The sequence below is a fragment of the Methanosarcina sp. DH2 genome (genome assembly GCF_020804225.1).
Lineage (GTDB): Archaea > Halobacteriota > Methanosarcinia > Methanosarcinales > Methanosarcinaceae > Methanosarcina.
The window spans coordinates 1-57,671 of record NZ_WJBI01000014.1; the positions used below are offsets into that span (position 1 = coordinate 1).

General features: G+C 40.4%; 44 protein-coding genes and 1 pseudogene (1 of these 45 running past the window's edge). 25 read left to right on the forward strand and 20 right to left on the reverse strand.

What is annotated here, in order from left to right; genetic code table 11:
* On the forward strand, window positions 1-387 hold a 387-nt coding region (locus tag FXV91_RS13880), incomplete at its 5' end, for a transposase (RefSeq protein ID WP_229391286.1).
* A gap of 165 nt (window positions 388-552) precedes the next feature.
* On the opposite strand, the gene FXV91_RS13885 is transcribed toward FXV91_RS13880, so the two are convergent.
* Window positions 553-1,494: a nucleotidyltransferase domain-containing protein gene (locus FXV91_RS13885; protein ID WP_229391287.1), complete on the reverse strand. Its 942-nt coding sequence runs from the start codon at window positions 1,492-1,494 to the stop codon at window positions 553-555.
* Between the two features lie 413 nt (window positions 1,495-1,907).
* Between FXV91_RS13885 and FXV91_RS13890 the strand changes: the two genes are divergently transcribed.
* Together FXV91_RS13890 and FXV91_RS13895 are read left to right on the forward strand one after the other, a co-directional pair.
* Window positions 1,908-3,167 (forward strand): M20 family metallopeptidase, encoded by a 1,260-nt coding sequence (locus tag FXV91_RS13890; RefSeq protein ID WP_229391288.1) that lies wholly within the window; start codon window positions 1,908-1,910, stop codon window positions 3,165-3,167.
* Between the two features lie 114 nt (window positions 3,168-3,281).
* A complete protein-coding gene (locus FXV91_RS13895) occupies window positions 3,282-3,719 on the forward strand; it encodes a GNAT family N-acetyltransferase (protein ID WP_229391289.1) in 438 nt (145 codons plus the stop codon).
* A gap of 180 nt (window positions 3,720-3,899) precedes the next feature.
* On the opposite strand, the gene FXV91_RS13900 is transcribed toward FXV91_RS13895, so the two are convergent.
* The gene (locus FXV91_RS13900; protein WP_229391290.1) at window positions 3,900-5,951 is read right to left on the reverse strand and encodes a glycoside hydrolase family 15 protein; all 2,052 of its coding nucleotides are present in this window, start codon (window positions 5,949-5,951) and stop codon (window positions 3,900-3,902) included.
* Window positions 5,952-6,683: 732 nt separating this feature from the next.
* Here FXV91_RS13900 and FXV91_RS13905 point away from each other — a divergent pair.
* On the forward strand, window positions 6,684-6,839 hold the full coding sequence (locus tag FXV91_RS13905) for a hypothetical protein (protein WP_229391291.1): 156 nt from the start codon (window positions 6,684-6,686) through the stop codon (window positions 6,837-6,839).
* 93 nt (window positions 6,840-6,932) lie between these two features.
* Here FXV91_RS13905 and wrbA read toward each other — a convergent pair whose 3' ends face one another.
* A complete protein-coding gene (gene wrbA / locus FXV91_RS13910) occupies window positions 6,933-7,562 on the reverse strand; it encodes an NAD(P)H:quinone oxidoreductase type IV (protein WP_229391292.1) in 630 nt (209 codons plus the stop codon).
* 366 nt (window positions 7,563-7,928) lie between these two features.
* On the opposite strand from wrbA, the gene FXV91_RS13915 reads away from it, so the two are divergent.
* The 5 genes from FXV91_RS13915 to FXV91_RS13935 all read left to right on the forward strand — a co-directional run bounded on the left by FXV91_RS13915 (window position 7,929) and on the right by FXV91_RS13935 (window position 13,922).
* Window positions 7,929-9,074 carry a glycosyltransferase family 2 protein gene (locus tag FXV91_RS13915; protein ID WP_229391293.1) on the forward strand — a complete coding sequence of 382 codons (1,146 nt, stop codon included), beginning with the start codon at window positions 7,929-7,931 and terminating at the stop codon, window positions 9,072-9,074.
* 9 nt (window positions 9,075-9,083) lie between these two features.
* Window positions 9,084-10,241, forward strand: a complete 1,158-nt coding sequence (locus tag FXV91_RS13920) for a glycosyltransferase family 4 protein (RefSeq protein ID WP_229391294.1) — start codon at window positions 9,084-9,086, stop codon at window positions 10,239-10,241.
* A gap of 704 nt (window positions 10,242-10,945) precedes the next feature.
* On the forward strand, window positions 10,946-11,872 hold the full coding sequence (locus tag FXV91_RS13925; RefSeq protein WP_229391295.1) for an SDR family oxidoreductase: 927 nt from the start codon (window positions 10,946-10,948) through the stop codon (window positions 11,870-11,872).
* On the forward strand, window positions 11,848-12,792 hold the full coding sequence (locus tag FXV91_RS13930) for a glycosyltransferase family 2 protein (RefSeq protein WP_229391296.1): 945 nt from the start codon (window positions 11,848-11,850) through the stop codon (window positions 12,790-12,792). Before FXV91_RS13925 ends, FXV91_RS13930 begins: the two co-directional genes overlap by 25 nt.
* Complete coding sequence (locus tag FXV91_RS13935) at window positions 12,789-13,922, forward strand: glycosyltransferase family 4 protein (protein WP_229391297.1); 1,134 nt, start codon at window positions 12,789-12,791, stop codon at window positions 13,920-13,922. Before FXV91_RS13930 ends, FXV91_RS13935 begins: the two co-directional genes overlap by 4 nt.
* Window positions 13,923-13,982: 60 nt before the next feature.
* Here the strand turns inward: FXV91_RS13935 and FXV91_RS13940 are convergent, their stop codons facing one another.
* The 7 genes from FXV91_RS13940 to FXV91_RS13970 all read right to left on the reverse strand — a co-directional run bounded on the left by FXV91_RS13940 (window position 13,983) and on the right by FXV91_RS13970 (window position 24,895).
* A complete protein-coding gene (locus tag FXV91_RS13940; protein WP_229391298.1) occupies window positions 13,983-14,945 on the reverse strand; it encodes a lysylphosphatidylglycerol synthase transmembrane domain-containing protein in 963 nt (320 codons plus the stop codon).
* A 239-nt stretch (window positions 14,946-15,184) separates the two neighbouring features.
* Window positions 15,185-17,176 (reverse strand): DUF2079 domain-containing protein, encoded by a 1,992-nt coding sequence (locus FXV91_RS13945; protein ID WP_229391299.1) that lies wholly within the window; start codon window positions 17,174-17,176, stop codon window positions 15,185-15,187.
* 111 nt (window positions 17,177-17,287) lie between these two features.
* Window positions 17,288-20,599, reverse strand: a complete 3,312-nt coding sequence (locus FXV91_RS13950; protein WP_229391300.1) for a glycosyltransferase — start codon at window positions 20,597-20,599, stop codon at window positions 17,288-17,290.
* 29 nt (window positions 20,600-20,628) lie between these two features.
* Window positions 20,629-21,801 (reverse strand): class I SAM-dependent methyltransferase, encoded by a 1,173-nt coding sequence (locus FXV91_RS13955; protein WP_229391301.1) that lies wholly within the window; start codon window positions 21,799-21,801, stop codon window positions 20,629-20,631.
* A 1-nt stretch (window position 21,802) separates the two neighbouring features.
* A complete protein-coding gene (locus FXV91_RS13960) occupies window positions 21,803-23,047 on the reverse strand; it encodes an ABC transporter ATP-binding protein (protein WP_229391302.1) in 1,245 nt (414 codons plus the stop codon).
* On the reverse strand, window positions 23,047-23,826 hold the full coding sequence (locus tag FXV91_RS13965) for an ABC transporter permease (RefSeq protein WP_255680577.1): 780 nt from the start codon (window positions 23,824-23,826) through the stop codon (window positions 23,047-23,049). The genes FXV91_RS13960 and FXV91_RS13965 overlap by 1 nt, the downstream gene beginning before the upstream one ends.
* Complete coding sequence (locus tag FXV91_RS13970) at window positions 23,816-24,895, reverse strand: glycosyltransferase (protein ID WP_229391304.1); 1,080 nt, start codon at window positions 24,893-24,895, stop codon at window positions 23,816-23,818. Before FXV91_RS13970 ends, FXV91_RS13965 begins: the two co-directional genes overlap by 11 nt.
* Window positions 24,896-25,300: 405 nt before the next feature.
* On the opposite strand from FXV91_RS13970, the gene gmd (FXV91_RS13975) reads away from it, so the two are divergent.
* From gmd (FXV91_RS13975) to FXV91_RS13985, 3 genes are all read left to right on the forward strand, one after another.
* A complete protein-coding gene (gmd, locus tag FXV91_RS13975; RefSeq protein WP_229391305.1) occupies window positions 25,301-26,326 on the forward strand; it encodes a GDP-mannose 4,6-dehydratase in 1,026 nt (341 codons plus the stop codon).
* 28 nt (window positions 26,327-26,354) lie between these two features.
* Entirely contained in the window at window positions 26,355-27,383 is a 1,029-nt protein-coding gene (gene gmd / locus FXV91_RS13980; RefSeq protein WP_229391306.1) for a GDP-mannose 4,6-dehydratase, read from the forward strand.
* 101 nt (window positions 27,384-27,484) lie between these two features.
* Window positions 27,485-29,965, forward strand: a complete 2,481-nt coding sequence (locus tag FXV91_RS13985; RefSeq protein ID WP_229391307.1) for an oligosaccharyl transferase, archaeosortase A system-associated — start codon at window positions 27,485-27,487, stop codon at window positions 29,963-29,965.
* Between the two features lie 180 nt (window positions 29,966-30,145).
* Here FXV91_RS13985 and FXV91_RS13990 read toward each other — a convergent pair whose 3' ends face one another.
* Window positions 30,146-30,325 carry a hypothetical protein gene (locus tag FXV91_RS13990; RefSeq protein WP_229391308.1) on the reverse strand — a complete coding sequence of 60 codons (180 nt, stop codon included), beginning with the start codon at window positions 30,323-30,325 and terminating at the stop codon, window positions 30,146-30,148.
* A gap of 249 nt (window positions 30,326-30,574) precedes the next feature.
* Window positions 30,575-32,041: a DHH family phosphoesterase gene (locus tag FXV91_RS13995; protein ID WP_229391309.1), complete on the reverse strand. Its 1,467-nt coding sequence runs from the start codon at window positions 32,039-32,041 to the stop codon at window positions 30,575-30,577.
* Between the two features lie 767 nt (window positions 32,042-32,808).
* Between FXV91_RS13995 and FXV91_RS14000 the strand changes: the two genes are divergently transcribed.
* From FXV91_RS14000 to FXV91_RS14040, 9 genes are all read left to right on the forward strand, one after another.
* A complete protein-coding gene (locus FXV91_RS14000; protein ID WP_229391310.1) occupies window positions 32,809-34,311 on the forward strand; it encodes an NAD(P)H-hydrate dehydratase in 1,503 nt (500 codons plus the stop codon).
* 157 nt (window positions 34,312-34,468) lie between these two features.
* Entirely contained in the window at window positions 34,469-34,654 is a 186-nt protein-coding gene (locus FXV91_RS14005; protein WP_229391311.1) for a hypothetical protein, read from the forward strand.
* 203 nt (window positions 34,655-34,857) lie between these two features.
* The gene (gene moaC, locus FXV91_RS14010; RefSeq protein WP_229391312.1) at window positions 34,858-35,373 is read left to right on the forward strand and encodes a cyclic pyranopterin monophosphate synthase MoaC; all 516 of its coding nucleotides are present in this window, start codon (window positions 34,858-34,860) and stop codon (window positions 35,371-35,373) included.
* Between the two features lie 49 nt (window positions 35,374-35,422).
* Entirely contained in the window at window positions 35,423-36,286 is an 864-nt protein-coding gene (locus FXV91_RS14015) for a ribose-phosphate diphosphokinase (protein WP_229391313.1), read from the forward strand.
* A 379-nt stretch (window positions 36,287-36,665) separates the two neighbouring features.
* On the forward strand, window positions 36,666-36,836 hold the full coding sequence (locus tag FXV91_RS14020; protein ID WP_229391314.1) for a hypothetical protein: 171 nt from the start codon (window positions 36,666-36,668) through the stop codon (window positions 36,834-36,836).
* A gap of 301 nt (window positions 36,837-37,137) precedes the next feature.
* Window positions 37,138-37,335, forward strand: coding sequence for a hypothetical protein (locus tag FXV91_RS14025; protein WP_229391315.1), 198 nt, complete (start codon window positions 37,138-37,140; stop codon window positions 37,333-37,335).
* A gap of 98 nt (window positions 37,336-37,433) precedes the next feature.
* On the forward strand, window positions 37,434-38,276 hold the full coding sequence (locus tag FXV91_RS14030) for a hypothetical protein (protein ID WP_229391316.1): 843 nt from the start codon (window positions 37,434-37,436) through the stop codon (window positions 38,274-38,276).
* Window positions 38,277-38,916: 640 nt separating this feature from the next.
* Window positions 38,917-39,711: a C15orf41 family protein gene (locus FXV91_RS14035; RefSeq protein ID WP_229391317.1), complete on the forward strand. Its 795-nt coding sequence runs from the start codon at window positions 38,917-38,919 to the stop codon at window positions 39,709-39,711.
* A gap of 628 nt (window positions 39,712-40,339) precedes the next feature.
* Complete coding sequence (locus FXV91_RS14040) at window positions 40,340-41,338, forward strand: TIGR03557 family F420-dependent LLM class oxidoreductase (protein WP_229391318.1); 999 nt, start codon at window positions 40,340-40,342, stop codon at window positions 41,336-41,338.
* Window positions 41,339-41,448: 110 nt separating this feature from the next.
* Here the strand turns inward: FXV91_RS14040 and FXV91_RS14045 are convergent, their stop codons facing one another.
* Both FXV91_RS14045 and FXV91_RS14050 read right to left on the reverse strand, forming a co-directional pair.
* Window positions 41,449-44,685 (reverse strand): DNA double-strand break repair ATPase Rad50, encoded by a 3,237-nt coding sequence (locus FXV91_RS14045; RefSeq protein ID WP_229391319.1) that lies wholly within the window; start codon window positions 44,683-44,685, stop codon window positions 41,449-41,451.
* Window positions 44,682-46,823 (reverse strand): metallophosphoesterase, encoded by a 2,142-nt coding sequence (locus tag FXV91_RS14050; RefSeq protein ID WP_229391320.1) that lies wholly within the window; start codon window positions 46,821-46,823, stop codon window positions 44,682-44,684. Before FXV91_RS14050 ends, FXV91_RS14045 begins: the two co-directional genes overlap by 4 nt.
* Before the next feature lie 377 nt (window positions 46,824-47,200).
* Here FXV91_RS14050 and mmrce1 point away from each other — a divergent pair, with 377 nt between their 5' ends.
* Complete coding sequence (mmrce1, locus tag FXV91_RS14055; protein ID WP_229391321.1) at window positions 47,201-48,070, forward strand: MmRce1 family CPBP family CAAX prenyl protease; 870 nt, start codon at window positions 47,201-47,203, stop codon at window positions 48,068-48,070.
* A 23-nt stretch (window positions 48,071-48,093) separates the two neighbouring features.
* Here the strand turns inward: mmrce1 and FXV91_RS20270 are convergent.
* Window positions 48,094-48,318: pseudogene (locus FXV91_RS20270) on the reverse strand (DNA double-strand break repair protein Mre11); the annotation flags it as partial.
* A 199-nt stretch (window positions 48,319-48,517) separates the two neighbouring features.
* Here FXV91_RS20270 and FXV91_RS14060 point away from each other — a divergent pair.
* Window positions 48,518-49,222, forward strand: a complete 705-nt coding sequence (locus FXV91_RS14060) for an endonuclease/exonuclease/phosphatase family protein (protein WP_229391322.1) — start codon at window positions 48,518-48,520, stop codon at window positions 49,220-49,222.
* 285 nt (window positions 49,223-49,507) lie between these two features.
* Here the strand turns inward: FXV91_RS14060 and FXV91_RS14065 are convergent, their stop codons facing one another.
* The gene (locus FXV91_RS14065) at window positions 49,508-49,849 is read right to left on the reverse strand and encodes a hypothetical protein (protein ID WP_229391323.1); all 342 of its coding nucleotides are present in this window, start codon (window positions 49,847-49,849) and stop codon (window positions 49,508-49,510) included.
* 820 nt (window positions 49,850-50,669) lie between these two features.
* On the opposite strand from FXV91_RS14065, the gene FXV91_RS14070 reads away from it, so the two are divergent.
* Both FXV91_RS14070 and FXV91_RS14075 read left to right on the forward strand, forming a co-directional pair.
* Window positions 50,670-51,218, forward strand: a complete 549-nt coding sequence (locus FXV91_RS14070) for a rubrerythrin family protein (protein WP_229391324.1) — start codon at window positions 50,670-50,672, stop codon at window positions 51,216-51,218.
* A 367-nt stretch (window positions 51,219-51,585) separates the two neighbouring features.
* On the forward strand, window positions 51,586-52,749 hold the full coding sequence (locus FXV91_RS14075; protein ID WP_229391325.1) for a NosD domain-containing protein: 1,164 nt from the start codon (window positions 51,586-51,588) through the stop codon (window positions 52,747-52,749).
* Window positions 52,750-52,904: 155 nt separating this feature from the next.
* Here FXV91_RS14075 and FXV91_RS19880 read toward each other — a convergent pair whose 3' ends face one another.
* The 4 genes from FXV91_RS19880 to FXV91_RS14090 all read right to left on the reverse strand — a co-directional run.
* Window positions 52,905-53,225 carry a sarcinarray family MAST domain-containing protein gene (locus FXV91_RS19880; RefSeq protein WP_255680587.1) on the reverse strand — a complete coding sequence of 107 codons (321 nt, stop codon included), beginning with the start codon at window positions 53,223-53,225 and terminating at the stop codon, window positions 52,905-52,907.
* 56 nt (window positions 53,226-53,281) lie between these two features.
* Window positions 53,282-53,503 carry a sarcinarray family MAST domain-containing protein gene (locus tag FXV91_RS19885; protein WP_255680588.1) on the reverse strand — a complete coding sequence of 74 codons (222 nt, stop codon included), beginning with the start codon at window positions 53,501-53,503 and terminating at the stop codon, window positions 53,282-53,284.
* A 200-nt stretch (window positions 53,504-53,703) separates the two neighbouring features.
* Window positions 53,704-54,309, reverse strand: a complete 606-nt coding sequence (locus FXV91_RS14085) for a sarcinarray family MAST domain-containing protein (RefSeq protein WP_229391326.1) — start codon at window positions 54,307-54,309, stop codon at window positions 53,704-53,706.
* A 2-nt stretch (window positions 54,310-54,311) separates the two neighbouring features.
* On the reverse strand, window positions 54,312-57,671 hold the 3' portion of the coding sequence (locus FXV91_RS14090) for a hypothetical protein (protein ID WP_229391327.1). It continues 780 nt past the right edge of the window; only the last 3,360 of its 4,140 coding nucleotides appear in the window; the start codon falls outside the window, past its right edge; its stop codon occupies window positions 54,312-54,314.

Sequence of the window (57,671 nt, forward strand, 5' to 3'; positions counted from 1 at the left end):
TTGCATGAGAAAATTGCTAATCAGAGACATGACTTTCAACATAAAGTTTCAAAAAAGCTAATCAGCGAAAACCAAGCAGTAGCAGTTGAAACTTTAAATATTAAAGGAATGAAAAAGAACCACAAATTAGCACAGGCTATTAGTGATTCAGCATGGTATTCTTTCGTGCAAAAATTAACATACAAAGCTGAATGGTCTGGTAAAACAGTTTTGAAGATAGGTCAATGGGAAYCATCTTCAAAAACYTGTARCGTTTGTGGTTATAAGCATCCAAATTTGACAGAAGATATTAGAGAGTGGCTTTGTCCTTCCTGTAATGTTTTGCATGATAGGGACATTAATGCAGCTATCAATATAAAGAAATTCGCCGTAGGGACTACGGTTTGAGCCTGTGGACCAGGAAAAAACGGCAACCGCCTAGTATGAAGCAGGAAGCACCTTCCTCAAAAATCTGAGTTTACGAAGATTTTAGGTAGGTGTAGTTCACGTTTTGGGTAAATTTCCGTGGTCAGGAAAACTATTTCTCAGGCCGGTGGAGAGTTTCTACCTTTATCACTTATACCCGCACTGCTCAAGCCAGGTAAGGGACCTTATCCATTCCCCTTTTGGCTCCCTTGAAGTACCGACTACAAGCCGCTTCATATCCCCAACTTCTTCGACCACACCGCGGGCTTCTATGATTTCACCGGGAAGCGCCTGACCCGCGTAAGTATGGGTATAGGAGAGCACATGGTCAATTTCGTCATGCTCCACTTTGTAGTATGCAGGGCTGTCGAAAGCAAAGTCAGCGTTTTTGACTTCGGCTTCGATTTTCATTTTGACGGTATCTTTTCCCCGCAGCAGGGGCTCTTTAATCTGATCCCATTCCCTTACGAAGAGAAGGTCGAAATATGTGCCCTCAACCATGCCGCGATTACCTTTCCTGGACTCATGCAGCATGAACTCGTCAAAAGAGATCTCAGGTATCCTTTTCCTGTAGATCCTCTGCCACATGTCCTCGTCAAGCTCTTCGATAGGCCCCTCCTGCTGTTTTGCAATGGCTATGGCATCCCTTGCCCTGAACCACATAGGACCATAAACAACAAAATCAACATCAGAACTCTCATTCTGCAGTCCTGCAAGCATTGAACCCGTAACTCCCATACTGGTCCGGGGAATTTCTGCCATATCAAGCACCTTTACGATTGCCCTTACACGGCTGTCAGAGTTCACAAGCTCCGGAATGCAGTCAGAGGGACGCAGCACCTGCTTTACCTCGGACTCCGGGACAACATGCACGTCCTGCACCCAGTCAGGCCTGTTTTTTTTCATGAATTCGAAAGCAGGACCGAAATCATATTTTTTGTACTGCTTCCCGTTTAATTCCCTTTCCCCATTTTCATCCGGAACGTAGCGGAGTGTGGCTCTTATTCCATCATTACGGAAGTAGTCAGAAACCGCAAAGAGCCAGTCATCTTTTGTAAGAAGAAAATCCCTCAGGCGTGTTTTAAGCATTTGTACCATCCCTGAAACCTATAAAGAATACTTGATTTTAACTGTACTTAACTACCGCGATCCCTTTCAGATAAGAATAACCTTCTAATGACCTAAGGACCTGATAATGACCTCAATCGTGACCTGTAGCGACCTATCTGTAGTGACCTGATCGCGGATCTTAATAACTACTTTAAAAACGACAGATTAATAACATCTTAACTGCCGTTGTTTCAAAATAAACAGCAAGATAAGATCTATTGTAACATTCATGTATTTAACTGTCAGTATTTTAATTCTTAAGTACAGGTAAGAAAATGGAGTAATATATACCTGGAGTTATATATACTCAAGAAGTAAAATAAAGAATACTGAACATTATCGAGAAAATAAACGGAATAACCTGCGTGTGCAGAAGATCCGAGGGAATATTTTTGAGAAATGATCAAATTGCAGAGGCGCTTGAAGCCTGGATTATCCGACTGAGAAGAGAATTTCACCAGTATCCCGAACTCAGTTTCGAAGAATACGAGACCCAGAAACAAATTCTGGAAATCCTTGAAGAACTGGGAGTAGAAGCCAGGAAGATTGCTAATACCGGCGTGCTTGCAAGCATCCGGGGTACAATGCCTGGCCCCTGCATTGCCCTGAGAACAGATACGGACGGGTTGCAGGTTCAGGAAGAACACACAGAAAGAAACAGGGACTATATTTCCAGAAACGATGGAATAATGCATGCCTGCGGGCACGATGGGCATATGGCAATGCTCTTTGGGGCTGCAAGGCTCTTTTTAGAAAACAGGGATTTTCCGGGAGAAGTCCGCCTGATCTTCCAGCCCGCAGAAGAGATCCCACCCGGCGGTTCGGAGAGAATAATTGCCGAAGGCGGGCTTGAAGGTGTGGATGCGGTTATGGGCATGCATATCTTTACTAACCACGAATCAGGAAGCGTGGGTTTTCGTCCGGGGCCTTTTATGGCAAGCACAAACCGTTTCGAAGCCACTTTTAAAGGAAAGGGAGGTCACATTTCAAAACCTGAAAGCTGCATTGACCCTGTAAGAATGGCAACGGATTTTATAACTAGCCTCTACCCTGCCCTCGAAAAGCGGCTTGAACCGGATAAGTATATCCTTGGAATAGGAAGAATCCAGGGAGGAGCCCAGTTCAACAGGACTCCTGATAGTGTAGGGATCCTTGGGAGCTACCGGACATTTGACAGCGAAACTACAGACATTATCGACTCTACGATAAAAGAGTGCCTTGAGAAAGTAAAGGGAAGATACGCAAAACCGGGCGAAGAGTTCTCAGGACTTCCGGAATATGAACTTGATATCCTGCACGGTTATCCGGTCCTGGTAAATAACCCTGTTTTCACAAATGCGGTTAACTTAAAACTTCAGGAAAATTTTCCCAAGCTCACAGTCTATCCTGAAATAGAAAAGACCTTTGCTGCCGAAGATTTCGCAAGCTATCTCCAGATGGTGCCAGGCATTTTTATTTCACTCGGCACCCGGAACCAGGAAAAAGGGATCGTTGAGATTAACCACTCATGCACATTCGATATTGATGAAGATATCCTGCTCACAGGAACCGAAATCTTCTACACCATTTCTCTGGATTTTCTGAAGCACCCTGAAAAATATCTCAACTTTCAGAAGTATAATGGCCTTCAGGAGTATCTTGAAAAAGCCTGATTGGAAAAGTCTGAAAGCCGGAAGAAGCGAGTAATAAGGGCAGGTGAAAAGGAGCAGGTAGAGGAGCAGAGTAAATACAGGAAGCTGTTCATTTCAATGTAAGGAGAGAAAAATATGATAATTCAGAGGTATGATGATTACAGAAAGGAAGAAGTTCGCGATGTCGTCCTGGAAGTCCTGCTTGAACACGGCTTTGAGTATCACAGACTTAAAGATGCCGACCTGAAAGACATTTATGGCTACTATTTCGTAAGAGGAGGCACCTTTTTTGTAGGACTTGCAGATAACAGGGTAGTGGGCACTGCAGGAGTCCGCAAACTTGATGGAAACCTCTGCGAAATCAGGCGCATTTATCTTAAAAAAGGCTTCAGGGGAAAAGGTAATGGAGAAAAGCTTTTTCTGGCTGCTCTGGATTTTGCCGAGAAAAACTGTTCTGGCGCCATTCTTAAAACCGATTCAACACTCAAAAACGCGATAGGAATGTATCTCAAGCACGGCTTTACATTTGTAAATGAAGAAGAAGGATACCTGTACTATGAGAAACGGTTTTAACAGAAGTTGTTTCATATAAACCGTTATGGGCTACGTTGTTGAAACCGTTTCGCAGAAAAAGATCTGGAATAAACGGTTTCACCAGCAAGTACAGGTACTTTATCTTTATGATGTTTTCATTTTATTTCTTACTTTTTCATTTAGTTCCTGCAAATTTTCATTTGATTTTCAAATTCAATATTATTTTTCCGGTAAGCTACAGGACCCACCTTCTCTTTTTGCAAGAGCCTGGAGATACTCAAGTACGGCAAGCACGAAAGCCGAATGGGACCAGGCGAGCGGAAGGACAGAAAGGGCTCTGCCTCTGTCGTCTATCTGCTCGGGCATAAGACCCGAAGGATGAGCGTAGGCAGCACACCAGACAAGAAGCTCAAGAGCCCTTTCCAGGTCCCCCATTGCCGAATGCCACTGGGAAAGCCAGAGAGTGCAGATAATCCAGCTGTTCATATAACCGTAGTAGCTGTCATGGAGATACCTGGCAATCCCGCCTGAGGGGCGCAAAAGTTCATGTTCGATTGCTTCCATTGTCCGGACAACTCTCGGGTCATCGGGAGGTAGGATTCCGAAATACCAGACTGCAAAGACCGAGGAATCAAGGGTTGATTCTTCGAGAGAGCGCCGGAAACGTTTGAGTTTACCATCATAAAGCCTCTCAATAATTGCCTCTTTTACCCGGTCTGCAGCCGCTTTCCAGATATCTGCATTAGAGTAATCTCCGAGTGAGCGGGCGAGTTCACAGGCACCCCTGAGCCCTGCATAGACTGTGCAGGCACTGTAGGTATGTACACCTTTTCTCTCTTCCCAGAGGTCAAAACTTGAGATTGGAAGATCCGTTTCCTTATCAATTGATTTTGTGAGATAGTTAGCTGCGGGAATCACAAGACCTCTGTAATACCTGCCTGTTGTCCATACGCTCCTCGCAATCTCCCAGTTATTGTAAAGAGCATAGAGAGGAAGCCCTGTCTCATCAATCTGAATCATGGGCACTGGATGCCAGGTGCTCCCGAAATCTCCTGCAGGCGTGTATTTGTGAAGAAAATTGCCCCTGGTGGTAATGGTTTTTGAAAAAAACTCAAAGGTCTCAGCACTCAGGTGGTGATACCGTGCCCTGTCAAGGGCAAGGCAGACCCAGGCAGCATCTCTTGGCCAGCAGTAAGTATAAAGGTCTGCCCCGAACTGCCTGATATCCGAATCACAGGACGCGATCACAGAACCCGTAATATCCATATGCGCCACGGCCGCAAGAAGACTTCTGTAGAAGCTTTTGATAACTTTTTCAGGGAGCTGCGGCATCCAGGCATACTCAGGAAGGACAGATACACGTTCGGTAAATGAATTCCAGAAATTGAAATTATGGTGGAAAAGGTCACTTTTTCCGGCTTCTTTTACCCTTTTATGGACTTTGAGTACATTACAATAATTCTTTCCGAGGACAATCCAGAAGTGCACCCTCGTTGCTTCTCCCGGTTTCAGCTCAGGAAGGGTCCACCCCAGTGTGGAGTCTACCGAGCCGTGAGCTACCGGATTTCCACTCAGGTTTGCATCGCTTTCCATATCTTTCCAGGTACCTTCAAGCCCTTTCCATTCGGCAGTTCCTACAGCGTACTGGTCAAATGCAGGTTCACTGGCGTGCAGGAAATAGCGATCGCGCTTGTAATGGATAAGGACATGTTTATCAATTACAGCGGTTTCTCCGATCTTGGTCTCAAGAATCCTGTAATTCTGGTTGGAAAAAAGGCGGAGGCGCCTTGAGGAATTGGAAACATTCCTGACCTCGAATGTCCTGTAGAAGATATTTGTAGACGGGTGGACTGCCTCCCATACGGTAACTTTGAGCCCCAATTCCGGGTTTTCAAAAACTGTTTCCCCTATGTTTGAGGTAACTTCTCTGCAGGCTTCAGGTACTCTTTCACTACCTTTTTCATTCCCGGTTCCTTTTCCTGTCTTTTTCTCTGCTGTATTTTTTGCATTTTTTTCTTCAGGAGCCCCTGAGATTTCAAGGATCCTGTTGCAGAACTCTGTCTCAAACTCCGACTTATATCGCTGCCGGACAGTCCAGTTTTCGAGCCAGCTGCAATAAAGGGAATCGAGGTCACATACACCGACCCTTATCAAGTTCCCGTGATTCTCAAGTCCCACATACGGGAAATAAACATCCCTTATAGTACCTCTCTCATCTTCACAAATCAGGATTTTTCCATTTCCGAAAATCAGCGGCCTAATTCCAGACACCTCCGACTCTATTTTCTATTATTTAGCTCTATTCTGTATTTTTCTTGACCGTGTTCTATCGTGAGAAATCAGCACAAACCTGATAGGGTTGTGGTTTTACTATATCTCACTTTTAGATCTTAATATTTTTTTAAGCCTGACCTATAAGTTAAAAGCATGCATCACACTCTGAAATCGGAATTATTAAAGCCGATTGTTAAAGCTGATTGTTAAAGCCGATTGTTAAAGCTGATTGTTAAAGCTGGTTATTAAAGCCAATCTGTTTTACAGCTTGTCAATAAAGGTTGAACCGTTTTTGGACCCTGCTCTCGAGTGTGCTGAACATCCCCCAGGATTAAGTTCGAAGAGTACGGTACGTGTCACAGGCGACCAGAAAAATCAAATCTATTTTAAATTTAAGTTCTTATAACAATTTAACATCTCGCCTAAAATATTTAAGGGGAAGAAAACCATGTAAAAAATGACAACTTTAGATTTAAAAACTGTGATCTTCAGGAGATACACATTAAAATAATTCATAAACTTGGAATCAGGGAAGAAAAAGTATACTCCTAGCGCATGCGATTTTCAGAAGTACGGAGTGACCAGCCTGTTGAAATGAATTTAATTTCTTGCTAAGGATATATATAAATTTCATACGAAAGTTTATATTTAGTTGAGTTATTGTTAATATGAATTATAAAACGAATTCTTTAAAAAAAGTATCCACATACAAAAATGTGCGTGTCTACTATGGTTTACGTAAAAAAAATATGCCCCGTTTGCGGGAAAGAATTCTTTGTCCTCAAGAGTGCCGAGGAAAAGGCAATATACTGTACTCTGGCGTGCCTGGCAACAGCTCAGGATAAGTTCGAACGCAGAGGCAGGGCCTTACCAGGCTTTAGCTAAGCATTCTTATTTCAGGCAAAAGAACTCAAAAACTAAAAGGGAAAACACCCGGGAAAAGGGAACGTTTTCCGTCCTTTTTTATTTTTGAAGTTTTTATTTTCCAGCAATTTTTTTTGCGATCCTGGCTACGTGCCTGCCCTGGTAACGTGCCATTTCAAGTTCATTTTCTGACGGCTGGCGGCTTATGTCTTCTCCGGCAATCGTTGAAGCTCCATATGGGCTGCCGCCTGTAATTTCATCCATTCTAGTCTGCCTCTTTTCTGCATAAGGAAGCCCGACAATGACCATTCCGAGATGAAGCAGGGTAACATGAAATGAGAGGATTGTGGATTCCTGTCCCCCATGCTGTGTATTACTGGAGGTAAAAGCGCTTCCCACCTTTCCTACAAAAGCATCCTGGCTCCACAGATATCCGACACCGTCAAGGACTGCACGCATCTGGGCAGTCATCATCCCGTAGCGTGTAGGAGTCCCGAATATCAATGCATCCGCACCAGCCAGAACCTCTCCATACATGTCCCGGGTCAGGACGGGAATATGGGCAAAGAGTTTTTTAGTTTCTATTGCCCCCATTTTTTCCAGAATTTCATCCGTTAATGTCTCAGGCACCTGATAGATTTCAACCTCTGCTCCCTCAACTTCCCTTGCTCCTGCAGCGACAGCTTCTGCCATCTTATAAATGTGCGCGTGAACACTGTGAAATATTACATTTACCTTAACCATCCAATCCCTCTTTAAAAGCGGCTAAAATTGTACTTAGATGCGATTCGGGTTCCGAAAATAAAATAAACTGATGTAAGCCCCCTAAAACTCCAGAATCCCTCCCTAAAGGTAATTTCTGATACGTTATATAGCTTGTTAGTAAAACTCAGAGTTCCTTTATCGGAGTTACTTTATCGGAGTTACTTTATCGGAGTTACTTTATTGGAGTTACTTTATCGGAGTTACTTTATTGGAGTTACTTTATCGGAGTTACTTTATCGGAGTTACTTTATCGGAGTTACTTTATCGGGGTTACTTTATCGGGGTTACTTCATCAGAGCTATTTTTTTCGATTTTCCGGAGGTATCAAAATAGTTATTAAGAAATATGATGTATAAGCTGGACATGCCCTCTCTTTCTATTGTAATGCCTTCTATGAATGAAGAAGAAACTATCCGTATTTGCATACAGAAAGCTCAGACTATATTCAAAAAATATGGTATAGAGGGGGAAATAATCGTTGCTGATAACTCATCGGATAAAACCGCAGAGATCGCAGCATCCATGGGTGCAAAAGTTATAGGCCCGATAAAAGGGTACGGGAACGCCTATCTCAAAGGGCTGGCCGAAGCGAAGGGTGACTATATTGCTATTGCAGATGCAGATAACACTTATGATCTCCTTGAGCTTGACAAATTTCTGGATCCCCTTATATCAGGAGAAGCTGATTTTATAATGGGCACACGGCTTAAGGGTGAAATCAAAAAAGGAGCTATGCCCTGGCTGCACCAGTACATCGGCAATCCCATCCTGACCGGAATGCTCAATTTCCTGTTCAAAACAAAAATCTCGGACGCACACTGCGGAATGAGGGCTTTTACTAAAGAGGCCCTTGAAAAAATGAACCTTAAAACGCATGGTATGGAACTTGCGTCCGAGATGGTAATTGAAGCTGCAAGATGCAGGCTGAGGATTAAAGAAGTCCCCATAACCTATTACTCACGTAAAGCTCCCTCCAAGCTGCGCTCTTTTCAGGACGGCTGGCGGCATGTAAGGTTTATGATGTTATACAGGCCAGTCCCTTTCCTCTATCTGCCCGGAGCTTTTGTGTTTATCCTGGGTTTTCTCATAACCGCTTCCCTTCTTCTCACGGACAATGCTGCATATAACCGGCTGCACTCATTTATTTTGGGCAGCATGCTCCTAATCATTGGCGGGCAAATTCTGGCCACTGGCGGATATATGAAGACATACGGCATGATACATGGAATGTACCGGGACGACAGAACAGGCAGGAAATTTCTGAGCTACCATTCCCTTGAAAAAGAACTGCTCGGAGGCTCCCTTATCCTGGGCTCAGGCTTTATTCTCGGGCTGAAAGTCGCCTATACATGGGCCAGTTCAGGATATGGCTCTCTTGAAGAAGTGGAATCTGCAGTTATTTCAATGGTCCTTGCAGCAGTAGGGCTCCAGCTGATCTTTTCTGCAATCTTTGTAAGCATAATGCTCCTCGAAGTTGATACTGATTGGTAAAGTGATTTAATGAAAATTGCCTTCGTATACGACGCTGTCTATCCCTGGGTCAAAGGGGGCGCAGAAATGCGCATTCACGAACTTGGGAGGCGGCTTTCTTCACAGGGGCACGATGTGCACCTGTTCGGGATCAAATGGTGGGAAGGCGTAGACGTAATTCAGCACGAAGGTATGACCCTGCACGGCGTCTGTAAAGCTCGGAACCTTTATGTAAACGACAGGCGTTCAATTCCCGAAGCGCTTGTGTTTGCTATAAAGCTGTTTCCAGCTCTCCTGAAAGAAAGATTCGACCTTATCGATGTAAGCGTATTCCCCTATTTTTCCTGTTTTACAGTAAAAGCAGTTTCAGTCCTGAAAAAGACCCCTGCAGTATTTACATGGCATGAAGTATGGGGGGATTACTGGTACGAATACCTTGGAAAAAAGCAGGGGTTTTTGGGACTCGTAATAGAGATCACAGTTGCAAGAATCTCAAAGAACAACATTGCGGTCTCGGACTGGACAAAGAGCAGGCTTGAAACCCTGGGGGTGCCAAGCAGTAGGATTGCACTCCTGCCCAACGGGGTCGACTTGAAGTTAATTTCTGAAATCAAACCTGCAGGTCAGGATTTATCGGGAAGCTCGGGAGGCAAAATATATGATATTATCTTCGCAGGCAGGCTCATAAAAGAAAAAAACGTTGATGTTTTGATAAAAGCTGTCTCCCTGTTAAAAAAAGATTTTCCTGAAATCTGCTGCTGTGTCGTTGGAGACGGACCGGAAAGGAAATTTCTGGAGAAACTTACTATTGAGCTTGATGTGCAGAAAAATGTAAAATTTGAAGGGTTTCAGGAGTACAGGGCATTAATTGGAAAAATCAAAGCTTCAAGAGTCCTTGTGCTGCCTTCTTCAAGGGAAGGGTTCGGGATGGTTGTAATCGAAGCTTTTGCCTGTGGGGTGCCTGTAGTGACAGTTAGAGAGAAACATAACGCGGCACAGGGGCTGGTTGAAGATGGAGTCGACGGGTTTGTCGTGAGGCTGGATGAGAAGGAAATTGCTGAGAGTGTAAATAAAATTCTTCAAACTGATAATTATACGGAAATGACAAAATATACCAAAAAAGCTAGAAGTTCTGACTGGGACACGCTATCCACAGAACTTCTCTCAATTTATCTAAAACTATTATAAAAAACAACCATTTTCACAATTACATATGAAAAATTGCCGTGGAAGCTACAACTTTCTGAAAGAATGTAGTAACTATGAATGAAAAAGGATATCGTGAAAGTGTAATTGACAGTGAAACCAAAATTTTGTAGAACCGAACGTTGACAGTATAATTGAAGTAGTAAAGGCAATTTCAAAGAACTCTAGAAGACAAAAGGACGCTTATTTAGAAAGAGCAAAAATGTTTGACAAAACTGTATTTACCGAAAAAGTAATTCTGGTTACATCAAAAAGTAGGTTATAAAAGAGCGACGCTATTAAGGATCAAAACAAGAAGCTATGATTTACTTATAAAGTGTTATTTTGGCTGAAAATGATAAAAACGAAAAGATATGATTTTCTTATAAAGTGTTACTTTGGCTGAAAATATCCGTTCTTTATTAAATATTTACTACAGCGTGTTTAATTACAAGAGTATTTGTAGTAATAGCCCATAGATCAAATAGGTAGATGAGGGGATATATATTTAGTACCATGTATAAAATAAAAAAAGCTTTATATATAGTATTGCCTTTCAAAAAATAGAAAAAACCTGTCCGTAGAATTCTTCGTTCGAAAATTCTAAATTTTTCACATGTATACGGATGAGAATTCAAAATATAAAAAAGAAATTGTTAAATTATAAAAAAGAAATTATCTAAGCAGGGGTATCAATCATAAATATCTTGGTAACTGGTGGGGCAGGTTTTATTGGTTCCCATCTAATAGAGAAGTTGCTTAACGTAGGTAACGAGGTCACATGTTTGGATAACTTCAATGATTACTATGACCCTCAAATAAAAAGAAAAAATATAGAACCTTTTTTAGAAAATGAGAACTTCCAGCTCATCGAAGGAGATATTAGAGATAAAGCTCTTTTGAAAGATATTTTTAGGTCAACTGACTACGTTTTTCATGAAGCTGCCCAGGCAGGTATAAGAATCTCAGTTAAAGATCCCATGAAACCTCATGAAATTAACACAACAGGCACCCTAAATCTGCTGGAGGCAGCTGTCAATTCCGGTGTTAAGAAAATTATTAATGCCTCTTCATCTTCAGTTTACGGAAAAGTAGAATATCTCCCTTTTGATGAAAATCACCCCAATAGCCCAGTATCACCTTACGGAGTTTCGAAACTGATGGCTGAACACTACTGCAGGGTTTTTGAGGATCTCTACGGCTTAAAAAGTGTATCCCTGCGCTATTTTACGGTTTACGGGCCAAGAATGAGACCAGATCTTGCAATCAGCATTTTTACGAAAGCTGCCCTGAAGAATGAAACAATCCTCATTTTCGGAGATGGAGAAAAAACCAGGGATTTCACCTGCATCGATGACATCGTACAGGCGAACCTGATCTGTATGAAAAAAGGCAGCGGCGTTTATAATATTGGTAGCGGGCATTCTATCACTATCAATGAGCTTGCGTCAAAAGTTATTGAGATTAACGAAAGTGAGTCGGAAATTGTTCACACGAATTCTGTGAAAGGAGATGCAGAACACACTCTGTCAAGTTCTAAAAAAGCATTGAAGGAAATTGGATGGAAACCTAAAGTAACAATAGAAGATGGGCTTGAGAGGTATGCAAGATGGATCTCGAACTTTCAGTTGTGATTCCTGCTTATAATGAGGAAGAAAATATCGAACCCTGCTGCCAGGAAGTTAAAACTGCTCTTGAGCCTCTTGGGATTAATTACGAAATAATTTTTGTGGACGACGGTTCTACTGATCTTACTTTTAAAAAACTTAGTGACCTCAGTAAAAATAATGAGAAGCTGAAAGTGGTTAAGTTAAGGAAGAACTTTGGGCAAAGTGCAGCCTTAAGAGCCGGTCTTGATCACGCCACTGGCAGAACTATCGTTACTATGGATGCAGATCTTCAAAATGACCCGAAAGATATCCCTAAATTACTGGAAAAACTCGAAAAAGAAGATCTTGATGTTGTCTGTGGGTGGAGATTTGACCGAAAAGATTCCTTTTCAAAAAAACTTTTTTCAAAGCTCGCAAATCGGATAAGGAAGAGATTTACAGGAGAAACTATTCATGATTCCGGTTGTACTCTACGAACTTATGTAAAAGAAAGCACCGAAAGCCTTGAACTATACGGAGAACTGCACAGATATATTCCAGCTATGCTTTCCTGGAAAGGGTATAGAATAGGAGAAATAAAAACGAACCACAGAGAACGAAAGTACGGGAAAACAAAATATAACTGGAAAAGGATTGTTAAAGGTTTTCTTGACCTTTTGGTTGTAACTTTCTGGCAGAAATATTCCATGAGACCAATCCATATTTTCGGAAGCATGGGGATTGTTTTAAGTTTTATAGGTGGAATCGTTTCCGCATATCTTGTTATTTTAAGATTATTTTATGGAATTGGGATTACAGATAGACCATTATTTACCGTTGGTATTATGTCTCTGGTTATAGGCACACAATTTTTTACCATTGGTATCCTTGCAGATATTTTGGTAAAAATATATTATGGCCAGAACGGCCGGAAGAATTATTTGGTTGAGAGGATTATCGAGTGAGAGTTTTGATGTTGAATTATGAGTTTCCTCCACTGGGTGGAGGAGGAGGAGTAGCTGCCAAAAAACTTGCAGAAGGCTTTATTAAGCTCGGTTATCAGGTCGATTATGTCACAACCGGATTTAATGACTTAAAAAATTACGAAGATGTTGATGGAATTAATGTTTATAGAGTTAGTGTCATCGGGCGAAAAGAACTATCTACTGCTACAATCCCATCTATGATCAGTTTCCCTTTTTTAGCTTACACAAAAGCTTGTGAATTGTGCAAAATAAATCAGTATTCATTTATTAACACTCACTTTGCTATTCCGACCGGACCCCTGGGAATCTGGATATCTCGTAAATTTAACCTGCAGAACATTCTATCCATATATGGAGGAGATATCTATGATCCTTCTAAAAGTTATTCTCCTCACAAAAAATGGTACTTAAAGAAAGTAGTAAAATGGGTGTTAAGTAATTCAAGATATGTTGTTGCCGAATCATCGAATATCAAAGATAATGCATTAAAACACTATAATATTGAAAAAGACATAAACATTATTCCTTTAGCTTACGAGCCTGTTATATTTGGAAAAATCAACCGCGAAAGTTTGGGTTTGGACAGGAATATATTTTATACTATAAGTATTGGAAGATTGGTGAAGCGAAAAGGCTTTGAATTTTTGATTAAAGCTATTAAAAACACTCCTGATAACGTTCATGCGTTGGTTATTGGAGAAGGCCCTGAAAAAGACAATTTAGTAAATTTAGCTAAAGAATTGAATATTTCAGACAGGATTCATTTTTTAGGATTTGTTTCAGAAATTGAGAAGTTTCAATATCTTCAAAACTCTGATGTTTACGTGCTTTCTTCAGTACATGAAGGGTTTGGGATCGTTTTACAGGAGGCTATGCAGGTGGGTCTTCCAATAATCTCAACTGATAACGGTGGTCAGGTTGATTTTATAAAAGAAGGAAAGAATGGATATCTTGTTCGTTTTGGAGACGTTGAAGCTCTGGCCAGTATGATAAATAAATTTGAGCAAGATGACCAGCTCAAAGTTAATTTTTCAGAGTATAATAAAGAAGAAGTTAAGAAATTCGAAGATAAAAGGATATGTAAAGAATATCTGGGGATATTGGGATGAGAAATAATAATGAAATGATAATAATGAAATGATAATAATGAAATGATCCCGATTCAAAAATTATTTTTTACATAAATATTGGTACCCATATAATCCTAGCAGCACATAATAAACGATTCCGATGATATGAATAACTATCCCCGAATTGATTGCAAGTTCTTTAGTCAGCCCTATTCCAATAAAACCTATTGCCCACCCAACTTCATAAGTTCCGAACCCTCCCAGGCCTTGAACAGGAAGAACGGACATAAAAACTACAAAAGTAGAGGCTAACAAAACCTCAAAAAAGCCAATATTTATATCTAAAGATTTAATTAAAGTATAATTTAAAAAATATAAAGTAAGCCAAATGATAATTGAAATGATACATAGTTCCATCATTCTACCGTTATTCTTTATATTTTTAAAACTGCCAACTATCTCTTTTGCTTTTTTTAGGAATATATTAACTAAAAAATTATTATCTAGTTTGAGAGTTATGAAAATTGTATTAGCAAACCTCAAAAAGACTTCACCTGCGTATAGCAAGATCACTAAAAAAATAGCCAGCAAGACCGTAAATAAAACAACTAACCAGATAACGCTAGAAAACATTTCAGGCAAATCCCTTACAAACAGCGAAGAAACAAAAAACAGTAATGAAATTGTAATGAAATCTAGCACCCTTGCAACCATCAATGTTGCAACGCCTTCTCCGGTAGACTTATCATGATATTTTTTTAAAATATAAATATAAGAGAGTTCACCAGATCTTGCTGGAAGAATACTATTTACCATATTGTGAACACATACAATGTGAAAAAGATCGGGAAAGGATATTTTTTTGTCTAAAAGAATATGGAATCTTAATCCCCTAAAAACATAACTCAAAATATACAAAAAAAAACCTAGGATTAAATAAATTTTATTAATATTCTTAATCGTTGTTATAAGGTCCTCTATTCTGATCTGAGATAATATTATTCCAAGAAGCAAAAAAGTTACAAGCACAGGTATAAGCTTTTTTCTAGTAATAAATTTCATAAGTAATTTCCATTTTCGCACTAATCAAAGATCTATTTATTGCATCACGGCAACGGTCAGCAATGACAGTACTCCATATAAATATTACGCTTAATGTATACTCATTCAGCTTTATAATTGTAGGGTTTTTACCTCAGATTGTAAAGGAAATAAAAGGTTTTCGGAAGCTTTAATTCGGAAATAAAGACGTTTTAGTGAAATTAAGTTACTGATTTTTATAATGCTGAACAGTTATAATATTACATGCATTTGTGTATATTAATTCTTTCCACATACAAATCACTGGAAAGCGGCTGAAATACACGGAATTCAAATACAGAATCTTCGTGCTCTTTAACACTTAAGGTCAAATTCTGAGAACAGTATTTTCCCTCAATTAAATCGTTTGCATATATATCTTTCGTTGAATCAACTCTTTGCTCCCCGTTTTTGATATATGAGATGTCTATACTTGCAATATTAGAAGAAGCGTTAGTAATATTCTCTGCTTTCAAAATGTACTCTATAGTGTATTTTCCTTCAGGCAATGTTATGTATGGACCATAGACTAAATGACCAGACTCATTAAAAGTTTTATCACTATAAAAAGCATATTTTCCTATTTGTTGATCATATATGAGCGAACCTGTAGTTTTTTGGCTACGGAAAAACAGATTGTTGTAGACAAAATTGTCATCACCTAGACTGCTGGACTCAAGAGTTTGATTGTTTTTTTCGAGGATAAAACAACAACTGTCCGAATAATAAAGCTCATGATTTTTTAAATAAGAAGTGATGCTTTGATATAGACTATAACTCGCTAATGAAGTCTTTTTTATAATTATATAATCATAGTAATCTGGATTATCTCTTTCATTATAACCTGTATATGTAACGTTAAGGTTTCTATAAAAATAACAACCTAAATCCCCTGAACAAAGAATACTATCATCACTAGGAATGAGGCTGATATTTTCAAAAAATTCATGAGCTTCATCTTTCTGAGCTGAATTAATATCTGAAATTGCTCCACTAACTCCCCCATAGACAAAAAACGAATAAAGACTTAGAGATATTAGAATAATTAAAACCAAATTGAATTTTCTGGTGCTAATTTTTTGCTTAATAGATGAAAGGGAGAAAATAGCAGAACAAATAATGACGAAGACTATTACCGATGTATAATGAAAATTAATCATACGTTGGGCTGGAGAATTTGCTAAAAGATTCTGTAAAAATACTGGGGATGCAATTAGTAGGATTGTGGGACTAAAAAAGCTAATATAACCTACAGGTAAAAATAAAGTTAGCAAATAATTTAAACTTTCTTGAGTGAACAGGTATTCGCAAAGCAGTTGGGGATTTGTTAAGAGACTGTATATTACATCAGTGATTGATGTGCCTAAATAAGAATATCTGCCAGCTAACATTCCAGACTGAGGTGTTAGAATATACCCATAAAGCTGATTAGATAAATCTGCGAAATAGGGCTTTAAATAAAATAATTCAAAAGAAAAGATCCCAATACCTAATAATAAAGGAGTATAAACCCATTTTTTATCGTACTTTTCTATAAAAGCATACACCCCAAACATTATAGCTACTAGAGGTATGTTCTCTTTACAAATGCATGCAAGAAACAAGAAAAATAAAAACTTATTAAAAGATTTAATATACATGTAATAAAAAGAAAACAAAAGAAAAGGCAGTGCAAATATCTCTTCTTTAACACTTTCTAAAAATAGCCAGCTTACAGTCGGGTGTAAGAAATATATCATGACTGAAACTAATGATATCTTTTTGGATTTAGACACTTCATTAGCTAACCAGTAGACGGGAAACGCACCTAAAGATAATAGAAAGGAACTGATAATCGAAAAAGTAATCGGATGAGGATAAATATAAAAAAAAGGTAGAAGTAATAAAAAAATATACCTCTGATGGCCAACAAAATCTATAATTTCCCCATTTATTGATGAATAAAAGAAATGATCATGGACAACAGTATTATGAAAAAGTTGATACATTATTCCTTTGTCAAAAGGATTAAAAGGACACATATATTGATAAGTTGAATTAAGCAAAAAAGTATAGAAGAGAAAGTTAGAAAAAAATAGAAATAGAACTAGAGCATCAAAAGTATCGTATCTTACAAATAATCCTTTAAGGTTATGGATCACCTTTTTTGGATTAAAGTATGCTTCAAGACTTGAGTTTAAAGCTTTAAACACATGATTAGCTTTTGATAACACAATCTATAATCTCCGGATATCTCTGATTCATTGTTCGATAGAAGAGCATATTAGACTCGTGTATGCTTCGACTAACTTTTCCCATCTTCTTTATAGTCAGAAGATCAATCATTAGAGATCCATTTTCATAAGATATAAATCATCATATAATAAGCTTTCAAATTTATTTGCTATATTTGGCCAACTATTTTCTTCAATTTTTTTCTTTGCCAGATCGATGGTTTTTTTACGAAATTCATCATTTGAATAGATTTTTATTAATCCTTCAGCTATTTTATCTGGAGAACAACTTGAAATCTTGTACACTTCCTCATTGAACTCACTAAATATTGGAATATCTGTTACGATTACAGGCCTATGAGATGCCAAAGCAAATCTTATAGCCGCACTGGAAGCTTCTTTGGTCTTTTTGTAAGGCATAACAACAACATCTGATACCTGCAATAAGTAAATTATTTCCTGCTCTTCCAGGAAATCTGTAAAGAATATAACATGATTGCTTAGCCTTAACTTGTTAACCTCTTTCCTGCATTCTTCGTAATATTTTTCTGAAGTTTCATCTGGAAAAATGGAGCTTACAACCAAAAAAAGTACATCAGGATATTCGTTGATTATTGAAGGTAATGCCTTTATTGTTTCTAATACACCTTTGTGTGGCAAGAGAAAACCAAAAGTAGAGATTATTTTGGAATTATTAAAAATTCCTGATCTAATTTTTTCTTTTTCATAATCATCAAAAATTACATTTCCTTGAGGAATTTTTATGACATTATCAGAAATTCCCTTTTCGGATAACTTTTTGACATCATTTGTAGTGTGAACCCAGATCTTGTCTACAAGTTTTAGCTCTTCCGTGATAGTGTCTAATTTAATGGGCTTATTCATAAATTCAGTATCATTTATGGAATGGAAAGTGATTATCAATTTTACACCCTTGCCTTTTAGTTTTTTGACCATATCAGCCAGAGCATTCAGTTCAAAAAATCCAAAGTTGAATTGAACATGAACGATGTCCAGATTACTTTCCAGTATTTTATTGCTAAGAGTGCTCAAGTCATCGAAATATGGTTCCCAACAACGGATTACGTTATCTTCATCACTTGCTACAAGTTCTTTAGAGCTAACTTTGTTTGCAAAAATTATAATTTCTTTAAAATTGCTTAAATTGTTAACTAAATATTTTGTATACTCGGAAATACCACATTTCGTATTCCAGGTAGAGACGACTCCTAATTTTGGTTTAAACTGAACACTCCTCAAAAATTCGATTGCTTTTTTAGCTGAAACTTCCCAGTTGAAATTATTTTTGATATTTGTGTACGCCGCTTCTATTTTTGTTTTTACTTCGTTACTATTTTTATTTTCATACACATGCCTCATCAAACTGGATAAATGGTCTATATCAGGTTCTGCCCATAATGAACCTTCCATTGAATATTCTTCCATTAGATGAGTTTTAGAGGGCTTCAGTTCAAAATCAATTAAATATGAATTTTCGTCATCGCAAAAATCCAATTGTCCACCATATCTCGTAGCTATGACTGGAATTTTATAAAGCATCGCTTCAGCAATGGTCAAACCAAATCCTTCACCCCTGGAGGGAGACACATAGCAGTCACATTTTATATATAAAGATACCAAATCATTTTGGGTAATATCTTTATCAATATGAATTATTTCGGGACCGTCAGGCCCTACAATATTTTTTATTTGTTCAGAAGTATGGTTATGAGGATTTGGGAAAGTCTTCAAAACCAGGCAGACATCGTCCTCTTTACTGAACTCTTTAGCATAAGCTCTCAAAAGTACGTCTATCCCTTTTCTCGGGAAACCCGAACCTACATTAAAGAACAAGAACTTTTTATTTGTGTTTAGCTTCATGGGCAAGATATCTTTTTGAAAAACATCTACTTCAACACCATTAGGTATGACTTCAATTCGACTCTTTACACCGGATTTGATCAACACCTTCTTCACAAAATTAGATGGAACGAGTATGCCATCCAAACTGTTGAAGTCATTTATCCATTCCCATGGAACAGAAGACTCTTCCCAAGCGAAGTATATGAGATTATATCTACCCTGCATATCTTTTATTCTCGGGGGATATATATTCCTAATAGCAAAAGTTGGATATCTAATTTGATTTTCCCACAGTGTTTTAACTTTATTGTCTGTTATACTACCTTTTTTTGGCACATAGTCTCCAGCTCCTGTTGTCGCAAAGAGCGAAACATTATAGCCCAGTTTGTCTAATGCTATTGCTAAATTTCGATTTACGATAGACAAACTATAAGAATCTTCAAATGTACCCTCTATTCTTATTGTCGATTTAGAATAAGTATCTTTAAAGTCGGTATCTATATAATCTTTTAAAATTCCTGCAATTCTCTCTCTGCTGAAAAACTCCAGTCTTTCAGACTGCTTTTTAATAATTCGATTTCTCAATACCTTATCTTTAACTAACAAGTTAATTAGTTCAGCAATCTCTATGTAATTTTTATCATTAATTATGATCCCGGCGCCACCAAGTGTATCAGGAATTGCAGTAGAATTATATGCGATAATTGGAACTTCAAAATACATGCTTTCAAGTAATGGAACACAGAAACCCTCGTGCTCGCTCATAGTCAAAAAAATATCACTTACTTTATAATAAGATACCAACTCATCTAAATTAGTGTGCCCTGTAAAATATACATTTTTCAGATCTAATTTTAGGATTATATCGTTCAAATAGTTATAATACGAATCCATCCCGTTATAAGAACCTACTAAAAACAATCTGGATTTAGGATTTATATATTTGTTATAATTGTAAAAACACTTTATCGCATCATCTACTTTCTTATTTGGACTTATTCTACCAACAACTAATATATTGACAAATTCATCATCGTACTTTTTAATTACCTGATTATTCGGAGTGATGTCAAATTTATTTAAGTTGACTAAATATGGGAGAACACCCGTTTTAATAAATCCTATACTAATCAAGTCTTGTCTATTAAATTCAGAATCTGCTAGTGCTACATCAACAATATTTCTGATTTGATTTTTTAGTTCATAAATCCCAATTTTTGTTGCATGCTCGTATTCAGAGCTGAAATTCTGGAAAAATACAGGTGGAGTTATATTGTGATATAGTAATATTTTCTTATCAGGCAGTGAACTAATAAAATCTAAAAGTTCAGAGCCATATCCTATAGAGTAATGCACTATGAGAATATTTTGAGGGGAACTAACTTTTTTATATTCAGCATAATTTTTTATGTTTTTTAATTTGGGATGGATAAACTTAGCATAAATATCAGATTCGTAACCAAACTCGTTTAGAATCTTTCTTATTTCGATCATTTCATTTCCAATCGCATCCCCATAACTTACTGAAGGATGGATTTGATGAATTTGGAATCTTCTCATAAATCACACCACTTACTATTTTTGGCAGCTTATTCTTTTTCTTCAGTAACTATGCATACTATTTGTGTATCTTCACGATAATATTCCAATTTTTCAATGTTGAATCCACCATCATTGAGGATTACTTCCCATTCTTCAGTAGTCATTTTTCTCTCATTCCCAAACTCACGTTTCGGGTAATGTATTGAAGGAACAGAGAATACAACATATTTTGCCGTTTCAAGTTGCTTTGAAAGTATTTTTATAAGGCCTTCATTATCAAAGTGTTCCAGTGTGCCCTGTGAAAAAGCTACATCAAAATATTTATTTTTAAAAAGGTTTAGAGAGTTTGCATCAAGCATGACGAAATTAGCATGTCCACCTAATCTCTTGTTAGTGTTTATTGCATTGAAAATTACATTTATATCATTATCTAATCCCAGAACTTGATATTTTTGTCTGGAGAAATAAATTGACATCGTAGCAGTACCTATGCCAACCTCAACCAGTTTAGGCACCCTTTTTTCCGAAGCCTTGTGTGCATATTCTTCTATTAGTGAAATAAAATGTTTATGATGGTTCATATTTCCTAGCAGGTCTGCTTCGGAAATATCTTCACTATAATATTCTCCCCATGAAGAAGATGCTACTGCGTTTCCTGAAGAAGTTAAGGAATTAGAATTCATAACTTTCACTTTTTGTTCAAGCTCAACAACTTTAGCGTCCAACGCACTAGCTTGTGAATTTGATTCCTCATTTTTAATTAGAAGCTCTTCATATTTTCGCATGAGGTCTTCATTCTTTCCAAGAATCCCTTCATATTTCCCAAGAAGTTCCTTATTCTTCCCCAGAAGCTCCGTACAGATCCTACAAATGCACGCATTTAATTCACTTTGTTGAGAAAAAATTGGGTCTACATATCGTTTAACTTCCCCGTTTACCAGATTGCGCGCTTTTACCAAAAAAGACCCTATAAAAGGGCGATGTGAACTAATCACATAGCTTCTGTTTTGAACATCATAATTTGAAGTTAAATATTCAAGATCTTTGGCTGCCATTCCATCCACCATAGGAAGAAAACTTTTTTCAGGGTTTTTTATAACAAAGTTTGGGATCGATTCTGAGTAAGCACCAGCTTTTTTTCTGCTCTGAATATTATCTCTTATCTTTTCCAAAATTTCTTTTGCATTGATTTCATCATCATGAACTTCAAAAGTATTCATATCAGATCGCCCTCTCTGAATTTAATAGCCAGGAGCATGAAAGACCCAATATACCCTCCTCATATCCAGTTGGAATTACGGAGAATGAATATTGCTTATCCTTATGATCTAACGGAACGTAGTCTTTGGATTGTACCAAGTCTACTGTCATTAAAAACTTCCCTGTTTGTAAAGGTATTTTTTCAATTAGCAGATCTATATAGCCACTTCCCAGAATACTATTAATCGGATAATTTTTAAGATAAGTATTTGTTCCAAAAAGATGCTTACCCCTTTCGGAATACAGCGCAATACCAAATACAGGGTCCTCTACAAGCTCCTTTGAATTGTAAAAAATACGTACTTTCATTGGGTCAAGGGAATTAAAGTTAGTATTTGCATGGTCAAATTTATCATAAAAACTTACATCAACGATCTCTGCTATTTTTCCAGAAATCTGGCGGCAAGTAAGCCCATCTTTACCATCTTGTAATTTGTTTTCGTTTGATTCAGGTTCGTTATTATTCGAAGGAGAAGTTTCCACTTTTGAATAAACGTATCTATCTATCACTTCAGTTGGATCTCCTATTGCAACCTGCCTTCCTTTATTTAAAAGTAAAACCTTATCACAAAATCTCCTTACCGCCCCAAGATCATGGGAAACAAAGATTATTGTAATTCCTTTTTTCCGGTACTCATTCAAGACATCCAGGCACTTCTGCTGGAACTCCATATCTCCTACAGCCAGTACTTCGTCCATCAAGAGAATTTCCGGATTGGTTTGAATTGCTGTTGAAAAGGCAAGCCTTACCTGCATGCCCGATGAAAAATTTTTGAGTTTCGTATCCCTGAAGTTCTTAAGTCCTGCGAACTCAAGAATATCATCCAGTTTATCATTGATTTCTCTTTTTTGCATGCCCATTATAGTTGCATAGATTTTTATGTTCTCTGAAGCCGTGAGGTCCGGCTGGAAGCCAACTCCAAGTTCAAGGAAGGGAGTGAGTTTTTTTAGGGCAGTAACACTCCCTAGTGACGGACGTAAGATATTTGCAATAATTTTTAATAGAGTGCTCTTTCCACTTCCGTTCTCTCCAATAATTCCAAGAGCTTCCCCCTCTTCAACTGTAAAATTAATGTCTCTAAGTGCATGGAAAGTTTCGTATGTAGGAGGCTTGAAAACCCCAGTTAAAGTTTCAAATATAGTGGTTCTTTTTTGATGGGGTATGCGAAATGTCTTATGCAAGTGTTCAACCTTAATTGCAGTCATCAGATTTCCTCCGCAAATCTGGGTTCTAATCTGGAAAAAATAATGTATCCAACAAGAAGGAAAACTATTGATGAAAGAAACATAAATAAAAGATCCTCTATTTTCGCTGGAGACGAATAGATAATAGTATCTCTTGCAGAAATAATAATCCGTGCAATTGGATTCAATAAGATAAATCCCTGTAGATTTTTAGGAAATACGTCAAGTGTGTATAGTATAGGAGTTGCAAAATATCCAACCTGCAAAAGAACCTGCCAGATAAACTGTACATCCCTGTAAAATACATTCAATGCGGAAAGAGCCAGGGAGAGACCAAATGAAATAATAAAAAGGAAAAACAGAATAAATGGCACGTATACCAGGTTAATGGAAATTGGTACTCTGAAAAATACCATAAATATTATGAATATCAAAGACTCGAAGATGCTCATAAGCAAAGCTGTAATGCATGAGGAAACAACAAAAATATCACGCGGAAAGTAAATTTTCTTAACGATACTCGCTCTTCCTACTATGGAAAACATTCCGATAGTGGTAGCTCTGCTCAAAAAACCCCATAAAATAATTCCAAGAAGCAAGAATAGCTGGTAGTGCTCCACCTGAACCCTCATTAAATTTGAGAAAATAACATACAGAACTATGAGCATAAGCATGGGCTCCAGAAGTGACCAGAAATAACCCAGTATAGAATTTTTATATCTCAATTTAAACTCGCTCCATGCCAGTTGCCAGATAAGATTCCGGTAGTCATACATCTCTTTAATGTGCTTAACGATCATTATTTACCACATTTTTTATCTTTTCACTAAAAATCGAAAGATCAAAGCGTTTTGCCTGCTCAAGACAGGCATCCCTATATTTTTCGGGTTCACAGGATATGAATTTGACAGCCTCTATAACGCTGGGAACATCTGCATTTATAAGAAGACCCGTTTTTTCGGTTACTGTCTCTTTAAATCCGCCCTCATTCACAGCCACAACAGGTTTTCCACTTGCCATGGCTTCCACAGGCGTCATCCCGAAGTCCTCGTCCATAGCAGTGCAGATAAAACCTTTACAGCGAGAGTAGAGGTCAAGCAGCTCTATCTCAGAGACTTCCCCAAGTACTTTTACATTATCTGGCAGATTGTTAATGACATTTTTTGCATAACTTTTTGCATGGTCTCCTTTTGAGTATCCTCCTACAATAAGAAGTTTTTCTTCGGGCATTTCCCTGAAGGCTTCTATCTGGAGCTCGACTCTTTTTTCAGGATAGAGGCGATTTACCGAAAGCCAAAAATCTCCATATTCTTTACAGGTGAATTTTGCAGTCTCAACCGGAGGATAGATAACCTCAGCGTTCCTATGGAGATATTTTTTGATCCTCTGTAACGTATTCTTCGAGTTAGTTGCAATCTTACAGACGTGGGAAAGGTAATATTCGGAAACCGGTCTGTGAAGTCTGACCCATATTCTGAAGAAAACGGAAACAAAAAATGACTGCCTCATCAGAAAGGTATCATAAAGATCGTAGAAGGCCCTCGTAGGAGTATGGCAGTAATACAAATTTGGTTTATGTTTTTTTGCAGCGAAATACGCCCAGTTCCCGGAAAAAATAAAGAAATCATACTTTTTTGAGAAATCACACGTTGCAAAGAGGAAAGATGCTGAAATCTGCTTCAAAGGAGGCACCTTTGAAGTCTTACCAAGACTTATGATGTGTATATCGGAATAGCCCATCTTTTTTATGGATTCAATATTTAAGTCCGTAGTGATAACATCGGCATTAAAATATTTTGCGAGCATCAAAACCAGTTTTTCTCCACCGCCAATAGCTCCGAAGTAGTCGTGAAAGATAGCTGTTTTCATGTTTATTCTCATTTTTTTAAATTATTTCACGTTAGATTTAAATTGTGATTTATATGTGTTTCGAAGCGATTTTTAATTTGAATAAAAATTCAGTTATCTGCTGCAGCATATATTCAAGCTTGATACTTGTTTCCCCTAAACGAACTTTTTTTACCATATCAGATCATCAGTTATAGCCTGAATAAAGGATCTAACAATAAAAAGCTGAATACATTCGTTTTAATTTCACGCAGTAGAAACAATTTAACAGAAAGCTAGCAAAAATAGGAAGCTAGCAAAAACATGGTATACAATTAGTTTATATATTAAGAAGTTATGCTTTTTGCAAATAGAGCTACGTTTTTAAGAATAATGAATGTCCTATTTCCTGCAGGATAAGAATTGGGAGCAAAATAAGGTGATTCCTTGACAAAGGTCGCACTGATCACAGGCATAACAGGCCAGGATGGCACGTATATTTCAAAACTTTTATTAGATAAGGGATATGTAGTGCATGGGATAAAGAGAGAATCTTCTACTGCCAGAACAGAAGATAAAGGTGGTGCGCAGAAAAACATAAATCTTCACTTTCATTTCTGCGACATAACCGATTACTCAAAGCTTATAAGAATTATCAAAGAGGTCCGCCCGGATGAAATATATAATCTGGCGGCTCAAAGCAATGTACAGATCTCTTTTGACCGACCAGAATATACAGCAGAAATTAACGCACTCGGCACCCTGCGCCTCCTTGAAGCCATACGCACCCTTGGACTGGAAAAGAAAACAAGGTTTTTTCAGGCTTCCACGGGGGATTTATTCGGAAATTCACTGGAAATCCCGCAAAATGAAAGTACTCCTTTCTACCCGCGAAACCCTTATGCAGTGTCCAAATTGTATGCTTACTGGATTGCAATAAACTATCGTGAAGCTTATGATATGTTTGTCTGCAATGGTATCCTGTTTAACCATGAATCCCCAATAAGACCCGAAAATTTTGTTACGAGAAAAATTACCAAGGCTGCAGTTAGAATAAAAAAAGGACTTCAAGAGAAACTGTACCTTGGAAATCTGAATGCAAAAAGAGACTGGGGGTTTGCAGGGGATTACGTTGAAGCTATGTGGCTCATGTTACAACAGGATGAACCGGATGATTATGTAATTGCAACAGGTGAAACACATTCAGTACAGGATATGGTGGAATTTGCATTCAGAGAGGTTGGGCTTGAGATCGAATGGGAAGGAGAAGGGCTTGAGAAAAAAGGGAGAAACGCTGCAACAGGTGAGATCCTGATAGAAGTGGACCCCCAGTTCTATAGGCCTCTTGAATCAAGCTTATTAGTTGGAAACCCTTCAAAAGCCAGAGAAAAACTTGGATGGATGCCAGTAGTAAATTTTGAAGAACTGGTTAAAATGATGGTCAAAAACGACCTGAAATTCGTAGAAAGTTAAAATATTTGTTTGAAATTGCGTGGTAAAAATGTCTAAGGTCGCATTACTTACAGGTGTAACCGGGCAGGATGGAGCATACCTTGCCGAACTTCTGTTAAACAAAGGATATACTGTGCATGGAATGCATAGAAGATCGTCTCTAAGCAATACAGGACGTATAGATCATCTCCTGCAAGATCCGCATCAAAAAGGCTCCAAATTTTTTATGCATTACGGAGACCTGACCGATTCAGCAAATGTTATCAAACTTATTAAGGACATAGAACCTGATGAAATTTACAACCTTGGCGCCCAAAGTCATGTCCAGGTTTCTTTTGAGATCCCGGAATACACTGCAAATTCGGATGGAATTGGAGCCCTTCGTATCTTGGAGGCAATCAGAATTCTTGGGCTGGAAGACAAATCTAAGTTCTATCAGGCATCAACCAGTGAATTATTCGGGAAAGTACGTGAAGTTCCCCAAACAGAAACTACTCCCTTCTACCCGCGAAGTCCCTATTCAATAGCTAAACTGTATGCTTACTGGATTGCCATAAATTATCGTGAAGCTTATGGCATGTTTGCCTGTAACGGCATCCTGTTTAATCATGAATCCCCTTTGAGAGGAGAAACTTTCGTCACCAGGAAGATTACAATAGCTGTGTCAAAGATTAAAAAAGGCCTTCAGGATAAACTCTATCTTGGAAACCTCAATGCCAAACGTGACTGGGGATTTGCAGGAGACTACGTTGAAGCTATGTGGCTCATGCTGCAGCAGGATAAACCCGAGGATTACGTTGTAGCAACAGGGGAAACTCACTCCGTTAGAGAATTTACTGAACTTGCATTCAGAGAAGCAGGTATCGACATAAAATGGGAAGGAGAGGGAATTAGCGAGATAGGCAGGGATGCTGACAGCGGAAAAGTAATTGTGGAAGTTGATCCGATGTTTTACAGACCGACTGAAGTGGACCTCTTAATAGGGGACCCTTCAAAAGCCAGGGAAAGACTTGGCTGGAAAACAAAGGTCAGTTTTGAAGAACTGGTAAGAATGATGGTAAAAAGTGATATGAGATAACTACCTCTGGAGTGGGGTAGAAAATCCTTTTTACTAAAAAAGCTTGATTTCTAAGATTGGGACTAAAATTTATAATTACTTAAAAATTGAACGTGAGTGATATGGAGAAGTCAGAAAAATCCTGTCAAAACGAAAACGCACGAAAAAAAATTTCAAAAAATATTTTCGTGCTTGGGGCTGCTCTCTTAGCCGGCTTCATCATGCGCATGCTCTCCTATGCTTCACTTACTGCAGACGGAGGCATAACCTTCACGGGATATGATGAATTTTATCATATGCGGCGCATTCTTTATACAGCCTCTAATTTTCCCCATTCTCTTAACTTTGATACCTATCTCAACTATCCTTATGGTTTTGAGATCGGCTGGCCGCCATTCTTTGACCTGTTAGGTGCCCTGCTTGCAATAATTATGGGAGGGGCGCGGCCTGATACGCATACTGTTGAATTTGCCGGAGCTCTTTTGCCCGTACTGCTCGGAGTCCTGACAATAATTCCGGTATATTTGATAGCGGCTTCAGTTTTTGACAGAAAAACAGGGCTTGTTGGAGCTTTTGCTTTTGCGGTTCTGCCTGCCCATGTATACGTATCCCGCTTTGGGGCAGTAGATCACCACGTAGCTGAAGTATTCCTCTCAACAATAGCCTATGCATTTTTCATACTTGCCTTAAAGCTGGCAGGAGAAAGAAGTCTTTCGTTAAGTTCGCTCAAAAACATATCTTCAGACAGGAAACTCGTAAATCCTCTGCTTCTTGCAGTGGGTTCAGGGCTCTTTTTTTCGCTCCTTATCTTCACATGGGTAGGAGCTCCTGCCCTTATCGGCTTTGTTGTCCTTTATTCATTGGTTCAGGCAACACTCGATCTTAAAGCAGGGAAAAAGTCAGATTACCTCTTCATCTGTTCGTCTGTAGCCCTGTTTGCAACACTTCTGTTTACTATCCCCCTCTCAGCAGGAGCAGCCCGTCAGGGGTTTGAAATGAGTGCAATGTATCTTTCCTGGTTCCAGGTGGTCTATGTGCTGATCCTGCTCGCAGGAATATTTCTTTTATGGAGTTTTTCGGCATATATCTCAAAGAAAGGAGTGGACTGGAAGTACTATCCTGGCGTATTAATACTCATTTCCGTTTCGGGGTTTCTTTTCCTGCGGATATTTTCCGTCGAATACTACGCTTTCATTATCGAAGGACTGAGTTTCTTTTCGGGTAAAGGCGAATATATAAGCACAATTTCCGAAGCAGTCCCCCTGCTTCTGACCGCACAGGGAAAACTTACCTTCTCGGCAGTACTGGGAAGTTTCGGGCTTTCTTTCCTGGCTGCACTTGCAGGATTTTTCCTGCTTATCCTTGAGTTAAAAAGCGAAAAATCAAAACCAGAAGTGGTATTCTTCATTGTATGGACACTTTTTTATGCGTACCTTGCCCTTTCCCAGAGACGTTTTACCTATCTTTTTTCAGTTAATATCTCAATTCTTACTGCCTATCTCCTCTGGGTTCTGCTGGACTCGCTTGATTTCGAAACAGAAGTGAAAAAGCTGGTAAAATCCGGAAAAGGAATGGAAAAAGGCCCGCGACCTGCCCTTCAAACAGGAAAGAAAACGCCATTAAAAACTAAATCAAAACCAAAAACCAGACAGGGGACGGAATCAAAGATTAAGGTTGCCGAACCGGACTATTTTAAGCTTGTTTCAGGTATGGCACTGATAGGACTTGTCTTTGTACCCTCCTTATGGTTGGGTGCTGCTTTTGCAAAGGATGCAGTCTCAATTGACCCTGAATGGAAAGACTCCCTCGAATGGCTTGAGACTTCCACACCTGCAACCTCCTATTATCTTGAGCCTTCAGAAATCCCTGAATACGGAGTCCTTAGCTGGTGGGACTACGGAAACTGGATAGTATACGTGGGAAAGCGGCCTGCGGTTTCAAATAACTTCCAGACAGGCGTAGAAGATTCTGCACGCTTCTTTCTAACAGATTCCGAAAAGGAAGCAAAAACAATAATAGAAAAGCTCAATATAAGATATGTAATAACCGACACACTGATGACAGAAGGTAAATTCGGAGCTATTGCCAAAATAGCGGGAAAAGAGATCGGTGACTACTACGAAGTCAAAACCGTGCAAGAAAATACAGGTCTCAAAACCGTTGCAACTCCCAAACAGACTCTTCTGCAGACCCAGTTATATAAGCTTTACAAACTCGACGGGACATCCCTGGGGAATTTCAGGCTGGTTCATGAAAGCACTATAAATACCACAGATGGGAATAGCAGCGGAAACACTGTAAAGATATTCGAATATGTCAAGGGAGCCACTCTTTCAGGCACTGCAAGTCCTAACGAGACCGTGATGGCAACACTTGAGCTCAGCTCAAATACAGGCAGGACATTCACATATCAGAAAGGGAGCGTGGCAGATGAGAAAGGTTCATTTGAGATAATCGTTCCCTATTCGACGGAAGACACAGGCAGAGTACATGCAATATCCACCTATTCGCTGACCACAGGAAAAAACTCAACCGTTTCAGGAATTCAGGTGGCTGAAAACGACATTTTAAACGGGAATAGAATTGAAACGAGCAATCCCTGACTGAAGCAGAAAATATATAATAAAGCTTGCCGCTCCGCCCGAGTTGTGCTACCCGAGCTTTGCCCCGAGTTTCGCTTCGGGAGCACGAGGTCTGTTTCGCTCGCTTCGCTCGTTCAAGCAGACTAATTTATAAAAATAACAGCTTTTACTTCCTGAGTTTCGCGTCGGGATCACAGGAAATCAGAGATTTTCAGGGAGTTGCACTGCAGGTTCAACAGCACGAGGTCCTTTTCGCCCCGAATTGCGCGTCGGGGGTACGCGGTCCTTTTCGCTGCGCTTAAGAGGACTATTCAAAGTCTGGCTGGTGGCAGCTATAATCTTGTGCGGCGCAGGGGGAGAAAAATAGAAAAATTCCCTCATGGGGGGCCTGAATAGATTAACCAATTAATTGGGGTACAGTAAAAATAAGTAGAGAATAAAAAGGAATCTGAAAAAAGGAATTCAAAAAAGGAATTCAAAAAAGAAATCTGAAAAGGTGGGGGAAAGAGAAAATCCTTCTTTCTTTCTCTCATAGAAAGTTTAATAATGGCATTTCTACCGAAAAAGTCTGCTTTTTTCCGAAGGTTTACCTGCGAAGATTAGTCTCCTATACTTCCAGGTATTTCTCTTTTATTCTCCTGTACTTTCCACTCCGACGGCACTGAGGAACCTCTTGACAACTGCTTCGTTAACAAGCCTTAAGAGTGTCTGCCTGTCTTTTGTAGCGCTGAAAACCCCGAGGGGTATCTGGGCACCTGCTGCGTTTGCATGCCCTCCTGCATCTTCTCCGAAAGCCTGACGCATGATCTCTCCCAGGTTTACCCTTATATCGGTGCTACGGCCGGAGATATAGATGCGGTCCTCGGTGACCCCGAAGACAACGGTTGTGGAGATCCCTTCCAGGCTCAGGAGGTAATCCGCAGCCTGAGGAAGAGTATCTCTATCGCGGATGTTCCCGACATTTGAGAGGAGGTAACTCCCGAGTACCTGCCGGTTTCGGATAGCTTCTCCGAGCACTTCGAGGGTCTCAATAGCCATTGCAGGCTGCTCTAGCTGGTCCAGGATCCCATGATTTGAAAGGGGATAGAGGTAGGAAGCAGCTGAGAGATCTGCGGGATCGGTTTTCCGCTTGAAGTCCTGCGTGTCAGTCCTGATCCCATAGAGAAGAGCCGTCGCGAGGGTCTTCGATATGTTGATATTTAACTGCTGCAGGTACTTTGTCATGATAGTGGCTGTTGCCCCGAAATTGGGCCGGATGTCTATATATTCAGCCTTTATCTCGGTTTCTCCGGGTGGATGGTGGTCTATCACAATGCCCACATATGAGTTAAGAGGAACCATATTGTTAACGCCGGGGATTGAACAGTCTATCAGGGCAATTTCATCAAAGTCATTAGGGTCATGCTCTTCCATCTTGCTGAGATCTATTCCGAGAAGATTTACGAAAGCTTTGTTCTCCTGATGTCCGATCCTTCCGTGATAGAGGATATTTGCTTCAACCCCAAGGCTTTTTGCGATCTCTTTTAAAGCAAGCCCGCTGGATATTGCATCAGGGTCAGGGTTGTCATGAATTACAATAGCAAGTTTTTTATCCCTTATCCCTTTCAGCCATCTGGCAAGCCTGTTGCCTCTGTGAACGGATTCAGCCCTCTCAAGAGAGCGAGAAAGGGAACTTGCAACGAGCTTCGAGGGCATAAAGACGTAGTCTGTTCCCAGATCTTCCATTTTTTCTTTACTGATAATATCAGAAGCACGGGAAAAGATCTGGATATCCGGGTTTACTGCTTTTTTAAAGTTTTCAATTCCTTTCCTGTTAGCCTCATTATTGGAACTCAGGAAGAGTATTGCAACGACGTTTTTAAGGTCAACATTATTAATGAGTTCAGGATCAGAGATATCTCCAAGAATAGTTTCAAAGCCTTCTTCTCTGAGAGTTTCAACCTTGGCCTCGTCTTTATCCACTATGATTACAAGCTTATTGCTTTCCCTGAGCTCTTTTGCAAGTGCAAAACCAATACTACCGCTGCCCAGAATAAGGTACCTGGGTTTAACTGTGCTCTTAAGGCTGCTATCCGCATCTTTTGAAGAACTAGACAAAAATCGTCCTCCTGCTCTCATGTAAGTCCAGACATGTGCAAAGGAAAGCAAACATTTGATCAGATTCCTGCCTGCTTACAATTTTTTACTTTTCTCTCTATTCAAATCGCAATAAAGGAATAAGGTAAAAACATTACATTGTTAGACATAAGGCTATTTAAAATTATTTCAATACTAAATTCGATACATAAAATAATTTAGTTTTATAATATAATTTAATTTTTAGATTCGCTTTCGTTTTTTCGTATTCACAACTGGAGTGCTGAATTTACCTGTTTTTCTCTGCTAACCTTAGTTATTAGTTACTCTTACTATACATTTGTTACTACTGCTGAAGTTACCTGCTATGGGAATAAACTTCACGGGTAGCGAACGAACTGGTCTTATATTCCTGAATATAAGTCCGTCTCTACCGCATAACCTGGTTTTGAAGAATTATCTGCTTTTCAGCGGTATATATGCTTATTAGAATGCAGCGTATATAGTAATAAGAATAGATTGAGAACAGATAAGTTTTCCTCAGAATGAGTTGCTTCAGTATAAAAACAGCAAGTAAGCTCAGGCAAGAATACCTGGAGAAAAATGTGGAAAAAAATGTATGAGAAAAAAGATGGAAAAAAATGTAGAAAAAAATGTATGAGAAAAATATATGAGGAAAACAGCCGGAAAGATATCTGGGAGGCATTCCAGTTTTCGGTATACTGAGGATTCAAACTTACAATCAAAACTATGTAAAGGAATAGATAAAAAGACCTGCAGGCAACAGCATGAAATATATCAGCTCTTTACGAATGAAGGCGATAGATACAAACTGTGCATATATGGGGCTGGCCCCGCTCCAGCTAATGGAAAATGCGGGCGCGTCTATTGCACAGAGTATAAAGGAAAAGCTTGGGAGCGGGAAGGTACTGTTTGTGGCAGGCAGGGGAAATAACGGAGGCGATGCTTTTGTTGCTGCCAGGCACCTTACAGGCATTCCCGGATACATTGTAAAGGTAATCCTGCTTGGAAAAGCCCGGGATATAGGGACTGAAGAAGCTTTTCATAACTTCTCTCTGTTGAGGTTCAGCAGGGTGCAGACATTTGAGATAAGAGATTCAAGCCAGCTTGCAGCTTGTGAATGGTTTTCAGAAGCCGACCTGCTTGTGGATGCTGTTTTCGGCACAGGTGTCAAAGGAAAAATAAAAGAGCCCGAATCAACTGCAATTGACCTTATAAACAGGGAAGGAAAAGCCGGAAAAACCATAATTGCCGTGGATATCCCGTCCGGGCTTGACCCTGATGGAGAAGATTTTGAAAAAGCTGTATATGCAGACCTTACGGTAACCTTCCACCGCATGAAAGCAGGGCTCCTGGGAGAGCAGGCTAAACAGTATACAGGTACGGTAAGGATTGCAGAAATCGGGATCTGCGCGGATGCGGAACGTTATGTGGGTCCCGGTGACCTGCAGATGCTGCAAAAGAGGAAGCCTGAAGCGCACAAAGGAAATGCTGGAAGGATCCTTATAATAGGGGGAGGCCCTTACTCCGGAGCGCCTGCACTTGCAGCCCTTGCAGCCCTGAGGGCAGGGGCAGACCTGGTAACAACAGCAGTGCCTGAGTCTGTAGCCGGAATAATAGCATCCTATTCCCCTGACATTATTGTCCGGAAACTCTCTTCAAATATACTCTGCCCTGAAGACCTGTCTATCCTGCCTGATCTAATCAATTCCCACGATGTGGTTGTAATGGGAATGGGACTTGGGAGAGCGGCAGAGACCCTTGAAGCTGTAAGAAAGATACTGCCCTTTTGCAGAAAAGCAGTCGTCGATGCCGATGCCCTTTCAGCTCTTTCAGGTACCCTCTTCGAGACCCTTGCAGGAAACTGTGAAATAATAGTGACCCCACATGCAGGAGAATTTTCGCGCTTAAGGGATATGGAAATTCCCGAAACCCCTGAAGCTCGCGAAAGAGCTGTAAGAGAGTTTTCGGAGGAAAAGGGCGTGGTGACAATCCTGAAGGGAAAGATAGACATTATTTCTGACGGGAAACAGACCCTTCTGAACAGGACAGGGAACCCCGGCATGACCGTAGGAGGTACTGGAGACGTTCTGGCAGGTATTACAGGGTCTCTTTTTTCCAGAAACCCAACGTTTCTTGCCGCAGCCTGTGCAACCTTCATCAATGGGGCAGCCGGAGACCTGGCTTTTGAGAAAGCAGGGAATGCGCTGCTTGCAACTGATGTAATTGAAAAAATTCCTGAAATAATCAAAGAGGCAGGAATAGGGTAAAAAATTAGAGTATAGAAAGCTGCTCTAAAAAGCGCAATCTGACAAGAAAAAATATTCATATGAAACAATGTTCAGACAATACTCAAATAATACTCAAACATAACCATACCATATTCGAATAACAACCACTCAATGCCGGAATGTGAGGGAAAGAAATATGGTACATGATTTTGAGAGAAAAATAGATGTGGAAATCGAAAGGACAAGAATAAGAATTACTGTTTTTCACGGGGAAGATGAAGAAGTTATAAAACTCAATCTGGAAGAAGCCGAGGAACTTGCAGAAAAACTGCAACAGACGATTGAGGACTACTCGCAGCGCAAACAAATCAGGATTGACTAAACAGGAATAAATTAAAAAACCGGAAGTTCAGGGCAAAGAAACCAATTCAGGGCAAAAAAACCAATTCAGGGCAAAAAAACCAATTCAGGGCAAAAAAACCAATTCAGGGCAAAAAGGCCGGAAGTCACAAACAAAATTAAAAGTTATATAGAGCTTAAAAATTATATATAATTCCAGACAGATACGAAAAACGCGGTGATTTTGTGGAGAAGTCGTTTACTCATATTGAAGCCGGTAGGGCAAAAATGGTCGATATAAGCGAAAAAAATAATGTTCCCAGGCTGGCACGGGCTGCAGGAGAAATCGTACTTTCCGCAGAAACTATAGAGAAAATAAGGACAGGAACCGTTGAGAAAGGAAATGTATTTTCAACTGCAAGAGTTGCAGCCGTGCTTGCTGTTAAGAAGACCCCGGAGACAATTCCATTGTGTCATCAGATCCCGATAACAGGGATAGATGTGGATTTAGAGGTAGGGGATGATGCGGTTTCTGCAGTTGTGGAGGTCCGTACTGTAGGGAAAACCGGAGTTGAAATGGAAGCTCTGACAGGGGTTTCGGTTGCGCTGCTTACTGTCTGGGATATGGTAAAATCTGCCGAAAAGGATGAAAGCGGAAATTACCCGCATACACAGATAAGAAACATCAGGGTACTTGAAAAGCTCAAAGGGCAAAGTTTCGAAGAGGCAAAAGCCGAAAAAAGAAAGGTCCATTTAAAATAAGCTTTTTAAAGGATGGGATATATCAAGACGGCAAACTGAGGTATGTATCTTGAAGATTATAGGTGGACCAGCATCACAATTACTTGCCAGCCGCACGGCCAGGGCTCTAGGGACAGAGCCTGTACTCAGCGAGTTTAACCGCTTCCCTGACGGGGAACTTTACCTTAGAATCGCAGATGAAATAGAAAACGAAAAAGTAACTCTCATCCAGAGCACGCCAACAGATTCTGACTTTGTTGCTCTGCTCCAGCTTATCGATGCCTGTGAGGAGGCAGCTGAAATCAATGTTGTGATTCCTTACATGGGCTACGCGAGGCAGGACAAGAAATTCAAACCAGGAGAGCCCATAAGTGCCCGCGCTATTGCCCGCTGCATTAACGCTGACAGGGTCTTCACAATAAATATTCACGAAAGGAGTGTACTTGAACACTTCCCCTGCCCTGCCAGGAATCTTGACGCAGCAAACCTGATGGGCACATACATTGCAAGTTTCGGCCTCGAAAATCCCATGCTGGTTGCTCCCGACGAAGGGGCTCGGGTTCTTGTAAAGAATGTGGCTTCCGGATATGGTTTTGACCATGATCATCTTCAGAAAACAAGGCTCAGTGGAGATACCGTTGTGATCAAGACAAAAAACCTTGATGTAACCGGCAGGCATGTTGTCCTTGTGGATGATATGATCGCAACCGGCGGAACAATGGCCGAGTCAATCCGAATGCTTAAAGCACAGGGAGCAATTGATGTCCACCTTGCCTGTGTGCACCCTGTCCTTACAAGAAATGCGGCTTTAAGGCTGTTCAATGCAGGAGTAAAAGATATAATCGCAACCGACACTCTCGAGAAAGCTCAGAGTAAACTGAGTGTTGCCCCTCTTGTTGCAGAAGCACTTTCAGGTAATTCAACTTTGAGTTAAAAGCCTATTAAAACCCATTTAAAAAAAACCAAATTACTTAAATTCTCTTTTTTACTGGCAGAGCACAGTTGCTGCAACAAGCAGTTTGCCCTTTTTCTCTCATAACTCCCCAAACTCTTCAGAATTCACAAAACAAAGCCTCTTCCTGCCCAGACAATACATATCAAATAAGCCGAATCCTCTCAATAAGTCCCACAGCAAGCTATTATAACGCCGTAAAAAAAAGTAGAGATTCAGCTATTACATCAACAAGTTCTACTAAATCGAAAACGACATATCCACCAGCTACTTCTTCCGTGATGATGAACGCATAGCCAGACAAACAGCTGAAGGCGTTGAGTGGTACCTTTTCGACCACCTCGGCAGCACTTCCTCCCTGATGGTGGACGAGACCGGACTTGAGGTTGAACGCACTGAGTACTTCCCATACGGCCAGTTCAGGTCAGGCGGTCTGGAGAAATACGGTTTCGAAGGTCAGGAAAATAATGATGATACAGGGCTAATATACTACGGTGCAGGATGTACTACGGTCGCTGATGTACTACGGTGAAAGGTATTATTCGCCTGAATACAGGATTTTTGTTCAGCCAGATACACTGCTTCCTGATCCGTATAATACGCAGGCATTAAACAGGTATGCTATGCGCTGAGTAATAGAATAAAAGCAGTAGACAGTCAACTACCCCTACCTGCCAGCCTGCGGCTGTCGAGAAAGGAGTATCCTGCTTATGAGGATGAATTTGGATGCCATTAACAATGCTAAATGGTTAAATCATCGTTATAAACATGTAGCAGACAAACGCATACTACGAAAAAAATAATGTAAAAAGGACTTCATCTTCTCATACGGAATGCAAGGTTATGGCTTGCCCTGGGCTGGACAATTCTATATAATTGCCTTTTTTTGCCTGGAAGATGGAACGGCAGGAGATAAGGGCGTGGGCGCAGAACTTGCCGCCTTTCCTTTTCCAGTCCCGGGTCTGTCCCTGAAAACCTCAGCCTTGAAGACCTCCGGAAAAACCCGCTTGCCTGGCAGTTTGCCGGGATAAGTAGAAACTTAAAGATTCATGCCATTTCCGGGCTCTGATCGTTTTATTCCATTTTATCACCGTTAACTATTTTTTATATTCTGCGTATTCTTAGTATTATGACCCTTCCAGAAGTTTGTCCACTTGATGAAAACCAGACATGCAAAGGGCGGGATTGCCACCTCTTCTGCCTGGAATGGAGAACAAGGGAACCTACCTGCCTTATAGGCTACAATACAACAAGTAAAGTCAGGTCCGGCAAGGACGGCCGTAAAAAAGACACTTATGCAGAAGACACCTTTCGCAAGTTAGAGGGGCAGCCTGTGCACAGATGGAAAAATGTCTCTGAAAAAGGAGACTGGACACCTACCAGACCGGCAGAAAGGCTTCACGAAAGACATTTAGAAAGGCCTCCTGAAAGACATTTAGAAAGGCCTCCTGAAAGACATTTAGAGAAGTCTCCTGAAAGACATTTAGAAAGATCTTCGGACAGGCCTGTTGAGAAAAAGGAAGAGAAACCTTCTCATGCTGTGGAAAGAGACCCCCAGAAATATTTCTTCGGATGCCGCGAAGCAGCCATGGATACAAAACCTGAAAGAAGCCCTGAAGAAGATTTAGAAAAAAGGCCGCACGGGAGACAGGCTTCCAGCGAGGCTGAGAGAGCTTCCATTAGACTGGAAGCTAGGCTGAAAAAAGAGCCTGTCGAAGAAGACCCGATTATATATGCAAAGCCGCAGCCAAAGGCTCAGGAAAAACCAAAAGTCCAGGAAAAAATAATTTCCAGAGATAAGCATGCAACAATCTTTGCATCCTGTGACGGAGAAGAAAAGAAAAATATTTATCCTTCCGGCAGGGAAGAAAAACCAAGAAAGACTACTGAAAACGGGGAAAAGCGAAAAAAGTTTGACGAAGTAATGGAAATTGATCTTCCAGATAATTACGAAGAGGAGTTCTGGAGTTAAAAAATTTCCAATCCTGAAAAATAAATAATCAGGATGCTCAAAATTAATTTGTGAAGGTAAAATTAATTTAGGGTTAACCTCAAGTTAACTTAGGGTTAACAGAGCCAGCTAAAGTTAATAAAACCACTAAAGTTGATTGAATAATTAGAAATTAACTTAGAATTAACTTAAAATTAACTTAGAATTAACCTAGAATTAACCTAGAATTAACCTAGAATTAACTTAGAATTGATTTAGAGAAAACTAGCATTACCCGGAATTGTTCAAAATTACTCAAATTAACCTGGAATTGATCGAATTAACTTAGAATAGAACAACAGGTCGGAGTTTTGAAAAAAAACCGTTTAGAGCCCAAAAAAGAAGAAAATGTTTTTTTCATTTTCTGAGTTTCCAACAGGCCTGCAGGACCTGCTTGATGAAACCTTTCCTGGTTCGTGGATTGATTCCGGGCATTATGCCTTCTAAGATTTTGCTTCTTAAAGCAGGGTATGTGAGTTATAATTAGAGATTTATATAGAAGAAGATGAATAAAAATATGAAATAAATAAAGCTCCTGCATATTGGAAACGTTAGGTTTTCGTTCGTGTTATTCAATTTTATTTTCTATGTTAAAGCAAGAATAGGGATGCAATGATTAAGGATGGACCGCCAGACATACCAGAAGATGTACAGTTCACTGCATAACTTTGGAGACGTTTTCCGCCTCTCAGAGGAATACACCAGACCTGCAGGCATGATTGCTACCATTCTTAACCAGAAGGTCGTGAAAATGACCAGGTTCAAGCACAGGAAGGTTTATTCCAGAGAAAAGGAACTCTTTTTGAGGTGGAAGCAGGGGCGATCTATTCTTGAACTTGCGGAGTATACACTTTTTCCTCCAACACTCATGGCTTCCTTGATCCTTAAGAACTGTGAGCTGTCCCGAAAAAGCATAAACTGGCTGTTCAAGCACCTCGATTGCATCGAAAGCCGCCGCCTGAGAAAAGAGGTCAGAAAAGCCCTTGACGCGGACTATTTCTTTTCGCCTCGTGCCCATGAGATGCAGTGCAAAAAAGGCGAAATGGGAGAAGAGATTATCCGCAAATGGCTGGATGACAGGAGCATTTCTTACTGCACTGAAGCTGAAATTAGGGCCCAGGGAGACGGCAAGACTCCGGACTTTGTCCTTTCAGACCCGATCCCCATAGAGGACCATATGGTCAGGTGGATTGAGAGCAAAGCTCTCTTCGGGGACGATTTTGAGCACAAACATTACGCAAAGAAACAATTCAGGGAATATGCCGACATTTTCGGAGAAGGCATGGTAGTCTACTGGTATGGTTACCTGGAAGACCTCCCGTCCGAAGGTGAGGGCTACCTGATAAAAGACCACAGCTTTTTTGGAGAATATAAAGAGCAGACTGATGAATTGTTCAACTATCTGGTATACTGGTGAGTTGCCCCGCCCGAGTTGTGCCACCCGAGTTGCGCCACCCGAGTTGCGCCACCCGAGTTGCGCCTCGGGAGTACGCGGTCCTTTTCGCTCCGCTTCGCTTCGCTCAAGAGGACTAATTTATGGCTTATAGCAGTGAACTTTACTCAAGAAAACTGAATTACAATATCTCTACTCTTTGCAACGTCATTCACTATACCAAACGGTTTTTATCACGCTCGACGCGGTAGAGCGGTCTTTTAGACAAAAAAGAGAAAGGCCAGCAAGATGCGAAAAATTAAAGCAAAAATAAATCGATAAGTAAAAGCAGCTAAAAACTCCAAGGAGTCAAAAGTATTTAACGGTACAAATAACAGAGTAAAATAATGTATTAAAAGTACTCCTTTCAAGCTCCGTTTTTATTTTTGTTATCTTATGTTTTTTCACATTTTTTCCCGACCTGTATCTTTATTTCTTTTCGCTTTTTAACTTCGAGATTATAAATACAATTATCCTGGCATATCATACAGGATTCATTTTTGCTTCATCCAATACTGTTTTTATTAGATATATCGTAAAGAGCGTCAAGACCAGATTGTATTAACACGAAAATATAATTATCCAATATATAACTGGAATACGGGGGGCAAATATGCTTAAGATAGGATGTAAAATTGGACCTGAACAGTTTCCACCTTTAGAGATGCTGGAACAGGTGATCGCAGCCGAGAAAAATGGGTTTGAAAGTATAGATGTTAGTGACCATTTCCATCCCTGGAGCGAGGAGGGACAGGCATGTTTTACCTGGAGCTGGCTTGGAGCCGCAGCTGCAAGGACAGAGACCATTGAACTGGGTCCGGGGGTCACATGCCCAATTTTGCGCTATAATCCGGCTATCATTGCGCAGGCAGCGGCAACTGTCTCTTCTCTGGCTGGAGGCAGAACCTATCTAGGAGTAGGGACCGGGGAAGCGCTCAATGAATACCCGGTGACCTACGAATGGCCGACTTTTAGAGAGCGCCAGGCAATGATGATTGAAGCCATACAACTTATCCGCAGCCTCTGGACCGGAGAAAAGATAGATTTCGAAGGGTGCTATTACCGCATGAAGCAGGCTAAACTGTATACCCTGCCCAAAAATGAGATTCCCATATATATTTCGTCCCTTGTTCCGGAAAGCGCCTACCTTGCCGGATATTACGGGGACGGGCTTATGACCGTAGGAGGAGCTCTGGAGATGCCGGAATATGAACAGATGCTTTCTGAGGTCAGAAGAGGGGCCACTGATGCCGGCAAAGACTTTGAAAAGATGCCAAAAGCTATAGAACTTTTTGTAGATTATACCGGAGATCTCGAAAAAGCGGTTGAGAGCTTCAAAAAATACTGGGCAGGAGCTTTAATACCTGCCCTTTTCCTGAATAAAATCTATACTCCTACCATGTCTGTGCAGAACGGCAAAGTAGTTGGTAAGGATATTATTCAGAAATCAGTCCTCATATCAGATGACCCGGAAAAGCACATAGAATTTGCAAAACAGTATATTGATGCAGGTTTTACACATCTATACTTTCACTCGGCAGCACAGGACCAGGTAGCTTTTATCGAGGGTTATGGAAAAGACGTTTTACCTGCTTTAAAGAAAATGGGATAAATATTCCCGTTAAACTTATTTTTTTCTGCTATTTAATTTTAATTTTACTTTGCCTTTTAATACGTTCCATACTGCGCAGGACTTTCCTTTACCGTGCAAGAAAGTTTTTTTTAAAGCCTTAAGATTGAAGACATATTGGTAAGAGGGTCTTTTTCTACCTGGAAAACATGGTCTGCAGAATCGATAAGAGAGTCATCGTGAGAAACCACTATGATTTGACCGACTCCAATGCTTCGCATCATATCTATGAGTTTCAAAAGCTGCCTGATGTGCCCGCGGTCCAGAAAAACTGTGGGTTCATCAAGGATCATTGGAGGAAGCCCTTCTGCCCTGTCTCCGCCAAAGCCAAGTGCGAGGAGCCTGTAGATTGCACAGCGCAGGACAAGGTTGAAGATTGCACGCTCGCCTCCGCTCAGGAGTTTGGGCTCGAGAGGGGTGCCGTCTTTTCTGTAAACAGTCAGGTTGTATTCCGGATCAAGCTCGATATGTGAATAAGCGTTGTTTGTATACATGAAGCCGAACATCTCATTTAAGAGGACGGAGAGGGCACCTATATTCCTTGCCCGCATATCAGCCCGGACGCGCAGATAAGTATTTTCAAGCTCTTCGGCATTTCCGTATACGGCTTCAAGATACAGCCGTTTGTTTTCAAGAGCCCTCAGCTCTTCTTTGAGTTCTCTGAGGCGCTTTAAGCTGTTTTCAGTCATGCCGATTTCTTTAAGTAAAGCATCTTTTTCGACAGTTACATCCCGGATATTCTCTGCAATTTTTACCTGAGCCTGTTCAAACTGAGAGCGCTTCTGCTGGAGTTCTTCAAGCCTGTTTCCTTCCAGTTTATCTTCCAGCTGCTTTATCCTCTCGCTGCGTTCAAGGATATCGCGGTCAAAGAAACCTACCTTTTCTGCCAGATTTCGTATAGCAGTCTCAAGCTCGGAGATTTTATGCCTGGTATTTTCCATGCGGAGCAGGTTAGCCTGAAGTTTTTTTGCCTGCCCGAGAAGCCTTTCACTTTCGGCATGGGCTTTTTTTGCCTCATTTTCTTTTTTCCGCACGGCTTCGAGACCAAGTTCGAGAGCTTCAAGTTTTTCTTTTGACAAAGTTTCCTTTTCTGCAAACACTTTTAATTTTTGATTGATCTCTCCAAGCCTTTGCCCGTAATTTTCGATCAGAGCAAGGGAAGTCCGGATTCTTCCGTTCAGGGCTTCGATTTCAGAGACATTTTCGGCAAGCTTTCTTTCAAAAGCTTTTGCCTCATGGAGAGCCTTTTCACTTTCACTGTGAGCGTTTTGAGCCGCCCTTTCCTGGTCCTGCAGGGCTTTAGTGTCCGAAAGAAGCTGACTAAGTGAGGCTTCAATTTCCTGTTTCCGTCTATTAAGGCTCTCAAGCTTCAGGGAGTCTTCCTCTATCCGGGCTCTATGGGTCTCTATCAGTTTCCCGGAAGCTTTTGCCTTCTCCGTGAGCTTTTCAATTTCAATGTCATAATCCGAAATCTGCTTTTCCAGCTTCTTTGCATCCTTGAGTCGAGTGAGTTTTTTCTCAAGTTCAGCATGTTGAAGCTTTATTTCTGCAAGTTCCGAAGCAAGCTTTCCTTTTTTCTCTTCGCATTCTTCTGCCGTGCACGCGATTTCTGACCCTTTAAGTTCCTGCCCGCAGGTAGGGCATTTCCCTTCGGCAAGCAGTTCCCTGTTTTTCCGGAGGATGTTTTCAATTTCCCTTAAAGTAGCCTCAAGCTCTTTTTCCCGCCCATGCAACCTGTTTTTGTTTTCCAGCAGAATCTCGCTAAAATCTTCCAGATTATCGAGCTGGCCTCCGGTAAAGCCAAGCCCTTTCAGTTCGGATAAAACCCCGGACTTTTGCTCCCGGATATCCAGTACTGATTTTGAGTTGTCTCTGAGTTCATTTTCAAGAACCTCGATTTCTGTGCTTCCTTTCCGGAATGCAGCCCTGCAGTTTTGCAGTTCCTTTTCAAGCTCAAGCAGGTTTGAGTCTCCGGTTTCTTTTTCCTGAAGGGAGAGACCAAGCTTTGCCGAAACCTCATTTTTCCGGTCCCTGAGAAGACTTTCTTTTTCTTCAAGCCCTTTTATAACCGAAGCGATTTCATCAATAGCCCCAGGGTCTTCACTTAAGCCTGTTTTAAAGCCCGCTTTTTCTTTCAGTCCTTTATTTTCCTCTTCGAGCTTCCTTATATTTTCCCTGTACCCTTCAATTTCCTTATTTGCAGCCCCGATACTGGCCCTGCACTCAAGCAGAGTATGTTCAGCTTCAATCCTTTCTTTTTCAAGCTCGTTTAAAGCATGTACGCTGGTTTCTTCTTCTTTCAGGAGAAGGGCAAGTTCTTTTGATGCAGAGTTTACCTTTTCCCTTGAAGAGGACTCCTCTTTTTCCTGGCGCAAAAGCAGAGGTTCAATTTCGAGGCCTCCAAAGCAGCACTCATCTCTCAAGCCAGTGTTTTCTTCCCCGAGTTCAAGCAAAACATGCCTGTACCCCTGGGCTTCCCCTGAAAAGACTTCCTTTTCCTTAAAACAGCCTGCCTTATCTTCCTGAGCCTTAAAGATAGCCTGTTTCAAAGCCTCAATTTCCTGCAGGCGTTCCCTGTAGTCTGCAATTCTGAGGTCAAGTTCTCCTTTACGAGCAGCTGCAAATTCTTTTTTGTCATTAAGACTATCCAAGGCAACGTCAGCATCTTTCACCTTTTGCCTGAGCCTGTTAAGTGAGGCAAAGGGTTCAGTGCTTTCAATTCCTTCGATTTCGGCTTTCACGCCCGAAAGGCTGTTTTTTGCATCCCTCTCAAGCCTTCGGACAGCCGTCTTCGCATAGCCGGCTCTTTCGCGATACTCCTCAAGCTTTCCTAGCTGCAACAGGTCATCAATCATGCGCTGCCTATCCTTTGGCTTTGCATTGATAAGAACGTCAATTTCTCCCTGCCGGATATACGCGCAGTTCCTGTACGCTTCTTCATCCATGTTCAAGAGGGCACATACCTCTTCATAGGTTCGGGTCGCTTGGTCAACAATATTCTCCCCGTCCGCATAGAGCACGCACCTTGAACTTGAAGCATTTTCACTTTTCGCAGAGTACCTGAAAGCCTGCTCAAGGAGATACTCCTTCCCGAGATGTTCAAAGCCCAGGTTGATTTTTGCACTCTCAGCCCCTTTGAAAATCATATCCGCAAGTACAAAGTCCTTTGAAAGGATCTTGCTCCCGAAAAGCCCCATGAAGCAGGCTTCGAGCAGGCTTGATTTCCCGCTCCCGTTTACCCCGGAAATAACTGTCACTCCATCTTCGAAAGCAAAGTCCAGCTTTTTGTAGCTCCGGATATTTTCTATGTACAGGTTTTTCAGCTTCAAAGGTAATCACCAAGGTTATACTGTCTGGGCACAGCAGGCTTTTCTTTTCCTCTTTTCTGGCTCTGCTTTACCGGTTTTACGATTCTATCCGGAACCTGGGATGGTTTTTCATTCGGGGGTATTTCATCCACAGACTTTTCATCCACAGACTTTTCATCCACAGACTTTTCATCCACAGACTTTTCATCCACAGACTTTTCATCCACAGGTTTTTCATTCGCAGATTTTTCATCCGGAAGCTTTCCGATTTTGTCCCTTCCGTCTTTTTCGGGACTGATTTCTATTCCGAACCCGGATAGATTCCCAGCCTCTATCTCTATTTTATTTCCGGCGTCTGTCCCGAACTCGGTTCTTTCTTCTCTATCTTCCCCAGGAATTTCTCCAGGAATTTCTGTAAGGGTTCCGGGAGTTTCCTCCAGAGTTTCAGATGAAGAGGGTTCTTCATCCTGGAAACTGACCAAGGGACTAATAGTAACTCCAGAATCAACTTCTGGACCAGGAACGACTTCGGGAATTTCGGTTTCTACATGTGCCTCTGCGGGTCCAGCATTTTCATATAACCCGGCAGTTTCAGAGGATTCGGCACTTCCGTATGTTACGGGTACATGAAGAGATTCAAGGCTCTCATTAAATGATTCAGGGGTTTTAGCGAGAGTTTCATGAACCTTATCAGGAATTTCAGAAACTTCGTCAGGGTCTTCAAAACTATTATTGAGAGATTCAGAGCTTTCAATTCTTGCAAAAGCCCTCAGGATCTCAGATTTTCCGGCAATTGTCGCAAAGTCAGCCCTTCCTGCAAGTTCGAGATTTTCAACCTGTCTTTTAACCTGTCCAGCAACACCTTCAGGTTTGAATTCTTCAGGCTCCCCAATCCCGATGGGACCTGAAGGGCTCGCAGAGCTGTCAGGACTGACAGGAAAGGTAGGAATAATGGGAACGATAGGAACAATAGGACTGACAGGGATCTCTATCTTGAAATCCGGGTCTTTGAAATCCAGTGCTTCAATCAATCCCGAGAGCCGGTTCTCTGTTTCTTCGTCCACCCTTGACCTTGACACGTCCGGGCTCCGGATAATCTCATCGACTATCAGCCCGCCGTCGTTCAAGCTCATCCTGCGGATCTCTTCGGCAACTGCATGGTCGGGATCAGAAAATGCAACTTTGATAACTTCCTCGGGGAGGAGACCCTCTTTTACCCTGAGGTCGTTAACCTTTGCCACGAGGGCTCCTTTGCTTAACAGGTATTCTTCGATCTCGCTGAAGGAGAGGACTGGACCTGAATCTCCTGAAATATCCAGGAACACCACCGACTCCGGTAGCTCTTCAAGGTGCTCGTTTACGGCAGAAAAAATCTGTTCGTATGGCTTTTCTTCCCCGTCAAGTTTTGCCGTAATGAACAGGAAATTTCGGGTAGGGATAGTTCTTCTGCTTATTTCCAGCCCTTCCCCGGAAAGAGTGATAATATTGTAAGAACGGGGCTCGCTTTCAGATGCACTATTACGCTCTGTGCTGCCCGAGTATGTAGCCCAGGTCTCCCCTACCTTTATCTTTTCATATTTGTGGTAGTCCCCGAGAAGAATTGCATCAACCTTAAAAGGAAGGTTTTCAAGCACCCCGGTGCAGTCCCAGTCCGCATACGGGAAAGGCTGCACGATCTGATGCATTACAAGCAGCTTCCTGCAGTTTTCCGGCAGGGATTCCGGAACTTCAAACCCTGAATAATCGTAAAGAGGAATCTTTGACTTCGGGACGCTGTCAATCCCGTAAATTGCCGTGCCTCCTCCCCCTACCAGCTGCGGTGTTTTCCCGAGCCTTGCTGCAAGCCCCATTTCCTCAAAGAGGTCCAGCCACTGGATATTTTGCTTGCTCTCGTGGTTCCCGACAATTCCAAAAAAAGGTATGTTTGCAGCCTTCAACCGGAACAGGAGGTTCATCGTCTCAAGGAGGTCTTCAAGGGTCGGGTTTCTTGAATCAAAAAGGTCTCCCGCATGCACGACAGCATCAACCTGCATGTCAACCGCATCCTGAATGACTACCTCAAAAGCCTTAAAAAAGTCCTGCCTACGTACCTCGCTGTGGTACTGCCGGTATCCCAGGTGCGTGTCTGCTGTGTGGAGTATCCTTGTTTCCTGAACCATGAATATCAGTCTCTGGTTTTAACGCTATAAGGATTTGTATATTAGTATTTAACTCATTTCCACAGACTCGTGGCTAAGAGCTCATGTTAATTCAGCGAAGCCTGAACATTATTCTTAATCATTTCGATTAACGCGTTGGAGTGGTTACTCATGATTTAAATCTACTCTTTTTATAAAAAATCACGAATTCAAATAAAAAAGCATATATGTCAGAAATAATATAAATTACGATTATAATTTGTCACCTTTTTAACAGAATACAGAAAATTAGGCACACTGCCAAAAATTAAGAACAAATTTATTACTTTTGACTGCAAAAATAGGGGTGAATAGCAAAAAATCAGAAATAGTCATAGTAATTAAAAGGTGGGAGAAAGATGATTCCTAACTACAGGTACAAACCCGGAGCCTATTATATTACCATTTTTATTATAACCTATGCTCTCTGGTTTTCAGGGGCATATTTAAGTTTTCATGATGATAGCGGACTGTATATATTATTAATGTTACTTGGAATGATGACGCCTTTTCTTATTGCATTATTTATGATATTTACATCTAAAAATTCGGATTTAAAAAAGGATTTTATCAACAGGTTTATCAATCTCAGGTTAATAAACCCAAAAGTGCTACTGGCATTTTTTTTAATAATGCCACTCACTGTTCTGGTATCTATCTTTCTTTCTCTTCCATTTGGTGGATCGACTTCTCAATTTCAATTTGCTGAAAATTACTCTTTTTCATCAGGGTTTGTCCCTGCGTTTCTTACTCTTATCCTGGCTTCAATTTTTGAAGAGCTTGGATGGAGAGGATACGGCTTTGAAAGTCTGCAAAGCCGGCACACTTTCTTTACGGCATCGATTGTTTTCAGTATACTCTGGTCGCTCTGGCACTTCCCGCTGATCTTTGTCAATCACTTTTACCAGTACGAGATTTTCCACGAAAACATCTGGTATGCGGTGAATTTTTTTGTCAGCATTATCCCTATGGGAGTGATTATCAGCTGGATCTACATAAAAAACGGAAAAAGTGTTCTGGCAGCGATTCTCATTCACATTTGCATCAATTTCTCGCAGGAAGCTCTGCAAATGACTCAATTTGCAAAGTGCATTGAAACTGTGGTTGTTACTATCGTTGCTGCCATTATTTTCATATCAGACAAAGAGATGTTTTTTTCGAAAGAACATCTTACTACTGGAGTTGACGAGTTACCGAGAATGACAGGATCACTGGAGTTAACTGAGTGACAAATCTCTGAGGTTAACTGAATTTCCCCGTCGATTTTTGCCATAATGAGAAGGAAATTGCGGGTAGGAATAGTCCTCCTGCTGATTTCCAGCCCTTCCCCGAAAAGAGTGATGATATTGTAAGAACGGGTCTCATTTTCGGACGCACTGTTGCGTTCGGTACTGCCCGGGTATGTGACCCAGGTTTCCCCTACCTTTATTTTTTCGTATTTGTGGTAATCCCCGAGGAGAATTGCATTAACCTTAAACGAACGGCTGAAACCGATATGCTTTGAGAAATCAGAGAGAAATCATCAACCACGCCGGAAAAAATAGAGAGACAAATCATCTACTTTTTAATAGTATCAATCAAAAAATGTCACAAGATCTGAAAAATGAGCATGCACTGAAGAATCATCACATTGAAAACGTATCAACATTAGATATCATCATATTAATGGTGTCAAAATGAGAATTGTAACCTGGAATTGTAATATGGCATTCAGGAAAAAGTATGAGAAAATTCTTCCATACAATCCAGATTTACTGATTGTTCCGGAATGCGAACATCCGGGCAAATTTACTGATGACTTTTATTCGAATGTTTTGTGGATCGGGGATAATAAAAACAAAGGCTTAGGGGTTTTCAGTTTCAACGACATAGAAATTTCTTTACATGAATCCTATTGTGAAGAATATAGATATGTTCTCCCGATTAAAATGACCAATCCAAAAGCTACAAACCTTATCGCAATATGGTCACAGAATAATAAAGAAGATCCTAAAAGAAGATATATAGGAGAGGTTTGGAAATCGTTGAATTATTATAAAGATATGCTCAAATCTCCAGTAATTATTGCAGGAGACTTCAACTGGAACGTTATCTGGGATAGAAAACCTGACTATCCTCTTTACGGAACACTCACCAATGTAATTCACTTTTTAAAACAACTTGAGATACATAGCGCGTACCATAAATCTGCAAATATAAGTTTTGGTCATGAGAAAGAACCAACCTTATACTTCAGGAAAAACAGAAAAACTCCTTATCATATTGATTATATATTTGCATCAACGGACATCATAAATTGCACTAAAGAATTTTCTATTGGTAAATATGAAGACTGGATCGCTTTAAGTGATCACATGCCATTAATGGCAGAATTCGAGTAAATTTACTGGTTTTTTCAAGTAGCTAACCTCTAAAATCAGAGTTTCACTGGTACATCCAGACGTTCTCCGAACCAAAAAGACATTTATTCTCTAACAAATGAAAAATGAATTAGGAGTTATACAGTTGAAGAAAAATAGTAGTACGGAATTTCAGAGTATCCAAGACAAGAATTTGATTATAGTGCCTAATGTGTCCGGTTCAATGCTTCAACCATGTAGATCCTGCTTTCTTACTTCTTTTTGCTTGTGTACAAATTATCATCCCCTGGGAGACCATGACTATGTTCATTTAGGGAAGGAAGTATAGAGTTTCTTTCCGGCAGTATATCCCTCACCGTATCCGGCTTTATATCCGTTAAAATATCCGCCATCATATCCAGAATCTGGCCCATAGTAGATCATAATGAATACCTTTGGATCTTTACCAGCTATTCCATCTTTAAATCCATCACCGTACCCTATATGGTATCCTTCTCTGTATCCGCGATCATAGCTGTCAGATTTTTCGTTCCCATATTTTGTCGAGAAAGCTGCACTTACTGGCGCAGCTGCTAATGAAGCTATAAAGAGGACTAACAAGAAAACGCCCAATATCTTTCCTTTGCTTCCAAATTTTTGTTTTCCCATTTGCTACTCTCCAAACCTTTACCTGATTTAATCTAGTGCATCGATTCCAAAAATAAATCCTTTATTTTGTAGTAGATTCGTGATATGTAGGCAGACTCAAAAGTCTAGGTTTGTGAATATTTCGAAATCGCAGTACTAGTATTATAATATCCAGTCACAAGACTGACATTTCAAATCCCTGTACTTCAGTTGTATAACATCCACAGCAATCGATTTGTTAGGTTATTCGGGTTAAGTGCTTTTAATTTTTAGATAAATAGATTTGAATTTCAATTGCTTGTAAGCGTATATGCATATATCTGATAAATATATAAGTCAAATAGAATAAAATTTCCGTATAATTAATAATTATAAAAAAATGAAGGCGATAAAAAGGTAAAGAGACTAAAAAGATGCCTGGCAGACTCAAACACTCCGTGGGAACCCGGAGGGGCTCAAATATCATATAATTTTGCCCTTTACCATACCTAAATTTTTAACTTTTAAACTCGAATTGCAATTATCACATCATCGAAAATAGAGCCTGATCGAAAAGTGGATTTGAGGTATATTAAAAACCCAGTTGAAAACTCATCATTGAATATCCACCCATAACTCCAGATTCTTGCCTAGATCAGCTCATTAAAGTGCGTTTCCGATCTCAGACAGCTACCTAAAAAAGCTGTTCTAAGCCTCTTCCCGAACCAAAAAGACTTTTATTCTCTTAAACTCAAATAAGAGACAAACTCGGACTTACACAATTGAATAGAAAAATAACAGGATGAATGCGTAAGTCTGAAGCTATTGAATTATCGAATTTTATTGAAAAGGGGTTTTTTAAATGAAAAAGATGACAGAACAGCATCTTATCAATGCATTTGGTGGGGAAAGCCAGGCACATATGAGGTATTTGCATTTTGCAAACCAGGCTGAAAAAGAAAAATTCACAAATGTAGCCCGCCTATTCCGCGCAATCTCTCATGCTGAATACGTTCATGCAGGAGACCATTACAAAGCATTAAAACATCTCAATGGGGGATTTGTCGCAAACAGCATGGCAGCTTTTGGTCCAGGGGACACAATTAAAAACCTTCAACTAGCAATCGACGGCGAGACATTTGAAATTGAAGAAATGTATCCCGTATACATAGAGGTAGCAAAATTCCAAGGAGAAAAAATCGCGCAGAGAAGTTTTGAATGGTCGTATGCTACTGAAAAACTGCACAAACAGCTTTTTGAAAAAGCATTCGAATCGGTTAATGCAGGAAAAGATGTTGAACTCGGCCCTGTCCAGATTTGCGAGGTATGTGGATATACTCTCGAAGGAGAGGCACCGGATAGATGCCCAGTATGTGGTGCAGTAAAAGAGAAGTTTACCGCGTTTAGATAATTTCCAAAAGGCGAGCTTATCCTATAACTCAAAACTTACTTTTTTGAATTTCGTATTTTTAGAATATGTATAGGATAAGCTCAAAAATAAGCTCAAGCAGGATTTTCACCTGCGATAAAGAGCAAAAGCCAATGCAAAAACTGAAATTGCGCCGGCTAGTGTAAAGGCTGGCGTGGATGCAGTAAATACGTTTTGAAAAGCTATTGTGAAAATATTTATTTTCGAAAAACTACTGCGGAAAGTGGATTAAATGAAATATTGTCATTGCCTGTACTTTAAGTTCAAAATATAAAATATATGTCAACGAATATTTTTGAAGATATTTTTCTTCATTACATTTATTAGTTTATTCGACATTTCAATAAACATGGTAGGAAAATTGATAGAGTCGACAACGAAATTTTTCTTTTTAGCCTTGTTGGTGATAGCTATACCCGCAAGTATACCTACTGCTTGTGCCGGGGATATAACTGTTGATGTTAATGGTTCTGAGAAATATACATCTATACAGGCTGCAATTAACGAATCATCGAATGGAGACAACATAATTATCTTATCTGGAGTATATATTGAAAATTTGGTCATTGACAAACCTTTGACTATAATTTCTAAAACCGGAGATCCAACAGATGTGACAATAAAAGCTCCTCTTCCAGATGTTGTTGCAGTAGAGATCGATGCTAACAATACTGTATTTAAAGGAATTACTATCGCTTCTTACTACAAACTTGGCCAAGATTATGGTATAGTTATTATGGATAATGAAAATATTACTGTTAAAAATAATATATTTATTGGGTGTAAGAAAGGGATTACAATCATAAGGTCTTACAACTGTACAATTGAAGATAACTATATGGAAGGCAAGAAAGGTGGAAAAGGAATCGACCTATATTTAGCAGGAAACAATTTAATTCGAAGAAACACGATTACAAAATCTGGTGGTGCAATATGGGAAGATTACTGCGAAATTGGTAACGTATACCACGAAAACAACTTATCTGAGAACTGGAACGGGATTACCTTGATTCATGATTCAGATTATAGTTCGGTATACGACAATTTGATACAAGGAAATGAAAATGATGGTATTTCTATAAGCTGGGCAGATAATAATGTAATTGTCAATAACTGGATTCTTGAAAATGGACAGGGAATCAATATCTATGATTCAAAACATAACAACATCAGTAGTAATGTGATTATGGATAATAAATATGGGATAGAGTTTGCGAGCGCTTATTCAAATCTAATCTATAATAATTATTTTAGAAATCCAAAAAATATTGCATGGGGCGATGGCCGTAATACTTGGAACGTGAGCAAAACACCCGGGAAAAACATAATTGGCGAATCCGATATCGCCGGAAATTGCTGGTTAGATAACGATGGAAATGGGATAAGTCACGAACTGCCAGATTTAAATGGTGATGGGATTTGCGACGAAGGGTATGACGTAGAGTATGACGGATGGGATTACCTTCCATTAAAAGACAACGGAAAAATACCCCAGAAATCAGACCGAAATTAAACAAGCACCTATAAACTTTGATTTAATAATCAATGCTCTTTTATTAGCAGTTGTGATTGTTAAAAAAAGAGGATGAAAATAAAAACGACGAAATAAGGTATTCAGTTTGCTCCAACAATAAAACTTATTAAGGATTCCGAGTGCCGGGGAAATATTTAGCGGCGGAATACTGTAAGGATCATTACCAGTGAAAGGAGAGTGCCTATAGCTGTGAAGGCGGGAGTTAATTCAGGGAAAGTTGTAGTTTCTGGTGATGTTGAGGCAGGAGATTGGCCTTCGTAGTATTCGGTGCTTATATATGGGTAAGCAATGGTGAACCCGCTGTTAACTAAAATATTTCCCGTTTCAAAATCATTTATCTGGTATACTAAATCTATTGATAAGACTCCACCGGCCCAATTTTCGGTTGGGGCAACTATCCATTCATATGATTTAGTGGATTTCTCCTCTACAACATCCCCGGTATATATATTCATTCTTTAGGTTGAACTATTTATCACATAAAAATTATTCTTTTCTATCTCACTTAGCATTACAGACAATTCAGATTTTTTATATATATCTTAAAATCAATCCTTACTGTGAATAATGGTTCATCTATTTTTAATATAGGTTTTGGGACTTCTGTAGTATCTAAGATTTTGCCGTTGAAATAAAGGTCGTATTCATAAACTTCTCCATAAGGATTATATGCAGACGCTAAGTTCGTAAATAAAATTAAACCTATCCCGATTATTGTTACCTTTTGTCTCATGATTACCCCCAAAGCTCTGTTAAAAGAGCACAATATATTATTGATTTTTCAATTCTAACTCCTGTTTAATCTCCAACTCCCTTTGTTCTAGATCCAATGATTGTAGCAGATTATCCTGTTAGGTGAAATGTGATCTACTCGGTATTAGAATAACTTGAGCTAATCGGATTAAAAATAAATTTCATCTCCCGTCACAGTATTTACTGGCGAGAGAATCTGAAAAATACAAGCACAAGTGCCGAAATAGCTGTTATTAAACTGAAAGCTGGCGTGGCTGTGGATGTGGAAGAAGGTTCAGTTTCTGAAACGGGATGGTTTTCAGAAGTGGGGATTTCGCCTTTATAGTATTCGTTTGAGATGGTACAGTAGGCGACCGTGAAACCACTATTCAGAATCGGCTCTGGGTTTCCTTTTTCGAGGAAAGAATAATGGAAGTTGATAGGAAGCGAGCCACCTGCCCATCCTTCAGTTGGTTTAACAGTCCATTCAAAAATATGAGATTCGTTTGGTTTTAAATTAACACTAGAATATCTACCCATTTGGGAAGGACCCTCAATCACTTCAAAATCGCCACTTCCGATCTCTGATATTTGTCCAGACACCTTATATTCTTGATAGACTGTAATGTTTACTTTTATGTTAAAAGGCTCCCCGACCTTTAATATAGGTGTTGCAACCATTTCGCCTGGCAAAATTTGATCGTTAAAGTATACGTCCATTTTTCCATACTCACTTAGTGCAGTGGCATTACTTTGAAAGAATATAAAACTGAGAATTATTCCAAAAGCTATGTTTCTTAGTCTCATTATTATTCTCCGTACTTTATCGTCAGGTTTTCATATCCAACTGATTGCTCAGATATACCACCTTCTTTATCCCCAACCCCTTTTACACCAGGGCCAACAACTGTAGCAGCATATCCTGAAAATTTGAACTTAATTGGAGTATTGGTTCCTAATTTCAGATTATATCCTTGTTCATCAGTTTTTATCGGATCATAAATTTCGGAGTATTTTCTCACATACATCTGCCCTTTGTGACCAAAATAAGGTTTAGGAATCACTTCATTATCATTATCGTTAATAGTAAACATTTCGTACTCTCCCTTCACCTCATATGTCCAAACATTAACCGTAAAAATCCAATGCGGAGGTAATACAGGTAACCCGCACGGAACAGCTGCCATCGTCCTATCAAGCCTTTTTGTGACCTTATCTGCCACCTCCCCCGAATACCTATCAACGGTCTCGTCTGCCAGATTTTTCAGCTCACCATCAATAATCCCAAAAAAAATATCAAGAGCCTCCCCCTTACTTGCTGTGACTGCACAGATCCCATTTGCAACACCCATTCTGACGTCTGTGTCAACTCTGTTCAAAGTGGCTTCAAGTTCATCGGGCCCAACCGAAGGGTTTGAATTCCGAATTTCTGTTTTCACGATGACGGCAAGTTCGGTTGCGAGCTGGTCTGTAGTAGATTTTTCAATTAATTCTTCATCGGAGAGGCTGTTAAGATAACCAGCTGTAACTGCACGGACACGGTCTTTTTTGATCCAGCCGGAAATAACAGGGTTTGAACTTACTTCACCGGCTACCTTGTCAGTGATCTGAAGTCTCATTTCCCGTGCATAGACCAGTTTCAGGTTGTGGACTTCCGTATTAAGGCGGGCTGTGTCTAAAGAAACTCCCTGTTCGCTGAGGTTCTGCTCCAGCAGGTTAACTTCTGTGTTCAGGGTGGAAATGCTCTGGCTGATCTGCTTGGAGGTTTCGGTCTTTACGTATTCACCGCTTGAGGAGATGGCGTCTGCAATTTCTTCGGAAATGTTGGTTGTGAAAATGCAGGTGTTCCGGACACCGAGGGGGTAGATTGTTTTCCCTCCCATAGAGTCACCCCATTCGTATTCTCCCCTGAGGTCGAAGTCCGGGTCGTGATAGAGATAGTTCGGCTTCTGGTCAACTATGAGGGTCAGGTTTTCAGTCCAGTTGTATTTGCTTTCGGGCTGGCCTGTTACTGTCATTGTGGAGATAATGCCCATATCCTTTCCAAGAGCAGAGGCGGCCCTATCTATTGCAGGGTTGTCGAAAAGGGTCATGGGACCTGAGGTTACACTATCAAACGCACCGGTACTGAGGCCTTTTTTCTCAAGGGCTTTGAGGATGTAGGAGTTAAGGTTGGTATCCAGTTTTTTGTTTTTTTGTTCGATGTCTTTAAGCAGCCTGTTATAGGCTTCGTTTCTTGCAATGTATCGGGCAGAATCGCTTGAACTGTACATCTTCCCGGCATGGGTGAGGTGTTGCTTTTTGTTTACATAGGCTTCCCGGCTTGCTTTGAGGTCAAGAATGAGTTTTTCGGCAGTTTTCACCTGAAGGTCTGTAGGGTCTTGGCCAGGGGATTCAAGGAGAGAGTAGTTGAAAGTGGGGTTGTCCTTTTCAACAGCATCAAGCATTGCCAGCACTTCTTCGGCCATCACCCTGTGCAGCCAGGGTGGGATATCACAGTTGACAGCACGCTGTGCAAGATACTTCCTGTCAGGGTAAGCCCAGAAAGCGCTTTGGATTGTTCTGAGGTCCACATAAGCAGTTCTATATTTGTCTGCAGCGTCGGAACAACAGGGATCAAACCTTTCTGCACCGGCTGTGTACAGGGTTGTTTCCCTGTATTCCCTTTCTATAGGATCGGTATAGGTAGATATGCCCTTGTAGCTGCCTGTCGGAGGACGCTGGTGATAAATTATTGTAAGGTTTTCGGATTCGGTTTCTGTGTGGAAAAGGGATTCGGAATCGGTCTTGCTTATAGTTTCTGAATCAGAGCCGCTGGATGAGGCATAATTTGCTTCTATGGATGTGGTGCCGTCCGCGTGATGGTTGACCGTGTGCCAGACGTATGTGTATGTATAATCATAATTAATTCTCCACGTTGTCCTGATTCTATAATAGATATCATAGCGGACGCCCCAATCAAAAATGTGGTTTTCTCTGCTGAGATAGCCGTCACCTGTTCTGTTTTCGGCAACAAGCAGGTCATTAGCTCTGTACTCGTAGTGAGGTTCAACTCTTACGTCAGCTACCTCTACGGACCTCAAGCTAACAGAGGCATCTATAATCTGCCAGCTTTTTAGCTTCCCTCTTGGAGGATCGATTTCAGGATCCAGAGTCTCCGAATAGAAATTTGTAACAGAGTTACTCCAGGGATAAGAGGGCACACGTGACCCTGCATGTGTACCTGATGCAAGATAATCAGAATCCCAGCTGACAGTGTACCCGCTGTATGAAACCGAATCCCGGTCAAAATCCGCTGTGATTGTTGAAGCCAGAGGGCCAGGGGAATTAAAGCCGTCCCTTATAATCTGTCCCTGGACAGGAGCAGTGTAGACACTGTTTGTAACCGTGTGGATAAGGTCAGGATTTTCCTTTGCCCACACATGGTCATTGAAGACCCAGCCGTCAAGGACTCCTTCTGTGTAGTCTGAAGCTGAGACATTTATTTCCGCATACTCGGAAAGCTCGTCGTAGGAAGTGTTTGATTCCACAAGGGATTTCTCTATACCTTTTTCCACTTCCAGGGAAAAGGATTTGTTCTGTGCAAGGGAAGAATAAGTAGTCGTGAGATTCACTCTCTCATCCATTTCATAATCATAGGGAATCACAGAGACGTTCGAAGTGGTTGAGTTCAGCAGGTTCGGGCTGGTCTTTGCACTGCTGGAAGCGCGGACATCTTCATACAGAACCTTTCCATTATAGTAAGTGGTGTATGTAAGAGCCAGAGGGTCAACCGAGTCAAAGATTTTTTTCTGAGTGTAAAGTGTGGCTCCATTGACAGAACTTGCAAGGGCAGGATTTGTCAGAATGTTCAAAGGGCCGTTTGCATAATGTTGCCAGGGGCCGTAAATAAAAGTCCTCAGGTTTGTTGCCCCGAGCACGATATTGGAAGTTGAGTCCAGGCCTGAAGATGTTCCGAGTGCGGTTTCATATTCCCTGACAAGCTCTTCGAGCAGGGGTTCCCTTGAGGTGATAAGGGTGGAGAGGTTCATGCTCATATTGAACGTTTCTCCGGATTCAAGGTCTATAAGGGTATAGTTCAAAACAGGAATTTCAAAGATATAGTAAATCGTATAGCTTTTGTCCGCAGGGGAAATCTCCCGCTGAAGGGTCCCTTCAACTTTTCTTAC

Bases quoted from the DNA above. Each gene is read 5' to 3' on its own strand.
- FXV91_RS14060 (WP_229391322.1), top strand. From the start codon at position 48,518: ATGAGAATTGTAACCTGGAATTGTAATATGGCATTCAGGAAAAAGTAT.
- FXV91_RS13985 (WP_229391307.1), top strand. From the start codon at position 27,485: ATGGAGAAGTCAGAAAAATCCTGTCAAAACGAAAACGCACGAAAAAAA.
- mmrce1 (WP_229391321.1), top strand. From the start codon at position 47,201: ATGATTCCTAACTACAGGTACAAACCCGGAGCCTATTATATTACCATT.
- FXV91_RS13950 (WP_229391300.1), bottom strand. From the start codon at position 20,599: ATGAGAAGATTCCAAATTCATCAAATCCATCCTTCAGTAAGTTATGGG.
- FXV91_RS14050 (WP_229391320.1), bottom strand. From the start codon at position 46,823: ATGGTTCAGGAAACAAGGATACTCCACACAGCAGACACGCACCTGGGA.
- FXV91_RS14040 (WP_229391318.1), top strand. From the start codon at position 40,340: ATGCTTAAGATAGGATGTAAAATTGGACCTGAACAGTTTCCACCTTTA.
- FXV91_RS19880 (WP_255680587.1), bottom strand. From the start codon at position 53,225: ATGAATATATATACCGGGGATGTTGTAGAGGAGAAATCCACTAAATCA.
- FXV91_RS13960 (WP_229391302.1), bottom strand. From the start codon at position 23,047: ATGACTGCAATTAAGGTTGAACACTTGCATAAGACATTTCGCATACCC.
- FXV91_RS13920 (WP_229391294.1), top strand. From the start codon at position 9,084: ATGAAAATTGCCTTCGTATACGACGCTGTCTATCCCTGGGTCAAAGGG.
- FXV91_RS13915 (WP_229391293.1), top strand. From the start codon at position 7,929: ATGATGTATAAGCTGGACATGCCCTCTCTTTCTATTGTAATGCCTTCT.
- FXV91_RS13970 (WP_229391304.1), bottom strand. From the start codon at position 24,895: ATGAAAACAGCTATCTTTCACGACTACTTCGGAGCTATTGGCGGTGGA.
- gmd (WP_229391306.1), top strand. From the start codon at position 26,355: ATGTCTAAGGTCGCATTACTTACAGGTGTAACCGGGCAGGATGGAGCA.
- FXV91_RS13965 (WP_255680577.1), bottom strand. From the start codon at position 23,826: ATGATCGTTAAGCACATTAAAGAGATGTATGACTACCGGAATCTTATC.
- FXV91_RS13955 (WP_229391301.1), bottom strand. From the start codon at position 21,801: ATGAATACTTTTGAAGTTCATGATGATGAAATCAATGCAAAAGAAATT.
- FXV91_RS13940 (WP_229391298.1), bottom strand. From the start codon at position 14,945: ATGAAATTTATTACTAGAAAAAAGCTTATACCTGTGCTTGTAACTTTT.
- FXV91_RS13905 (WP_229391291.1), top strand. From the start codon at position 6,684: ATGGTTTACGTAAAAAAAATATGCCCCGTTTGCGGGAAAGAATTCTTT.
- FXV91_RS13895 (WP_229391289.1), top strand. From the start codon at position 3,282: ATGATAATTCAGAGGTATGATGATTACAGAAAGGAAGAAGTTCGCGAT.
- FXV91_RS13990 (WP_229391308.1), bottom strand. From the start codon at position 30,325: ATGAGGGAATTTTTCTATTTTTCTCCCCCTGCGCCGCACAAGATTATA.
- FXV91_RS13930 (WP_229391296.1), top strand. From the start codon at position 11,848: ATGGATCTCGAACTTTCAGTTGTGATTCCTGCTTATAATGAGGAAGAA.
- FXV91_RS14020 (WP_229391314.1), top strand. From the start codon at position 36,666: ATGGTGGACGAGACCGGACTTGAGGTTGAACGCACTGAGTACTTCCCA.
- FXV91_RS14075 (WP_229391325.1), top strand. From the start codon at position 51,586: ATGGTAGGAAAATTGATAGAGTCGACAACGAAATTTTTCTTTTTAGCC.
- FXV91_RS14025 (WP_229391315.1), top strand. From the start codon at position 37,138: ATGCAAGGTTATGGCTTGCCCTGGGCTGGACAATTCTATATAATTGCC.
- FXV91_RS14005 (WP_229391311.1), top strand. From the start codon at position 34,469: ATGGTACATGATTTTGAGAGAAAAATAGATGTGGAAATCGAAAGGACA.
- FXV91_RS14035 (WP_229391317.1), top strand. From the start codon at position 38,917: ATGGACCGCCAGACATACCAGAAGATGTACAGTTCACTGCATAACTTT.
- FXV91_RS13885 (WP_229391287.1), bottom strand. From the start codon at position 1,494: ATGCTTAAAACACGCCTGAGGGATTTTCTTCTTACAAAAGATGACTGG.
- wrbA (WP_229391292.1), bottom strand. From the start codon at position 7,562: ATGGTTAAGGTAAATGTAATATTTCACAGTGTTCACGCGCACATTTAT.
- FXV91_RS14070 (WP_229391324.1), top strand. From the start codon at position 50,670: ATGAAAAAGATGACAGAACAGCATCTTATCAATGCATTTGGTGGGGAA.
- FXV91_RS14085 (WP_229391326.1), bottom strand. From the start codon at position 54,309: ATGAGACTAAGAAACATAGCTTTTGGAATAATTCTCAGTTTTATATTC.
- FXV91_RS14030 (WP_229391316.1), top strand. From the start codon at position 37,434: ATGACCCTTCCAGAAGTTTGTCCACTTGATGAAAACCAGACATGCAAA.
- FXV91_RS14065 (WP_229391323.1), bottom strand. From the start codon at position 49,849: ATGGGAAAACAAAAATTTGGAAGCAAAGGAAAGATATTGGGCGTTTTC.
- FXV91_RS19885 (WP_255680588.1), bottom strand. From the start codon at position 53,503: ATGAGACAAAAGGTAACAATAATCGGGATAGGTTTAATTTTATTTACG.
- FXV91_RS14000 (WP_229391310.1), top strand. From the start codon at position 32,809: ATGAAATATATCAGCTCTTTACGAATGAAGGCGATAGATACAAACTGT.